This is a genomic window from Microbacterium sp. ARD31 (assembly GCF_031844425.1).
Genome location: NZ_JAUZVE010000012.1, coordinates 55,793 through 112,408, shown reverse-complemented (window position 1 = coordinate 112,408; position 56,616 = coordinate 55,793). Strand labels below are relative to the sequence as shown.

The 56,616-nt window shown below is 71.4% G+C and carries 56 protein-coding genes (1 of these 56 running past the window's edge); 35 read left to right on the top strand and 21 right to left on the bottom strand.

Annotation, left to right across the window (positions count from 1 at the left end):
* Positions 1–26: 26 nt before the first annotated feature.
* Together Q9S36_RS24960 and Q9S36_RS24955 are read left to right on the top strand one after the other, a co-directional pair.
* A complete protein-coding gene (locus Q9S36_RS24960; RefSeq protein WP_311287530.1) occupies positions 27–296 on the top strand; it encodes a DUF2277 domain-containing protein in 270 nt (89 codons plus the stop codon).
* Positions 293–1,141: a Sir2 family NAD-dependent protein deacetylase gene (locus tag Q9S36_RS24955; protein WP_311287529.1), complete on the top strand. Its 849-nt coding sequence runs from the start codon at positions 293–295 to the stop codon at positions 1,139–1,141. The genes Q9S36_RS24960 and Q9S36_RS24955 overlap by 4 nt, the downstream gene beginning before the upstream one ends.
* 48 nt (positions 1,142–1,189) lie before the next feature.
* On the opposite strand, the gene Q9S36_RS24950 is transcribed toward Q9S36_RS24955, so the two are convergent.
* Entirely contained in the window at positions 1,190–1,870 is a 681-nt protein-coding gene (locus tag Q9S36_RS24950) for a metal-dependent transcriptional regulator (protein ID WP_311287527.1), read from the bottom strand.
* Positions 1,871–1,931: 61 nt separating this feature from the next.
* On the opposite strand from Q9S36_RS24950, the gene Q9S36_RS24945 reads away from it, so the two are divergent.
* Complete coding sequence (locus tag Q9S36_RS24945) at positions 1,932–2,717, top strand: hypothetical protein (RefSeq protein ID WP_311287526.1); 786 nt, start codon at positions 1,932–1,934, stop codon at positions 2,715–2,717.
* Between the two features lie 33 nt (positions 2,718–2,750).
* Entirely contained in the window at positions 2,751–4,343 is a 1,593-nt protein-coding gene (locus tag Q9S36_RS24940; RefSeq protein ID WP_311287525.1) for an alpha-amylase family glycosyl hydrolase, read from the top strand.
* Positions 4,344–4,429: 86 nt separating this feature from the next.
* Here the strand turns inward: Q9S36_RS24940 and Q9S36_RS24935 are convergent, their stop codons facing one another.
* From Q9S36_RS24935 to Q9S36_RS24915, 5 genes are all read right to left on the bottom strand, one after another.
* Complete coding sequence (locus tag Q9S36_RS24935) at positions 4,430–4,918, bottom strand: MarR family winged helix-turn-helix transcriptional regulator (RefSeq protein ID WP_311287524.1); 489 nt, start codon at positions 4,916–4,918, stop codon at positions 4,430–4,432.
* Entirely contained in the window at positions 4,915–6,501 is a 1,587-nt protein-coding gene (locus Q9S36_RS24930) for an MDR family MFS transporter (protein ID WP_311287523.1), read from the bottom strand. Before Q9S36_RS24930 ends, Q9S36_RS24935 begins: the two co-directional genes overlap by 4 nt.
* A gap of 363 nt (positions 6,502–6,864) precedes the next feature.
* Positions 6,865–8,856, bottom strand: coding sequence for an ABC transporter ATP-binding protein (locus Q9S36_RS24925; protein ID WP_396653840.1), 1,992 nt, complete (start codon positions 8,854–8,856; stop codon positions 6,865–6,867).
* The gene (locus Q9S36_RS24920; protein ID WP_311287522.1) at positions 8,853–10,586 is read right to left on the bottom strand and encodes an ABC transporter ATP-binding protein; all 1,734 of its coding nucleotides are present in this window, start codon (positions 10,584–10,586) and stop codon (positions 8,853–8,855) included. The genes Q9S36_RS24925 and Q9S36_RS24920 overlap by 4 nt, the downstream gene beginning before the upstream one ends.
* Entirely contained in the window at positions 10,586–11,164 is a 579-nt protein-coding gene (locus Q9S36_RS24915; protein WP_311287521.1) for a TetR/AcrR family transcriptional regulator, read from the bottom strand. Before Q9S36_RS24915 ends, Q9S36_RS24920 begins: the two co-directional genes overlap by 1 nt.
* A gap of 98 nt (positions 11,165–11,262) precedes the next feature.
* Here Q9S36_RS24915 and Q9S36_RS24910 point away from each other — a divergent pair, with 98 nt between their 5' ends.
* Positions 11,263–11,691 carry an ANTAR domain-containing protein gene (locus Q9S36_RS24910; protein WP_311287520.1) on the top strand — a complete coding sequence of 143 codons (429 nt, stop codon included), beginning with the start codon at positions 11,263–11,265 and terminating at the stop codon, positions 11,689–11,691.
* On the opposite strand, the gene pdxH is transcribed toward Q9S36_RS24910, so the two are convergent.
* Positions 11,680–12,327 carry a pyridoxamine 5'-phosphate oxidase gene (pdxH, locus tag Q9S36_RS24905; RefSeq protein WP_311287519.1) on the bottom strand — a complete coding sequence of 216 codons (648 nt, stop codon included), beginning with the start codon at positions 12,325–12,327 and terminating at the stop codon, positions 11,680–11,682. The two genes, Q9S36_RS24910 and pdxH, sit on opposite strands and share 12 nt — an antisense overlap.
* An 86-nt stretch (positions 12,328–12,413) precedes the next feature.
* Between pdxH and Q9S36_RS24900 the strand changes: the two genes are divergently transcribed.
* Positions 12,414–13,520, top strand: coding sequence for a citrate synthase 2 (locus Q9S36_RS24900; protein WP_311287518.1), 1,107 nt, complete (start codon positions 12,414–12,416; stop codon positions 13,518–13,520).
* Positions 13,521–13,757: 237 nt separating this feature from the next.
* Here Q9S36_RS24900 and Q9S36_RS24895 read toward each other — a convergent pair whose 3' ends face one another.
* Complete coding sequence (locus Q9S36_RS24895) at positions 13,758–14,381, bottom strand: hypothetical protein (protein WP_311287517.1); 624 nt, start codon at positions 14,379–14,381, stop codon at positions 13,758–13,760.
* An 87-nt stretch (positions 14,382–14,468) separates the two neighbouring features.
* Positions 14,469–14,975: a GNAT family N-acetyltransferase gene (locus Q9S36_RS24890; RefSeq protein ID WP_311287516.1), complete on the bottom strand. Its 507-nt coding sequence runs from the start codon at positions 14,973–14,975 to the stop codon at positions 14,469–14,471.
* Positions 14,976–15,075: 100 nt separating this feature from the next.
* On the opposite strand from Q9S36_RS24890, the gene serC reads away from it, so the two are divergent.
* A complete protein-coding gene (serC, locus tag Q9S36_RS24885) occupies positions 15,076–16,197 on the top strand; it encodes a phosphoserine transaminase (protein ID WP_311287515.1) in 1,122 nt (373 codons plus the stop codon).
* Position 16,198: 1 nt separating this feature from the next.
* Here the strand turns inward: serC and Q9S36_RS24880 are convergent, their stop codons facing one another.
* Together Q9S36_RS24880 and Q9S36_RS24875 are read right to left on the bottom strand one after the other, a co-directional pair.
* Positions 16,199–17,194 (bottom strand): DNA topoisomerase IB, encoded by a 996-nt coding sequence (locus Q9S36_RS24880; RefSeq protein ID WP_311287514.1) that lies wholly within the window; start codon positions 17,192–17,194, stop codon positions 16,199–16,201.
* A gap of 64 nt (positions 17,195–17,258) precedes the next feature.
* Positions 17,259–18,578, bottom strand: a complete 1,320-nt coding sequence (locus Q9S36_RS24875; RefSeq protein WP_311287513.1) for a protealysin inhibitor emfourin — start codon at positions 18,576–18,578, stop codon at positions 17,259–17,261.
* Positions 18,579–18,750: 172 nt separating this feature from the next.
* Here Q9S36_RS24875 and typA point away from each other — a divergent pair, with 172 nt between their 5' ends.
* Together typA and Q9S36_RS24865 are read left to right on the top strand one after the other, a co-directional pair.
* Positions 18,751–20,640 carry a translational GTPase TypA gene (typA, locus tag Q9S36_RS24870; protein ID WP_311287512.1) on the top strand — a complete coding sequence of 630 codons (1,890 nt, stop codon included), beginning with the start codon at positions 18,751–18,753 and terminating at the stop codon, positions 20,638–20,640.
* Positions 20,641–20,648: 8 nt separating this feature from the next.
* A complete protein-coding gene (locus Q9S36_RS24865; RefSeq protein WP_311287511.1) occupies positions 20,649–21,278 on the top strand; it encodes a hypothetical protein in 630 nt (209 codons plus the stop codon).
* Positions 21,279–21,301: 23 nt separating this feature from the next.
* Here the strand turns inward: Q9S36_RS24865 and Q9S36_RS24860 are convergent, their stop codons facing one another.
* Positions 21,302–21,997: a hypothetical protein gene (locus Q9S36_RS24860; protein ID WP_311287510.1), complete on the bottom strand. Its 696-nt coding sequence runs from the start codon at positions 21,995–21,997 to the stop codon at positions 21,302–21,304.
* Between the two features lie 100 nt (positions 21,998–22,097).
* Positions 22,098–22,874, bottom strand: a complete 777-nt coding sequence (locus Q9S36_RS24855) for a hypothetical protein (protein WP_311287509.1) — start codon at positions 22,872–22,874, stop codon at positions 22,098–22,100.
* A gap of 177 nt (positions 22,875–23,051) precedes the next feature.
* Between Q9S36_RS24855 and Q9S36_RS24850 the strand changes: the two genes are divergently transcribed.
* From Q9S36_RS24850 to Q9S36_RS24780, 15 genes are all read left to right on the top strand, one after another.
* Positions 23,052–24,038, top strand: a complete 987-nt coding sequence (locus Q9S36_RS24850) for a MauE/DoxX family redox-associated membrane protein (RefSeq protein WP_311287508.1) — start codon at positions 23,052–23,054, stop codon at positions 24,036–24,038.
* Positions 24,039–24,136: 98 nt separating this feature from the next.
* The gene (locus Q9S36_RS24845; RefSeq protein WP_311287507.1) at positions 24,137–25,981 is read left to right on the top strand and encodes a glycosyltransferase; all 1,845 of its coding nucleotides are present in this window, start codon (positions 24,137–24,139) and stop codon (positions 25,979–25,981) included.
* Positions 25,982–26,056: 75 nt separating this feature from the next.
* Positions 26,057–27,010 carry a glycosyltransferase gene (locus Q9S36_RS24840; protein WP_311287506.1) on the top strand — a complete coding sequence of 318 codons (954 nt, stop codon included), beginning with the start codon at positions 26,057–26,059 and terminating at the stop codon, positions 27,008–27,010.
* Positions 27,011–27,144: 134 nt separating this feature from the next.
* Positions 27,145–27,762: a CatB-related O-acetyltransferase gene (locus Q9S36_RS24835; RefSeq protein WP_311287505.1), complete on the top strand. Its 618-nt coding sequence runs from the start codon at positions 27,145–27,147 to the stop codon at positions 27,760–27,762.
* Positions 27,759–29,231: a lipopolysaccharide biosynthesis protein gene (locus Q9S36_RS24830; protein WP_311287504.1), complete on the top strand. Its 1,473-nt coding sequence runs from the start codon at positions 27,759–27,761 to the stop codon at positions 29,229–29,231. Before Q9S36_RS24835 ends, Q9S36_RS24830 begins: the two co-directional genes overlap by 4 nt.
* Positions 29,232–29,333: 102 nt before the next feature.
* Positions 29,334–29,498: a hypothetical protein gene (locus Q9S36_RS24825; RefSeq protein ID WP_311287503.1), complete on the top strand. Its 165-nt coding sequence runs from the start codon at positions 29,334–29,336 to the stop codon at positions 29,496–29,498.
* A 1-nt stretch (position 29,499) separates the two neighbouring features.
* Positions 29,500–30,504, top strand: coding sequence for a glycosyltransferase (locus Q9S36_RS24820; RefSeq protein ID WP_311287502.1), 1,005 nt, complete (start codon positions 29,500–29,502; stop codon positions 30,502–30,504).
* Positions 30,505–30,569: 65 nt separating this feature from the next.
* The gene (locus Q9S36_RS24815) at positions 30,570–31,526 is read left to right on the top strand and encodes an RNA-binding protein (RefSeq protein ID WP_311287501.1); all 957 of its coding nucleotides are present in this window, start codon (positions 30,570–30,572) and stop codon (positions 31,524–31,526) included.
* A gap of 8 nt (positions 31,527–31,534) precedes the next feature.
* Positions 31,535–32,206, top strand: coding sequence for an acylneuraminate cytidylyltransferase family protein (locus tag Q9S36_RS24810; RefSeq protein WP_311287500.1), 672 nt, complete (start codon positions 31,535–31,537; stop codon positions 32,204–32,206).
* 42 nt (positions 32,207–32,248) lie between these two features.
* A complete protein-coding gene (locus Q9S36_RS24805; RefSeq protein ID WP_311287499.1) occupies positions 32,249–33,307 on the top strand; it encodes a glycosyltransferase family 1 protein in 1,059 nt (352 codons plus the stop codon).
* A 78-nt stretch (positions 33,308–33,385) separates the two neighbouring features.
* The gene (locus tag Q9S36_RS24800; RefSeq protein WP_311287498.1) at positions 33,386–35,659 is read left to right on the top strand and encodes an N-acetylneuraminate synthase family protein; all 2,274 of its coding nucleotides are present in this window, start codon (positions 33,386–33,388) and stop codon (positions 35,657–35,659) included.
* Positions 35,650–36,762 (top strand): glycosyltransferase family 4 protein, encoded by a 1,113-nt coding sequence (locus tag Q9S36_RS24795; RefSeq protein WP_311287497.1) that lies wholly within the window; start codon positions 35,650–35,652, stop codon positions 36,760–36,762. Before Q9S36_RS24800 ends, Q9S36_RS24795 begins: the two co-directional genes overlap by 10 nt.
* The gene (locus tag Q9S36_RS24790) at positions 36,759–37,928 is read left to right on the top strand and encodes a hypothetical protein (protein WP_311287496.1); all 1,170 of its coding nucleotides are present in this window, start codon (positions 36,759–36,761) and stop codon (positions 37,926–37,928) included. Before Q9S36_RS24795 ends, Q9S36_RS24790 begins: the two co-directional genes overlap by 4 nt.
* Positions 37,925–39,034 (top strand): glycosyltransferase, encoded by a 1,110-nt coding sequence (locus Q9S36_RS24785; RefSeq protein WP_311287495.1) that lies wholly within the window; start codon positions 37,925–37,927, stop codon positions 39,032–39,034. The genes Q9S36_RS24790 and Q9S36_RS24785 overlap by 4 nt, the downstream gene beginning before the upstream one ends.
* A gap of 1 nt (position 39,035) precedes the next feature.
* Positions 39,036–40,451 carry a sugar transferase gene (locus Q9S36_RS24780; protein ID WP_311287494.1) on the top strand — a complete coding sequence of 472 codons (1,416 nt, stop codon included), beginning with the start codon at positions 39,036–39,038 and terminating at the stop codon, positions 40,449–40,451.
* Positions 40,452–40,461: 10 nt separating this feature from the next.
* Here Q9S36_RS24780 and Q9S36_RS24775 read toward each other — a convergent pair whose 3' ends face one another.
* Positions 40,462–41,919 carry a polysaccharide biosynthesis tyrosine autokinase gene (locus Q9S36_RS24775; protein ID WP_311287493.1) on the bottom strand — a complete coding sequence of 486 codons (1,458 nt, stop codon included), beginning with the start codon at positions 41,917–41,919 and terminating at the stop codon, positions 40,462–40,464.
* Between the two features lie 81 nt (positions 41,920–42,000).
* On the opposite strand from Q9S36_RS24775, the gene Q9S36_RS24770 reads away from it, so the two are divergent.
* Positions 42,001–42,858, top strand: a complete 858-nt coding sequence (locus Q9S36_RS24770; RefSeq protein ID WP_311287492.1) for a nucleotidyltransferase family protein — start codon at positions 42,001–42,003, stop codon at positions 42,856–42,858.
* Positions 42,855–43,142, top strand: a complete 288-nt coding sequence (locus Q9S36_RS24765; RefSeq protein WP_311287491.1) for a PqqD family peptide modification chaperone — start codon at positions 42,855–42,857, stop codon at positions 43,140–43,142. The genes Q9S36_RS24770 and Q9S36_RS24765 overlap by 4 nt, the downstream gene beginning before the upstream one ends.
* Here the strand turns inward: Q9S36_RS24765 and Q9S36_RS24760 are convergent.
* Positions 43,117–43,551: a VanZ family protein gene (locus Q9S36_RS24760; RefSeq protein WP_311287490.1), complete on the bottom strand. Its 435-nt coding sequence runs from the start codon at positions 43,549–43,551 to the stop codon at positions 43,117–43,119. The two genes, Q9S36_RS24765 and Q9S36_RS24760, sit on opposite strands and share 26 nt — an antisense overlap.
* A 23-nt stretch (positions 43,552–43,574) precedes the next feature.
* Between Q9S36_RS24760 and Q9S36_RS24755 the strand changes: the two genes are divergently transcribed.
* Positions 43,575–44,660, top strand: a complete 1,086-nt coding sequence (locus Q9S36_RS24755; RefSeq protein WP_311287489.1) for a hypothetical protein — start codon at positions 43,575–43,577, stop codon at positions 44,658–44,660.
* 6 nt (positions 44,661–44,666) lie between these two features.
* On the opposite strand, the gene Q9S36_RS24750 is transcribed toward Q9S36_RS24755, so the two are convergent.
* On the bottom strand, positions 44,667–45,305 hold the full coding sequence (locus Q9S36_RS24750; RefSeq protein ID WP_311287488.1) for a hypothetical protein: 639 nt from the start codon (positions 45,303–45,305) through the stop codon (positions 44,667–44,669).
* Between the two features lie 111 nt (positions 45,306–45,416).
* Here Q9S36_RS24750 and Q9S36_RS24745 point away from each other — a divergent pair, with 111 nt between their 5' ends.
* Positions 45,417–46,577: an acyl-CoA dehydrogenase family protein gene (locus Q9S36_RS24745; RefSeq protein ID WP_311287487.1), complete on the top strand. Its 1,161-nt coding sequence runs from the start codon at positions 45,417–45,419 to the stop codon at positions 46,575–46,577.
* A gap of 20 nt (positions 46,578–46,597) precedes the next feature.
* Here Q9S36_RS24745 and npdG read toward each other — a convergent pair whose 3' ends face one another.
* The gene (gene npdG, locus Q9S36_RS24740) at positions 46,598–47,275 is read right to left on the bottom strand and encodes an NADPH-dependent F420 reductase (RefSeq protein WP_311287486.1); all 678 of its coding nucleotides are present in this window, start codon (positions 47,273–47,275) and stop codon (positions 46,598–46,600) included.
* A gap of 94 nt (positions 47,276–47,369) precedes the next feature.
* Between npdG and Q9S36_RS24735 the strand changes: the two genes are divergently transcribed.
* The 3 genes from Q9S36_RS24735 to Q9S36_RS24725 all read left to right on the top strand — a co-directional run bounded on the left by Q9S36_RS24735 (position 47,370) and on the right by Q9S36_RS24725 (position 49,998).
* On the top strand, positions 47,370–47,897 hold the full coding sequence (locus tag Q9S36_RS24735; protein WP_311287485.1) for a type 1 glutamine amidotransferase domain-containing protein: 528 nt from the start codon (positions 47,370–47,372) through the stop codon (positions 47,895–47,897).
* Between the two features lie 161 nt (positions 47,898–48,058).
* Positions 48,059–49,567: an adenylyl cyclase gene (locus Q9S36_RS24730; RefSeq protein WP_311287484.1), complete on the top strand. Its 1,509-nt coding sequence runs from the start codon at positions 48,059–48,061 to the stop codon at positions 49,565–49,567.
* Positions 49,564–49,998, top strand: a complete 435-nt coding sequence (locus Q9S36_RS24725; protein ID WP_311287483.1) for a hypothetical protein — start codon at positions 49,564–49,566, stop codon at positions 49,996–49,998. Before Q9S36_RS24730 ends, Q9S36_RS24725 begins: the two co-directional genes overlap by 4 nt.
* Here the strand turns inward: Q9S36_RS24725 and Q9S36_RS24720 are convergent.
* Positions 49,983–50,690 carry a dihydrofolate reductase family protein gene (locus tag Q9S36_RS24720; RefSeq protein WP_311287482.1) on the bottom strand — a complete coding sequence of 236 codons (708 nt, stop codon included), beginning with the start codon at positions 50,688–50,690 and terminating at the stop codon, positions 49,983–49,985. The genes Q9S36_RS24725 and Q9S36_RS24720 overlap by 16 nt on opposite strands.
* Positions 50,691–50,707: 17 nt before the next feature.
* On the opposite strand from Q9S36_RS24720, the gene Q9S36_RS24715 reads away from it, so the two are divergent.
* Entirely contained in the window at positions 50,708–51,610 is a 903-nt protein-coding gene (locus Q9S36_RS24715) for a dihydropteroate synthase (RefSeq protein ID WP_311287481.1), read from the top strand.
* Positions 51,611–51,725: 115 nt separating this feature from the next.
* Here Q9S36_RS24715 and Q9S36_RS24710 read toward each other — a convergent pair whose 3' ends face one another.
* A complete protein-coding gene (locus tag Q9S36_RS24710; protein ID WP_311287480.1) occupies positions 51,726–52,523 on the bottom strand; it encodes an N-acetylmuramoyl-L-alanine amidase in 798 nt (265 codons plus the stop codon).
* A complete protein-coding gene (gene galE, locus Q9S36_RS24705; RefSeq protein ID WP_311287479.1) occupies positions 52,523–53,536 on the bottom strand; it encodes a UDP-glucose 4-epimerase GalE in 1,014 nt (337 codons plus the stop codon). Before galE ends, Q9S36_RS24710 begins: the two co-directional genes overlap by 1 nt.
* A gap of 44 nt (positions 53,537–53,580) precedes the next feature.
* Here galE and gmd point away from each other — a divergent pair, with 44 nt between their 5' ends.
* Positions 53,581–54,561 (top strand): GDP-mannose 4,6-dehydratase, encoded by a 981-nt coding sequence (gmd, locus tag Q9S36_RS24700; protein WP_311287478.1) that lies wholly within the window; start codon positions 53,581–53,583, stop codon positions 54,559–54,561.
* Positions 54,558–55,493 carry a GDP-mannose 4,6-dehydratase gene (locus tag Q9S36_RS24695; protein ID WP_311287477.1) on the top strand — a complete coding sequence of 312 codons (936 nt, stop codon included), beginning with the start codon at positions 54,558–54,560 and terminating at the stop codon, positions 55,491–55,493. The genes gmd and Q9S36_RS24695 overlap by 4 nt, the downstream gene beginning before the upstream one ends.
* 3 nt (positions 55,494–55,496) lie before the next feature.
* Here the strand turns inward: Q9S36_RS24695 and rfbA are convergent, their stop codons facing one another.
* Positions 55,497–56,363, bottom strand: coding sequence for a glucose-1-phosphate thymidylyltransferase RfbA (gene rfbA / locus Q9S36_RS24690; protein ID WP_311287476.1), 867 nt, complete (start codon positions 56,361–56,363; stop codon positions 55,497–55,499).
* A gap of 63 nt (positions 56,364–56,426) precedes the next feature.
* Between rfbA and Q9S36_RS24685 the strand changes: the two genes are divergently transcribed.
* Positions 56,427–56,616, top strand: the 5' end (the start) of a protein-coding gene (locus Q9S36_RS24685) for a DUF4012 domain-containing protein (protein ID WP_311287475.1). 1,694 nt of this gene lie beyond the right edge of the window; the window shows 190 of its 1,884 coding nt (coding positions 1–190); its start codon is at positions 56,427–56,429; its stop codon lies off the right edge, out of view.

Sequence of the window (56,616 nt, the reverse complement as noted above, 5' to 3'; positions counted from 1 at the left end):
GGGGGGATCCGGCGTACGCTCGTCGCATGTGCCGCAACATCCGCCCGCTGAACAACTTCGAGCCGCCGGCGACGAGCGACGAGGTCACCGCCGCCGCCCTGCAGTACGTCCGCAAGGTGGCCGGGACGACCAAGCCGTCGCAGGCCAACGAGGAGGTGTTCTACGCGGCCGTGAAGGAGATCGCGCACATCACCGAGCACCTGCTGCAGGACCTGGTCACCACCGCTCCCCCGAAGAACCGCGAGGTCGAGGCGGCGAAGGCCAGGGCGCGGGCGCAGCTGCGGTACGGCACGTGACGCTCACGTCGAGCGTGCAGTCGGAGGTCCTCGACCTGCTGGCCTCCCGGCCACTGGTGGTGCTCACCGGTGCCGGCCTGTCGACCGACTCCGGCATCCCGGACTACCGCGGGCCGGGGGCGCCCACCCGGGCGCCGATGACCTACCAGGAGTTCGTCGGCAGCGCCGAGGCGCAGCAGCGCTACTGGGCGCGCTCGCACCTCGGGTGGCAGCGGATGGGGCAGGCACTCCCCAACGACGGCCACCGCGCGCTCGCCGCGCTCGACCCGCTCATGCTCATCACGCAGAACGTCGACGGCCTGCACGAGGCCGCCGGCTCGCGACGGATGGTCGCACTGCACGGCCGGGTCGCCGACGTCGTCTGCCTGACCTGCCGGTCCACGTCGTCGCGTGCCGAGCTCGAGCGCGTCCTCGACGAGCTCAACCCCCAGTGGCTCGAGCGGCACGGGTGGGTGGCGACCCGCCCCGACGGCGACGTCGACCTCGACGAGACCTCCGACTTCGTCGTGCCGACCTGCGAGTGCGGGGGCGTGCTCAAGCCCGACGTCGTGTTCTTCGGCGAGAACGTCCCCGCCGACCGGGTCACCCGCTGCTACGCCGCCGTCGAGGCGCTCGGCACGGGCGGAGCGCTGCTGGTCGCCGGGTCGTCGCTGACGGTGATGAGCGGGCTGCGGTTCGTGAAGCGGGCCGCCCAGCACGGGACGCCGGTCGTCATCGTGAACCGCGGAGCGACCCGCGGCGACCCGCTGGCGTCGTACAAGCTCGAGGTCGGCTGCAGCGAGTTCCTCGGCGAGCTTGCCGCGGCATCCCGTCACCTGCCGCCGGTTGCAACGCCCGGCAGGTGACGGTTTCCCCGCTCGAGCGGGGAAACCGACAAACGCCGAGCAGGCGGCTCAGCGACGCACGAAGATGTGCTCCGCCGCCTCGACGACGAGCTCGGCCGTCTCGCCGCCGGAGCCGATGAGGATGCCCTCGTCGGTGCGGGCGATGGTCACGGTCTTGCCGGGCAGCGCGCCGACACGGCGGAGCAGGCCCATGAGGTCCTCGTCCTTCTGCATCTCCTCGGAGATGCGCTTGACGTGGACGCGGGCGTCCTCGGCCTGCGCGGCGGCCGACAACGGCTCGACGTTGTCCATGAAGTCCTCCGAGCGCCGGTCGCCGAGCTCGTCGAGGCCGGGGATCGGGTTGCCGTACGGCGACTCGGTGGGGTGGTCGAGCAGCTCGAGCAGCCGCCGCTCGACCGTCTCCGACATGACGTGCTCCCACCGGCAGGCCTCGGCGTGGACGAGCTCCCAGTCCAGGCCGATCACGTCGGTCAGCAGCCGCTCGGCGAGCCGGTGCTTGCGCATCACGCGGGTGGCGAGGACCTGGCCCTCCTCGGTGAGCTCGAGGTGGCGATCGCCCTGCACGGTGAGCAGGCCGTCGCGCTCCATCCGCGCCACCGTCTGCGAGACGGTCGGCCCCGACTGGTGCAGGCGCTCGGCGATGCGCGCACGCAGCGGGACGATGCCCTCCTCCACGAGCTCGTAGATCGTGCGGAGGTACATCTCGGTGGTGTCGATCAGGTCGCTCACGGGCACATTGTGTCCCATCCGCCAACTGCGGCAGGCGAGCGCCCGTGGCACAGTGAGGCCGGTGAGCGAACTCATCGTCCCCCAGCGCTTCTGCGGCCCGCCGGACTCCGGCAACGGTGGCTGGACGGCCGGCGCCCTGGCCGCGCTGGACGACGTGGACTCCCCCGACAACCGGTGCGACAGCTGGCCGGCCATCGAGGTGTCGCTGCGCCAGCCTCCACCGCTCGACACGGCGCTCCAGGTCTCCGCCGAGGACGGCCTGCTGACCGCGAGCCGCGACGGCGCCGTGGTCGCCACCGCCCGCCGCGCCGACCACGACCTCCGCGAGGTCGAGCCGGTCGACCCCGCCACCGCGACGGCCGCCGCCGCGTCGTACCCGGGCCACGACTTCCACCCCTTCCCCACCTGCTTCGCGTGCGGCACCGGGCGCGAGGAGGGTGACGGGCTGCGGATCTTCCCGGGCCGGGTCGGCGGCGGGCACGACGGCGACCTCGTCGCCGCGGGCTGGACCCCGCACCCGAGCCTGCACGAGGACTGGCACACCTACGTCGACGAGCACACCCGCGCCTCGCTCGCCTCGACCTGGGCAGCCCTTGACTGCATCGGCGGCTGGGCCGGCGACCTCACCGAGCGGCTCATGGTGCTCGGCCGGATGACGGCCCGGGTCGACGCCCTGCCCGTGATCGGCGAGGAGCACGTCGTCGTGGGCGAGGGCCGCGGCCAGGACGGTCGCAAGACCTTCACCGCCGCCACGCTGTACGACGCCGACGGCCGGGTGGTCGCGACCGCGGAGCACGTGTGGATCGCCGTCGACCCCGCCCTGTTCGGTGGCCGGGTGCCGGGTTGACCCCGGGGGCGGGGGTGTTGAGAGGATGGGGTCATGGCTGATTTGAACGATCCAACGACGCAGTGGTGGCGCAACTCCGTCGTCTACCAGGTCTACGTCCGCAGCTTCGCCGACAGCGACGGTGACGGCATCGGCGACCTGCCCGGCATCACCTCGCGGCTGCCCCACCTCGCCGAGCTGGGCGTCGACGCGCTCTGGATCACGCCGTTCTACACCTCGCCGCAGCACGACCACGGCTACGACGTCGCCGACTACCGCGACGTCGACCCGCTGTTCGGCACGCTCTCCGACGCCGACGACCTCGTCGCCCGCGCCCACGAGCTCGGGCTGCGGGTCGTGGTCGACATCGTCCCCAACCACACCTCCAGCGAGCACGAGTGGTTCCAGGCCGCGCTCGCTGCCGGCAAGGGCAGCCCGGAGCGCGCCCGCTACCTCTTCCGCGACGCGCCCGACGGCGAGCTGCCCAACAACTGGGGCTCGGTCTTCGGCGGCCCGGCGTGGACGCAGGTCGACGACGGCCAGTGGTACCTCCACCTCTTCGACTCCACCCAGCCCGACCTCGACTGGCGCAACCCCGAGGTGCCGGCGATGTTCGAGGACGTGCTGCGCTTCTGGCTCGACCGCGGGGTCGACGGCTTCCGCATCGACGTGGCCCACGGCCTGTTCAAGGTCGAGTCGCTGCGCGACCAAGAGGTCGGCGAGGACGAGCGCCCCAGCTCCGGGCAGGTCAACACCGACCACTCGATGGTCTCCCTCGACCTCAAGGACGAGCCGATGTGGGACCAGCCGGAGGTCCACGACGTCTACCGCTCCTGGCACCGGCTCCTCGACGAGGCCGGCCCGGACAAGATGGCCGTCGCCGAGGCCTGGACCCAGACGCCGGAGTCGATGGCGGCCTTCGTCCGTCCCGACGAGCTCGACCAGGCCTTCAACTTCGCCTGGCTCCTCGCCGACTGGTCGGCCGAGGCGTTCGCCCGTGTCATCACCAGCACCCTCGCCGCGGTGGAGCCGGTCGGCGCCTCGCCGACGTGGGTGCTCAGCAACCACGACGTCGTACGCCACACCACGCGCTACGGCGGCGGCGCCGTCGGGCTGGCCCGCGCCCGCGCGGCGACGCTGACCATGCTCGCGCTGCCCGGCTCGAGCTACCTCTACCAGGGCGAGGAGCTCGGCCTGGAGCAGGTCGACGTCGCGCCCGAGCACCGGCAGGACCCGTCGTGGCTGCGCACCGGCGAGGTCGGTCGCGACGGCTGCCGGGTGCCGATCCCGTGGAGCGGCACCCAGGCGCCCTACGGCTTCGGGCCCGGCGAGGCGCAGCCGTGGATCCCGCAGCCCGATGACTGGGCCGCGCTGACCGTCGAGGCCCAGGCCGCCGACCCCGGCTCCACGCTCGCGTTCTACCGCGACGCGCTCCGCATCCGCCGGGAGTTCGCGTGGACCGCGGGCGACAAGGTCGACGTGCTCGACTCCGACGACGACGTCCTGGTGCTGCGGCGCGGCCCGCTGACCGTCGTGCTCAACTGCGGCACCACGCCGGTCGAGCTCCCCGAGGGCGAGCTGCTGCTCGCCAGCGGTCCCGTCGAGGGCACCCTGCCCGCGAACACCGCCGCCTGGCTGCGCGCCTGACCCCGGCTACCTAGGGACGTTCCGGTAGGCCATCCAGGCGTTCTCCCTACCGGAACGTCCCTAGATATGTCGCGGGGGGCAGGGCGTCAGTCGTCGGAGAGGGCGGCGTTGTACGACGCCAGCTGGCGCGAGAACGTCGCCAGCTCGGCGTCGCTCCAGTGCGCGAGCCGCTGGTCGAAGCGGTCGCTGCGGCTCCGGGCGACGGTCCGCAGCCGCTCGCGCCCCAGCTCGGTCGCGTCGAGCAGGATCGCCCGCCGGTCCTCGGCGTCGGGCTGGCGCTCGACCAGCCCGAGGTCCACGAGCGTCTGCACCTGGCGGCTCACGCCGCCCTTGTCCATGCCGAACGCGTCGGACAGGTCGGCACCGCGCAGCGGGCCGTGGACGGCGAGGTGGGTGAGGATGAAGTACGTGATCGGGTGCAGGTCCGGGTGGACCTCCCGGGCGCGCTCCCCCATCACCCGCTTGACGCGGCGGATCAGGGTGCCGACCTCGGTCTCGATGCGGCGCAGGTCGTCGTACCTGGACGTCGTGGTCTCCGGGCCGGGGTCCGTGCCGGTGTCGGTGCTGGTGCTCATGCCTGAGGGGCTGCTTCCGCCATGAGCTCATCCTCGCGCTTCACCGACGTCCGCAGCGGGACCTCCTTGATGAACAGCACCGCGATGAGCGCGCCGATCGCGAACGGCAGCGCGACGAGGAAGATGTGACCGGTGGCGTCACCGAAGGCGCTCTCGAAGATCACGCGGATCGGCGCCGGCATGCCGGACACGTCGGGGATGCCGCCGGTCTGGTGGCCCACTTCCGACGCCAGCTCCGGGTGGTCGGCCAGCAGCGCGGTGAGACCGGACGTCACGGCGTCAGCGACCTGGTGCGCCAGCACGGCGCCCAGGGCGGCGATGCCCACCGAGCCGCCGAGCGAGCGGAAGAAGGCCACGACCGAGGAGCCGGCGCCCATGTCGGCGAGCGCGATGGTGTTCTGGACGGCGAGGACGAGGTTCTGCATCGTCGCGCCGAGGCCCAGGCCGAGGACGGCCATGAACAGGCCGGTGCGCCACAGCGGGGTGTCGGCATCGATGGTGGCGAGCAGCGCGATGCCGGCGATCACCGCCACCATGCCGCCGACCAGCCATCGCTTCCAGACACCGGTGGTGGAGATGATCCGGCCGCTGACGATGCTCGAGACCAAGAGGCCGCCGACCATGCAGATCGACATCAGGCCGGCCTCGGTCGGGCTCATGTCCTTGGCACGCTGGAAGTAGAGGCTGAGGTAGACCGTCGAGCCGAACATCGCCACACCGATCAGCACCGAGGCGACGGTGGCGAGCGTCAGCGTGCGGTCCTTGAACAGGCGCAGGGGGATCACCGGGTCGGTCGCGACGTTGGCCTCGACGTGGACGGCCGCACCGATCACGGCGACGGCACCGACGACCAGCAGCGCGCTGGTCCACGAGACCCAGTCGAAGTTCTGGCCGCCGAGGGAGACCCAGATGAGGAGGATCGAGACGCCGCCGACCAGCAGGAAGGCGCCGAGGTAGTCGATGGAGACGTCCCGCTTGACGACGGGCAGGCGCAGGGTCTTCTGGAGCACCACGAAGGCCAGGGCCGCCACCGGGAGACCGGCGAAGAAGCACCAGCGCCAGCCGACGGTGTCCACCAGGACGCCGCCGACGAGCGGGCCGCTCACCGTGGCGAGGGCGAAGACGGCACCGATGTAGCCGCTGTAGCGGCCGCGCTCGCGCGGGGAGACCATCGTCGCGATCACGACCTGGACGAGGGCGGTCAGCCCGCCGACACCGAGGCCCTGCACGACGCGTGCGCCGATGAGGACCTCCATGGAGGGCGCGAAGCCGGCGATCAGCGAGCCGACGGAGAAGATCACCAGCGCGGACTGCACGAGGACCTTCTTGTCGAAGAGGTCGGCGAACTTGCCCCAGATGGGCGTGGTCGCCGTCATGGCCAGCATGGTGGCGACGACGACCCACGTGTAGCCGGTCTGGCTGCCCTCGAGGTCGTCGACGATGGTCGGCAGCGCGTTGCTGACGATCGTGCTGGAGAGCATCGCCACGAACATCGCGAGCAGCAGCCCGCTGAGGGCCTCGAGCACCTCGCGGTGGGTCATCTGCCCGCTCTGCTCGGCGGAGACGGGGGGAGCCTGGGTCACGGAGTTCCTCGGATCTTGGTTGCGCATCGCAATAGTTGTACTGAGCAACCATATGCCGTCGAGCGTCCGCGACCAACCCCGGGCCGACGAGACGTGGGCCACACCGCCCGGAAAGGTCCGGACATGCAGCGACCCGCAGGCCTGCTGCCCCTCGGAGAGGGGCCCCGGAGGATGACGCCGGGAGCCTGCGGGTCGGGTGGCTGCAGTGGATTCGCCGGCAGCTGTCGGCGGAACCGGGCTGCCTAGCGGGCAGCCACCTCACTCATCCGAAAAGACTTCATTCTTCGGATCACCTCCTTTCCGTGTGCGACCAACGTACGTCGCCACGCAACCGCGCTCAACGCAATATCGGCACGCACTCGATCAGCCGGCGACCACGTCCTCCGCCGGCGCCTCGAACTGGGACCGGTAGAGGCGGGCGTAGGCGCCGCCGTTCGCGAGCAGCTGCTCGTGCGAGCCCTGCTCGACGATCGAGCCGTCCTCCATCACCAGGATCAGGTCGGCGTCGCGGATCGTGGAGAGGCGGTGCGCGATCACGAACGACGTACGGTCCGTGCGCAGCGCCGCCATCGCCTGCTGGAGCAGGAGCTCCGTGCGGGTGTCGACCGACGAGGTGGCCTCGTCCAGGATCAGCAGCGCCGGGTCCTTGAGGAACGCGCGCGCGATCGTCACCAGCTGTCGCTCACCGGCCGAGAGGTTGGACCCGTCCTCGTCGATGATCGTGTCGTAGCCGTCGGGCAGCGAGTGCACGAAGCGGTCCACGAACGTCGCCCGCGCGGCCTCGAGGACCTGCTCCTCCGTGGCGTCGGGGCGGCCGTAGGCGATGTTGTCGCGGATCGTGCCGGCGAAGAGCCAGGTGTCCTGCAGGACCATGCCGATCCTGCTGCGCAGCGCCCCCCGCGGGATCGTCGCCACGTCGACGCCGTCGAGCAGGATCCGGCCCTCCTGCGGGTCGTAGAACCGCATCACGAGGTTGACCATCGTGGTCTTGCCGGCGCCGGTCGGCCCGACGATCGCGACCGTGCTGCCCGGCCGGGCGACGAGGTCGAGGTGCTGGATCAGCGGACGCTCCGGGTCGTAGGAGAACGACACGTCCTCGAACCGCACCTCACCGCGGGCGTCCTCGGCGGTCGCCGGGCGGCCCTGCTCCTCGGCCGTCTCCTCAGGGGCGTCGAGCAGCTCGAAGACCCGCTCCGCGGAGGCGACGCCCGACTGCAGCAGGTTGAGCATCGAGGCGACCTGCGTCAGCGGCTGGGTGAACTGGCGGGTGTACTGGATGAACGCCTGCACGTCGCCGAGCGACATCGTGCCGCTGGCGACCCGGAGGCCCCCGAGCACGGCGATCACGACGTAGTTCAGGTTTCCGACGAACATCATGATCGGCATGATCAGCCCGCTGACGAACTGGGCACCGTACGACGCCCGGTAGAGCTCGTCGTTCTGCTCGGCGAACACCCGCTCGGCCTCGGCCTGCCGACCGAAGACCTTGACGATCGCGTGGCCGGAGAAGGTCTCCTCGATGTGCGCGTTGAGGGTGCCGGTGCGACGCCACTGCTGGACGAACAGCCCCTGAGACCGCTTCATCACCGCACCCGTGACGACCATCGAGATCGGCACCGAGACGAGGGCGACCAGCGCCAGCAGCGGGGAGATGTAGAACATCATCACGAGCACCGCCACGACGGTGAGCAGCGAGTTGAGCAGCTGGCTCATCGTCTGCTGCAGGGTCTGGCTGACGTTGTCGATGTCGTTGGTGACGCGGCTGAGCAGCTCTCCGCGCGGCTGCTTGTCGAAGTAGCCCAGCGGCAGCCGGTGCACCTTGTCCTCGACCTCGGCGCGCATCCGCAGCACGGTGCCCTGGACGACGTCGTTGAGGAGGTAGCCGGCGAGCCAGGCCAGCAGCGAGCCGGCGACGTAGACCGCGAGCACGAGCAGCAGCACGTCGGCCACGGCGGAGAAGTCGACCCCGTCGGTCAGCCTCATCGAGGCGAGCATGTCGGCCTGGTTGTCCTCGCCGCGGGCGCGCAGCGCCTCGATGGCCTGCTCCTGCGTGGCCCCGCTGCGGAACACGTCGCGGCCGAGCAGGCCGGCGAAGATGAGGTCGGTGGCGCGGCCGAGGATCTTCGGCCCGATCGCCATCGCCACGACGCTGAGCGCGGTCAGCACCACGACGGCGTACGCCTTGGTGCGCTCGGGGCGCAGGCGGGCCAGCAGCCGCTTCAGCGAGGGCCAGAACGTGTCGGCCTTCTGGCCGATGATCCCGCCGCCCATCGGGCCGCGACCCGGGCCGGGGCCCGACTGGATCCGCTCGGTCTCCTTCAGCTGACCGTCCTTGGCAGGTGCTTCGGTGCTCATGCCACCTCCTCGGCGGTCAGCTGGGACTGGACGATCTCGCGGTAGGTGGCGCAGGTCTCGAGCAGCTCGTCGTGGGTGCCCGTCCCGACGACGGCCCCGTCCTCCATCACCACGATGCGGTCGGCGTGCCGGATGGTCGCCACGCGCTGGGCGACGATCACGACCGTCGCCTCGCGGGTCACCGGCCGGAGCGCGGCCCGCAGGCGGGCGTCGGTGGTCAGGTCGAGCGCGGAGAACGAGTCGTCGAAGAGGTAGATGTCGGGCCGCCTGACGACCGCCCGCGCGATCGCCATGCGTTGTCGCTGGCCGCCGCTGAGACTCGAACCGCCCTGCGCGATCTCGGCCTGCAGCCCGTCGGGCATGGCCTCGACGAAGTCGCGCGCCTGTGCGATCTCCAACGCCTGCCACATCTCGTCCTCGGTGGCGTCGGCCTTGCCGTAGCGCAGGTTGTCGGCGACGGTCCCGCGGAACAGGAAGGCCTTCTGCGGCACCAGCCCGATGCGGGACCACAAAGTCTCCGGCTCCAGGTCACGCACGTCGACACCGCCGACCCGCACCGCTCCCCCGGTCGCGTCGAAGAGGCGGGGCACGAGGTTGACGAGGGTGGACTTCCCGGCGCCGGTGGAGCCGACGATCGCCACGGTCTCGCCCGGCGCGGCCGACAGGGCGACCTCGCGGAGCACGGGCGCGTCGGCGCCGGGGTAGGCGAAGGTGACGTCGTCGAGCTCCAGCGTGAGCCGCTCGGGCAGCACGGTGACCGGGCCGGCGGGCGGAACCACGGACGACTCGGTGTCGAGGACCTCGGTGATGCGGTCGGCGCACACCGAGGCGCGCGGCACCATCATCAGCATGAACATCGCCATCATCACCGACATCACGATCTGCATCAGGTAGGAGATGTAGGCGGTCAGCGCACCGACCTCCATGTGGCCGTCCTCGACGCGGTGGCCGCCGAACCACAGCACGCCGACGGTCGCGACGTTGGCCACCACCATCACCGTCGGGAACATCGCGGACTGCCAGCGCCCGGCGCGGATCGCGACGTCGGTCAGCTGCTGGTTGGCGTCGGCGAACCGCGCGGTCTCGTGCTCCTCGCGGACGAACGCCCGGACGACGCGGACGCCGGTGATCTGCTCGCGGAGGAGGCGGTTGACCTCGTCGATGCGCTCCTGCATCAGGCGGAAGCTCGGCACCATCTGGCGCACAATCAGCCCGATCGCGGCACCGAGGACCGGCACGACCGCGAGGACCAGCCAGGACAGGCCGACGTCCTCGCGGGCGGCCATGATGATGCCGCCGACCATCATGATCGGCGCGGCCACCATCAGCGTGCCGCCCATCAGGACCAGCATCTGCACCTGCTGGACGTCGTTGGTCTCGCGGGTGATGAGCGACGGCGCGCCGAAGTGCTGGACCTCGCGGGCCGAGAAGGAGCCGACGCGGTGGAAGATCGCGGCCCTCAGGTCGCGGCCGAAGCCCATCGCGTTGCGGGCCGAGAACCACACCGCGGCCACGGAGCACACGATCTGCACGAGCGAGACGACGAGCATGAGGCCGCCGTGGCGCACGATGTAGCCGGTGTCGCCGGTCACCACGCCCTTGTCGATGATGTCGGCGTTGAGGCTGGGCAGGTAGAGGGCGGCCATCGTGCCGACGAACTGCAGCGCCACCACGGCGGCGAGCGGGGCGGCGTACGGCGCGAGGTAGGTGCGGACGAGTCGCAGCAGCATCAGGAGTCCTCTCGCTTCAGCACCCCGTGGAGGACGGTGTCGACGATCTCCGCAGCGGTCAGCGGGTTGCCGTCGGAGATGTGGGGGTGGGTGCCGGAGAACGTCAGCAGCCGGACCATGTGCATCAGCTGGCCCGGCGGCACCCGCAGGGAGGCGCGGTGCCGCTCGGCGAGCCCCACCAGGATCGCGGCGACCCGCTCGCGCTCCGCCTCCATGTGGCGGTGCGCCTTGGGCGGCCCGACCATGCCCATCCGGGTCATCAGCTGGAACACGCGGGCGAAGCGCTCCTGGAAGAGCTCGACGACCTCCAGCAGCATCGGCGCGAGCTCTTGGTCGGGATCGACCTCTTGGAGCCGGGCGATGAACGGGTCGAGGTCGAGCGCGTGCTCGAGCGCCGCCGTGACCAGGTCGTCCTTGGAGTCGAAGACCCGGAAGATCGTCCCCTCGGCGATGCCGGCGGCGTCGGCGATCTGCCGGGTCGTCACGGACCGCCCGTGCTCGAGGAGCAGCGGGACGGTCGCGTCCACGAGGGCGGCGCGGCGGTCGTCGGGCGAGAGGGGCTTGGCGCGTGGTGGCACCCATCCACAGTAAGTGAGTGAGCGCTCACTCACAAGTTGGCTTCCGATCAGCAGGCTCCGATCTGGCGGCGCAGCCGCGTCCTTCCCATAATTGGGACATGCAGACCCGGGGAGGGACGGACCTTCAGCAGCAGATCGACGAGCTCGTCGCCCTCGTCGCCAAGAGCCAGGGCGACATCGACGCGCTCGTCGACCGCGCCGACCAGACCACCGCGCGGATCACGGTGAACCGCGCCGACATCGACCAGCTCCAGGAGCACGTGGCCCTCGACCGCCAGCTCATCGCCGAGCTGCAGGCCGACGGCTTCGTGAGCCGCGAGCACGTGGCCCAGCTCGAGAAGGCACTCGCCACCTCCCGCACCATCGGGGCTGCCGTGGGCGTGCTCATGGCGAGCCGCGGCGTCGGCCAGGACGAGGCGCTCCGCCTCCTGAGGGAGGCCAGCTCCCGGGCGAACACCCCCATGCGCGAGCTGGCGGAGGTCATCGTGGCCGGCCAGAAGAAGGGCGAGGTGGAGCTAGGGGGCTAGCCGCTCCACGGGCCAACCGTCGCGATCGCGGCGGTAGACCAGCCGGTCGTGCATCCGGCCCGGCCTCCCCTGCCAGAACTCGACCGCATCGGGAACGACCCGGTAGCCGCCCCACTCGGGCGGGACCGGCACCTCGCGGCCGGACTCCTCGTCCCCGAACCGCTCTTGCACCTCGGCGTACGCCGCCGCGAGCTCCGCGCGCGAGGCCACCGGTCGCGACTGGTGCGACGCCCAGGCGCCGAGCCGGGCCCGGCGCGGGCGGGACGAGAAGTACGCCTCCACGCGCGCCTCGTCGAGCACCTCGGCCACGCCGTCGATGCGCACCTGCCGCTCGAGCGGGTGCCACGGGAACAGCAGCGCGCACCGCGGGTTGGCCGCGAGCTCCTCGCCCTTGCGCGAGGCCTGGTTGGTGAAGAAGACGAAGCCGTCGGCGTCGAACCCCTTCAGCAGGACCATCCGGCTCGACGGGCGCCCGTCGGGGGTGGCCGTCGCGACCACCATCGCGTTGGGCTCGTGCAGCCCAGCAGCGATGGCCTCCCCGAGCCACTGCTCGAACATGGTGAACGGGTCGGCGGCGAGGTCCGGCACGTCGAGGCCGCCACGGGCGTACTCCGCGCGGAGCGTCGAGAGGTCCATCCGCCGAGGGTAGCCGTGGAGCGTGGGTGCACAATGAGCCGTCCCGTGCAGTCCTCCGGGGCGTCCCGTCCACGAAGGAGTGGCCCATGACCGAGATCCACCACGGCCTCGAAGGCGTCGTCGCGTTCGAGACGCAGATCGCCGAGCCGGACAAGGAGGGGTCGGCGCTGCGCTACCGCGGCGTGGACATCGAGGACCTCGTCGGCCGCGTGCCCTTCGAGAACGTCTGGGGCCTCCTGGTCGACGGCTCGTACACCCCCGGCCTGCCGCCGGCCGAGCCCTACAACATCTCCATCCACACCGGCGATGTGCGCGCCGACGTCCAGGCCGCGGTGGCGATGCTCGCTCCGATGCTCGGCATGGGCCAGACCTACGACATCTCCGACGAGCAGGCGCGCCTCGACCTCTCGCGCGTCGCCGTCATGGTGCTGTCGTACGCCGCGCAGTCCGCGCGCGGTCTCGGCAAGCCGGTCGTCACCCAGGCCGAGGTCGACAAGGGCCGCACCCTCGCCGAGCGCTTCCTCATCCGCTGGCGCGGCGAGGCCGACCCCAAGCACGCGCACGCGATCGACGCCTACTGGTCCTCGGCCGCCGAGCACGGCATGAACGCCTCCACCTTCACCGCACGCGTCATCACCTCCACCGGAGCCGATGTCGCGGCCGCCTTCTCCGGCGCGATCGGCGCCATGTCCGGTCCGCTGCACGGCGGCGCCCCCTCGCGGGTGCTGGGCATGATCGAGGAGGTCGAGAAGCGCGACGGCGACGCGACGTCCTACGTCAAGGAGCTGCTCGACAACGGCGAGCGGCTGATGGGCTTCGGCCACCGGGTCTACCGGGCCGAGGACCCCCGCGCCCGGGTGCTGCGTCGCACCGCCAAGGAGCTCGACGCACCGCGCTACGAGGTGGCCGAGGCGCTGGAGAAGGCCGCCCTCGAGGAGCTGCGCTCGCGGCGACCCGACCGCGTGCTGGAGACCAACGTCGAGTTCTGGGCGGCGATCGTCCTGGACTTCGCCGAGGTGCCCGCGCACATGTTCACCTCGATGTTCACCTGCGCCCGCACGGGCGGCTGGTCGGCGCACATCCTCGAGCAGAAGACCACCGGTCGCCTGATCCGGCCGTCGGCGGTCTACGCCGGTCCGAGCTCGCGCCCGGCCGACGAGGTCGAGGGCTGGGATGCCGCCTGGGGCTCCTGACCCCACCGCTGGTTGAGGTGCGAGACCTGGGATAGACCCCTACCGCTGGTTGAGGTGCGAGGAGCGCCAGCGACGAGCCTCGAAACCTGCGATCCGAGTCATGGTTTCGAGGCTCGCTGCGCTCGCACCTCAACCACCAAGGAAGTGCGCTCGCACCTCAACCACCAAGGAAGTGCGCTCGCACCTCAACCACCAAGGCGATGCGCTCGCACCTCAACCACCGCACGCGCGGACTGGTCAGACCGGCGGTTCCTGGGCGGCGTACCAGGACGTCAGGCCCTTGGCGCCCTGGCGCGTCAGGGACAGGTGCATGTGGTCGCGGTGCCGGAGCGTGGGTGAGCAGGTACGCCGGCTGCGGCATCCCGAGCTGAGGTACCGCTCGGCCTGGAAGCCGTCGTAGGACGCGTACATCGTGTCGTCCCAGATGACGTACATGATCCCCATCCGGCGCGCGAGCGCGTGCGGCTGGCCGGTGTCGTCGGGCGCGAAGAGCTCGTCGAGCAGGGCGGTGGCGAGTGCCTGGTCGGTCGGGTCGTCGGCGTCGAGCAGCCAGTCGAAGGCGCGCGACTCCTTGTGCTCGCTCGTGCTCGAGCCGCGGCACGAGCGACTGATCGGTCCGTAGCCACCGCCGCGGGCGACCAGCCAGTCGGCGAGCACGAGCACCCCCGGCTTGGGCCGCCGCTTGCAGGTCGTCTGCGGCTCGTAGCCGGCGTAGGGCTCCAGGGGCATGAGGTACGGCGCGGACGCCGTCACGGTGCCGCGCCGCTCCTCCGCAGACGCGGTCGGGCCCGCAGCGAGAAGGCCGAGAAGCACGCCGACGGTTCCCGCGACCAGCGCGGCAGCGCGCACGAACGCACCCATCGAGACGTCCCACCCTTCCCTGTGATCACTCCTGGCGCAGCGACCGTAGGTGCCCCTCGGCGGCGCCGTCAGGGGAACGGGTGAACATCAATGCTGTAGTTCGAGCACCCTCCCGAAGCAGCGGCTCAGCTCGGAGCCGCAGTAGTAGCCGAAGCCGGGGATGGGGACGTAGCCGGATGACTCGTAGAGGGCGATCGCCTCGGGCTGGGCGAGGCCGGTCTCGAGCACGAGCGCCTCGATGCCGGCGTCCGCGGCCGTCGCCTCGAGGTGGGCCAGCATCTGCCGGGCGAGGCCACGGCGCTGGGCGGCCGGGACGACGTACATCCGCTTGACCTCCGCGGTCACCTCGACCCCGAGGGCGCGGACGGCGCTGCGGCGCCAGGCGCCGGTCGCGACGGGCACCCCGTCGAGGTAGCCGACGAAGAACCGGCCGAGCGGGTCCTCGAAGTCGCGCGGGTCGATGGGCGACTCGTCGCGGCCGCCGTAGCGCGCGACGTACTCCTCCTGGACCGCCTCCACCAGCAGCTGGGCGTCCGGGTGGGTGATCGGGCGACGCTCGACGTGCAGCACTGCTGGCTGCTGGTCGGTGCTCATGCTGTGTCCCCGTCGTGAGATGCGTGTCGGCGGATGCCACAATAGGACCTCTGACAGCGTCGTCAGGACCGCCGTTCCGCATCCCACGTGAGGCACCTACATGACCGACGCCCTGCAGATCCCCGCCGAGCTCCTGCCCGCCGATGGCCGCTTCGGCGCGGGCCCCTCCAAGATCCAGACCAGCCACCTCGACGCGCTCGCTGCGACGGGCTCCTCGCTGATGGGCACCTCGCACCGGCAGGCGCCCGTGAAGAAGACGGTCGGGCGCGTGCGCGAGGGCCTCGCCGCCCTCTTCGACCTGCCCGACGGCTACGAGGTCGTGCTGGGCAACGGTGGCGCGACCGCCTTCTGGGACATCGCCTGCTTCGGGCTCATCCGCGAGAAGAGCCAGCACCTGTCCTTCGGCGAGTTCTCCTCCAAGTTCGCCACGTCGGCGAAGAAGGCGCCCTGGCTGGCCGACCCGTCGGTGATCACCAGCGAGCCGGGGTCGCGACCCGACGCGGTGGCCGAGGACGGGGTGGACGCCTACGCATGGGCGCACAACGAGACCTCGACCGCCGTGATGGCACCGGTGCACCGCCCGGCCGGGGTGGCCGACGACGCGCTGGTCCTGGTCGACGCCACGTCGGGCGCCGGCGGCCTGCCGGTCGACCTCACCGAGGTCGACGCCTACTACTTCGCCCCGCAGAAGTGCTTCGCCTCCGACGGCGGCCTCTGGATCGCCCTCATGTCGCCGCGCGCCCTGGCGCGGGCCGAGGAGATCGCCGGGTCCGGCCGCTACGTGCCGCCGTTCTTCGACCTGCCGACGGCGATCGACAACTCCTCGAAGAACCAGACCTACAACACCCCGTCCGTGGCGACGCTGTTCCTGATGGCGGAGCAGCTGGACTGGATGAACGCGCAGGGCGGCCTGAAGGGCATGGTCGAGCGGACCACTGCGTCCTCCGACGCCCTCTACGGCTGGGCCGAGCGGACCGCGTACACGACGCCCTACGTCGCCGACCCGACGGACCGCTCGCTCGTCATCGGCACGATCGACTTCGACGACTCGATCGACGCGGCCGAGATCGCGGCCACCCTGCGTGCGAACGGCGTCGTCGACACCGAGCCCTACCGCAAGCTCGGCCGCAACCAGCTGCGCATCGCGATGTACCCCGCGATCGACCCGACCGACGTGGAGAAGCTGACCTCGGCGATCGACTACGTCGTCGAGAACCGCTGACTCAGCCGTTCAGCAGCTTGAGCACCGCCCGCTCGAGCGCGGCCTGCCGGGCATCGTCCGTGTCGTACTTCCCACGGACCTTGACCGTCCGGCCGCGCTCGTAGGCCTCCACCACGCGCGGGTCGACGTACGACGTCCGGGCGAGGGTCGGGGTGTTGCCGAGGAACTCCGACACCTCCTTCATCGCCGCCGAGACCGCACGCTTGCGCGAGGCCTTGGTCTGACCGGGCTCGTCGGTCTGCGCGAGCGCGTTGGCGGCGATGACGGTGGCGTGCCAGGTGCGGAAGTCCTTGGCCGTCGCCTCGATGCCGAAGCAGGTGCGGATGTAGTCGTTGACGTCCGAGGAGCTGAGGTCCTTCCAGTGCCGGCCGTCCTTCCAGGCGAGCAGGCGCTCGCCGCCGCCCCGGCGGCGGCGCATCACGTCGAGCGCCTGGATCGCCGACGGGTCGTCGATGGAGATGTCGTGCTCGATGCCGGACTTCCCCACGAAGGTGAAGCGCAGCCCCGACCTCGTCCGCGACACGTGCTCCTTGAGCATCGTGGTGAGGCCGAAGGAGCCGTTGGTGTCGGTGTAGACGTCGTTGCCGATGCGGAAGTAGCCGAGGTCGAGGAGGCGTACGGCGACCGCGCACGCCCGCTCCAGCGACATGCCCTCGGAGCCGATGTCGGCGAGCACCCGCTCGCGCGCCTTGGACAGCGCCTTGCCGAACAGCAGGATCCGGTCGAACTTGGCGGCGTCGCGACTCGCGCGCCACTGCGGGTGGTAGAGGTACTGCTTGCGGCCCGCGTCGTCGGTGCCGACGGCCTGCAGGTGGCCGTTGGGGTGCGGCGTGATCCACACGTCGGTCCAGGCCGGCGGGATGACGAGGTCCTTGCAGCGCTGGACCTGCTCGTCGTCGAGCCGGTTGCCGTGCTCGTCGAGGTAGGTGAAGCCCTTGCCGGACCTGCGCCGGGTCCAGCCCGGCTGGTCGGGGAACGTGCGCCTCAGTCGCGGCATGCGGCGAACCTACTGCCGGGCACCGAACGACGCCGACACCCCGAAGGAGGGTGACCGTCCGACGTCAGACCTGGTTGCGGCGCAGCACCCGGCGGGCGAGCTCGGCCTGGCTCGCGGTCAGCCGGTGCTCGGGCACCCGGACGGTGCGCTCGCCGAGGGTGAAGGAGTAGAGGAACATGTCGGGCTTGGTGACCGGGTCGGCGTCGGCGAGACCCTCGGTGGCGATCCCGGCGTCGGCGACGAGGTCGCGGAGCCCGGGCTCGTCGGCGTCGTCGAGGTCGACCTCGGCGGTCTCGGTGCGCCCGGCGAACCCACCGGAGCGCTCGACCCGCAACGTGCCGCCCGCGCCGCGCTGGGGCGCCGGGGTGGCGGGGATCCCGACCGCGCCGGCTGGCTCGACCCCCACCTGTGCCCAGGCGTCACGCACGAGGTCGGCGTGCGGCCCGGCCGCCGCGACCGTCGCTGCCGCGAAGGTGGCGAAGTCGGAGTCCTCGGGCACGTCGCCGCCGACGAGGGCGTCGTACCAGATCCGGCCGGCGCCCCCGATCGCCGTGCCGCCGATGGCGACGGCGGCGAGCTGGAAGGCTCGGTTGGGGATCCCGGAGTTGAGGTGGACGCCCCCGTTGTCGTCCGTGGTGACCACGAAGTCGTCCAGGTGGCCGACCTGGGGGTCCTTGCCGAGGTCGGGGTCGTCGTAGGCCGTGCCGGGAGCGGCCATGTCGCGCAGGGCGCGGGCCTGCACGGAAGGCGTGAAGATGCCCTCGCCGATCAGCCAGTCGCCGTCGGCGGCCTGCTGGCCGAGCACGCGCTGCTTCAGGCAGGCGGCGAAGGCGTCGGCGACCGACTCGTTGAGGGCACCGGACTGGTCTCGGTAGCGGAGGCGGCAGGTGTGCTCGACGACGCCGTGGCCGAACTCGTGGGCGAGCACGTCGATGGGCTTGGTGAACCGCTCGAAGACCTCGCCGTCGCCGTCGCCGAAGACCAGCTGGGTGCCGTCCCAGAAGGCGTTGTTGTAGGCGGAGCCGTAGTGGACGGTCAGGCTGACGGGCGCGCCGGCCCCGTCGTAGGAGCGGCGGTCGAGCTCGTCGAGCCACATGGCGAGGGTCGCCTCGATTCCGTTGGCGGCCTCGTCGACGGCGGTGTCACCGGTGGCCGGCTCGCCCGCCGAGCGCGCGGGCTCGCCCGGCAGGTCGGTCCGCGACCCCGCGTCGTGCACCGTCCAGGCGGCACCCTCGGCCAGGATGGGCGGCGCGGCCGCCGGGCCACCGGCGAGGTCGCGCCCGGCGCGCAGCGCCTCGTCGAGCAGCACCTGGCCGGGACCGCCGACGCGCTCCGCGAGCCAGGGAGGGATGAACGTGCAGCGGGTCGCCCGAGTGTTCGCCATGGGACAGGTCTACCGCGCTCCTCCGACAGCCGGTAGCCCACGAGGACCAGGGCGCCGTCGCGAATCTCGATCTCGCCCCGGGCCGCACTAGACTTGTGGGGCTGCGGCCGTGACGGTCGCGCCCGGCCCACTGGCCGCTCGTTCAGCTCGTCTCCGCCCGGAAGGCCCCTGCATGCCCACCCAGTCCCGTTCCGACCTGCGCAACGTCGCGATCGTCGCCCACGTCGACCACGGCAAGACCACGCTGGTCGACGCGATGCTCCGCCAGGCCGGCGCCTTCACCGCCCACCAGGCCGAGAGCGTCGCCGAGCGGGTCATGGACTCCGGCGACCTCGAGCGCGAGAAGGGCATCACCATCCTCGCGAAGAACACCGCGGTCCACTACACCGGCCCGTCGGCGCCCGACGGCATGACGATCAACATCATCGACACCCCCGGCCACGCCGACTTCGGCGGCGAGGTCGAGCGCGGCCTGTCCATGGTCGACGGCATCGTGCTGCTGGTCGACGCCTCCGAGGGCCCGCTCCCCCAGACCCGCTTCGTGCTGCGCAAGGCGCTCAACGCCGACATGCCGGTGATCCTCGTCGTGAACAAGACCGACCGCGGCGACGCGCGCATCACCGAGGTCGTCGACGAGTCCTACGAGCTGTTCATGGACCTCCTCGACGAGTCGCACAGCCAGGACGCCCTCGACTTCCCCGTCGTCTACGCCTCCGGCAAGGCCGGCATCGCCTCCCTCGAGCAGCCCGAGAACGGCTCGATGCCGGAGGGCTCCGACCTCGAGCCGTTGTTCAAGACGATCCTCGAGACCATCCCCGCCCCGCAGTACGACGACGAGGCGCCGCTGCAGGCCCACGTCACCAACCTCGACTCGTCGCCGTTCCTCGGCCGCCTCGCGCTCCTGCGCATCCACCAGGGCACGCTGAAGAAGGGCCAGACGGTCGCCTGGATGCGGCGCAACGGCGACGTCAAGAACGTCCGCATCACCGAGCTCCTCGTCACCGAGGGCCTCGAGCGCAAGCCCGGCGAGTCCGCCGGCCCCGGCGACATCGTCGCCATCGCGGGCATCCCCGACATCACCATCGGCGAGACGCTGGCCGACGCCGAGAACCCGGTCGCCCTGCCCCTGATCCACGTCGACGAGCCCGCCATCTCGATGACGATCGGCACCAACACCTCGCCGCTGGTCGGCAAGGTGAAGGGCTCCAAGGTCACCGCCCGCCTGGTGAAGGACCGCCTCGACTCCGAGCTCATCGGCAACGTGTCGCTGCGCATCCTGCCCACCGAGCGCCCCGACGCGTGGGAGGTCCAGGGCCGCGGCGAGCTGGCGCTGGCGATCCTCGTCGAGCAGATGCGCCGCGAGGGCTTCGAGCTCACCGTCGGCAAGCCGCAGGTGGTCACCCGCGAGATCGACGGCAAGCTGCACGAGCCCTTCGAGCGGCTGACCATCGACGCCCCCGAGGAGTACCTCGGCACGATCACCGAGCTCCTCGCCGTCCGCAAGGGCCGCATGGAGGGCATGACCAACCACGGCACCGGCTGGGTCCGGATGGAGTTCGTCGTCCCGGCCCGTGGCCTGATCGGCTTCCGCACCGACTTCCTCACCGAGACCCGCGGCACGGGCATCGCCCACCACATCTCCGAGGGCTACTTCCCGTGGGCCGGCGAGATCCGCTCGCGCAACAACGGCTCGCTGGTGGCTGACCGCGCCGGCGCGGCGACGGCGTACGCGATGACGTCGCTGCAGGAGCGCGGCGTGCTCTTCGTCGAGCCGACCACCGAGGTCTACGAGGGCATGATCGTCGGGGAGAACTCCCGCGCCGACGACATGGACGTCAACATCACCAAGGAGAAGCAGCAGACCAACATCCGGTCCGCCACCTCCGACAACTTCGAGAAGCTGATCCCGCCGAAGCGGCTCTCGCTCGAGCAGTGCCTGGAGTTCTGCCGCGAGGACGAGTGCGTCGAGGTCACCCCGGAGATGGTGCGCATCCGCAAGGTCGTGCTCGACGCCAACGCGCGGGCCAAGACCGCTTCGCGGGCCCGGAAGGCCAACAAGTAGTCGACGCCGTGGCCGGACCTGACGACCTCGGCGCGCGGCTGGCCGACTGGCTCGAGCATCTCGGGCTCGCCGACCAGCTGTCCGGCGCCGGCCTGCCGACGTACGACCGCGCCGACGGTGTGGTGCGCTGGCGCGAGCCGGGCACGGTCGAGCCGCTCAGCGACGAGCGGCTGGCCGACCTCGACCGGCAGCTGAGGGCGCAGGGCGACGACCCGGCCCACGGCGTCCCGGTCGCGCTGGTGCGGCTGCGCCGCGAGGCCGGCGTGCGGGCGGCGCTGCTCGCGGACGGCTGGCTCGACTACGCCGGGGTGGCGCAGCTGCGCGGCACGTCGGTGGACGCGACCCGCTTCGCGCTGCACAAGGCGTCCTCCCGACGGGCCGTGCTGCTCGTCCAGCAGGACGGTGCGACGCTCGTGCCGACGTTCCAGCTCGACGACGCCGGCCAGGTGCGCACCGAGCTGCTCGCCGTGCTCGAGACGCTGCTGTCCGCGGGCGTCGACCCGTGGCGGGCGTGGATCTGGCTGACCACCCCGGCCGGGCTGCTCGGCGGCGAGGTGCCGCACGAGCTCGCCCGCGACCCCGAGGAGCTGCCGGTCGTGCAGCGCGCCGCGGTCGCGCTGGCGGAGCGCGCTCGCTGAGCGACCCCCTCGACCGCGGTGGGTCAGACCGAGCAGTTGGTCTTGTAGGTCATGTTGCCGATCCACACCGCGTGGGTGCCGTACTGGTTGGTGTCCCGGCTGGACCAGAAGCGCAGCGTGATGCTCCTCGTCGTGCCCGTGAACGAGACGCGCATCTGCCGCGACCCGTCGTTGTTCGACGCGGGCGTGCTGCTGGTGAAGCTCGCCTGCCTCAGCGGGTCGGTGAGGGTGCCGGCACCGGTGACGACGGTGTTGCCGGCCATTACCGGCGCTGCTGTGAAGGCGGACGCCGAGCTGACGACGGCCAGCCGGTCCCAGTAGGACTGCTGCGTCGTGCTGACCGAGTCCAGGTCGCTGACGGTGAACTGGAGCAGCGAGACCGAGCGGCCGAAGGTGAGCGTGACGTCCTGGTAGCGCGTCGGGTTGGTCTGGCTGGTGGCCCTGGGCACGTTCTCGAGCTCGAGCCACCCGCTGAGCGGGAACGCCGGGTCGGAGGTGCTCAGGTTGTACGGGCCGACCGCCACGCCGTTGACCACCGACTTGACGCCGAGGGAGGTGCCGTCGCTGCCCACCTTGGACGCCAGGTTCATCGTGTACGACGGCTGCCCGGCGCAGGTGGAGGCGGCGTACGCCGGCGCGGTGGCGGCGACCGCCACCACCGGCACGCTCCAGGCAGCCCCACGCACCAGGGTGCGTCGGCTCGGGGCCAGCTCGGCCATGGGTCACCTGTACCTGTCGGAAGCGGTCGAAGTCGCTTTACCTTAGGTACGCCGCGCCCCGGGGCGCAGGGTTTTGCCGGGAACGGCGGTGTGACGTCCGTCAGCAGGTCTCGGAGGAGAAGGTCATCGTGCTGATGAACACGCCCTGGAGCCCGTTGCCGGACAGGTTGCCGCTCTGGTTGTTCCAGTAGGTCAACGTGTAGACCGAGGCAGCCGGCTTGTTGGTGTAGTCCACAGCCACGTTGCCCCCACCGCCCGTGACGGGATCCTGCGTGATGTTGGTGCCGGTCGGAGCCCACGGCGACCCCGAGGTGCCACTGCCGCCGACCTGACTGGCCAGGGTGAAGGCGGGGGCCCCGCTGACGTAGACGCGGTCCTGGTACTGGCCGAGCTGCGAGTCGATGTCCGTGAGCGTGAACTTCAGGTTCCACACGGGACGGTTGAAAGTGAGGGTGACGACCTGGTTCTGGTTGGCACGCGGTGTCGCGAGGGCGGTCTGGGTCGAGCGCTGCATGATCGTCAGACCTCGGACGCCGAGCCCACCTACGTTCCCGGGCGACGTGGCGAGGTTGGAGTAGCTGCCGGTCGACCCGGCCGCCATGGTGCCGTTGAACTTGCTCGTGACCGTGAGCGTGAGCGGGGCACTGCCCGTGGCGCCAGAACCCGAGGTGCTGATCCGGTTGGCCGTGGCCACCCGGCTCGTCGCGTTGTAGTCGCTCGCCCAGCGGATCTGGTAGTTCCCGTCCTGGCAGAGGGAGGTTGCGAACGCAGGAGCCGTCGCCGCGACGGAGACGACCGGCACGCTCCAGGCGGCGCCACGCACCACGGATCGGCGAGAAGGTCGTACGGTCTCGAGCACGTTCGTGTCGATCGGCATGCGGCGAAGCCCCCACTGGTCTCGACGGACCCCCAAGCCCGTCTCGTTGACCTCAACGGTAGGTCGGCGGTATTCACGATTCGGTAACAACTGGACTCAGCACGGTGCGACTTTCGACGCCGGACGTGATCTGGCCCACTCCGACCAGTCGGGTCCCGCTGCTCCTACGATGCGGGCATGTCCAGCGCGCCGACGGCCTCGTTGCTCGTGCTGCTCACCCTGGCGGTCGTGCTGGTCGTCAGCGCCGCCGCCAAGCTGCGCGAGCCGCTCGCGTTCGAGGACGCGTTCGTCGCGTTGCGAGTGCCGTCCTCCGTTCCGAGGCGCGCCACGAGCCGCGTGGTGCCGTGGGTCGAGGTGGTCCTGGGCGCTCTCCTGCTGGTCGCTCCCAGCCCGTTGCTCGTCGGAGTGGGCGTGGTCGTCGCGGGCCTCATGGCGGTCTACACAGCACTCGTGGCCCGCGCCCTCACCTTCGACGAGCCGGTCGACTGCGCCTGCTTCGGTTCCCTCGGCAGTCACCAGGTCGGTCGGCTGACACTGGTGCGCAACCTCCTCCTGCTCGGGCTCGCCACCACCGCGGTGGGGATCGGCCTGTCCGATGGATCGGCACCCGGCGCAGCCGCCGACTTCGAGAGCGCCGACTGGTGGGCGCTCGTGGCGGCTCTGGCTGCCGTGGTCGTCACCGTCACCATCGTCGGCGGGCAGAGCGCGAGGGCGGCCACGTCCAGCGTCGAGCCAGAGCTCGACTACGAGCGTCGCCCCATCCCGTACGGCGTGCTGGCGATGCCCGACGGGACGACGACGACGCTCGCCGAGCTCGCGGCCACCCAGGCGCGGTTGCTGGTCGTGCTCAACCCGCACTGCGGTCCCTGCGTGCGGACCGCCGAGAAGCTCGACGCCTGGGCGGACAGGCTGGGGCCCGCGGTCGGCGTCGTCGCCGTGCACCCCGAAGCGGGGCTCGTCATGCCGCACCGCGAGGTCCTGACAGCCGTCGAGCCGGCGCACAACGTCCGTCGGGTCTTCTCCGTCGGCACGCCCGGAGCGGTGCTGCTCGGCGCGGACGGACTGTTGGCCGGTGGCCCCGTCGCGGGGGCCGGCAGCGTCGAGCGGTTCGTCGACGAGATCCTCGACGAGCTCGAAGGCGCCACGCCTGCCCCGTCGTCCTGAGCATGCCCGAGCGCCGCAAGGAGCGGACTCACCTCGCCCCGGCGACGAGTCGCGCCGAAGGCAGTCTGAGGACCGCCTTCGCTGCCTAGGATCGTGCGGTGCCCTCCGTCGCGATGTCTGTCGTCATCCCCACCCGCGGCGGTGCAGGCAGGCTGCCGGTCCTCCTCGAGGCGCTGGCAGCGCAGACGGTGCCCGAGCCGTGGGAGGTCGTGGTCGTGCTCGACGGGGACCTCGACGGCACCCGCGAGCTGCTCGACGCCTACATCGACCGGCTCCCCCTGCGCACGGTGGAGCTCGCGGGAGGAAGCGGCGTCGCCGCTGCGCTCGCGGCCGGGTACAGCGCCGCACGCGGTGAGATCGTGATGCGTTGCGACGACGACCTCACGCCTGGCACGGGTCTGGTCGCTGGACACCTCGCCCACCACCGGGCGCGGCCGGCAGGGGCGCGGCCGCTGGGCGTCGTGTCACTCACGCGCGACGTCTTCGCGGACACCGCGTACGCCGCGGCGTACGGCCGTCCCGCCAACGAGCGGTTGCTCGCACAGGCGTACGCGCGACCCCCCGAGGAACGCTGGATGCACTGGGCCGCCTGCAACTCCGTTCCCAGGTCCGTCTACGAGCTCGTCGGCGGTTTCGATCCCGGCATGAGCTACCGGGAGGACTCCGAGCTCGGACTCAGGCTGGCGCATGCGGGAGTGGAGATCGTGATCGACCCCCGCCTCGAGGTCGAGCACCGCGGACCGGCCCCCGACGTGTCGTCACGAGCCGCTCGCGCTTTCACGTCCGGGGCGTCCACCGTGGCGTTCGAGCAGCGGCACCCCGATGTCGCTCGACGCGGGGAGACGCGCCGGAGCCCGTGGGACGTGGCCGTCGACCTGGCCGCCCGAGGCCTGGGCTCCCGCGACGATGCGCGCGCCCTGGGACGACGCATCGACGCACTCCTGCCACGACTGCCCGCACGTGCGCAGGCCAAGGCCGTGGCATGGGCGGTCGAGGCAGCCGCCGTGGCCGGGCGACGTGCGGGTGACGCGACGTGGGACCGTGACGTCCAGCAACCGCCGCTGACGACGGTCAGTGTCGTGATCCCCCACTACGGCGACCCCGGACCCACGCAGGCCCTGGTGGGCCAGCTCCAGGAACAGACACATCCGGTGGAGATCATCATCGCGGACGACGCCTCACCCACGCCCTTCCCGGAGACGCCCGGTGCCCACGTCGTGCGTCGGTCCGGCAACGGGGGGTTCGGGGCCAACGTCAACTCCGGCGCCGCAGTCGCTTCCGGTCAGGCCCTGCTCGTCCTGAACAGCGACCTCGAGGTCGGCCGGGAGTTCGTGGTCGACATGGTGGCCGCTGCCGCACTCCACCCGCGCTCCGTGCTCGCACCGAGGGTGGTCGACCAGTCCGGCGCTGAGGCCTGGGTCGGTCGGAAGTTCCCGCGCATCCGTCACGACGTCGCGGCATGGCTGACTCCACTGGCTCGCTTCCGCCACACGACGGCGTGGCACCGTGCCGTCGGGCACGACGTCCGTGCCCATGGCGGTGAGGCAGAGGTCGACTGGGTCGTCGGCGCTGCCCTGTGGATCCCGACCGAGGAGTTCCGTGCCGTCGGCGGGTTCGACGAGAGGTTCTTCATGAACTCCGAGGAGGTCGACCTCCAGCGGCGGCTGCGCCAGCGCGGCGTCACCGCAATCGCCCTCGAGCACCCGGTCGTGGTGCACGCGGGCGGCGGCTCCTCCCCAACCGAGGCTCGCCGTCGGTGGCTCGTGGCGGGGCGGCTCTCCTACGCTGACAAGTGGGGTTCGCGCCGACAGCTCCAGCTGGCGCTGGTGGGCGCCACCTGCGCGAACCTCGTGGTCAACACGGCACGACGGCTCGCCGGACGTGACGCGCGCCCCCTCGACATCGCTCGGAACGAGCTGTCCCTCATCCGAGGACGACAGTGAGATGAGAACTGGCGCCAGTCGACACGTCCTGCTGTTGAAGACCTCGTCCGCAACCGATCGTCCCGGAGAAGCCCCTTGAGCAACGACTCGCGCAGACCGGCGGTGACACTGATCGTCGTCTCCTACAACCACGAGCGGTTCCTCCCCGACCTGCTGGCATCGATCGATGCGCAGGTGCGGGCGCCTGACCGGGTGCTGCTGTACGACGACCGTTCGTCGGACGACTCCGCCGCGCTGCTCACGCGTTGGGCGAGCGAGACCTCCCTCCCTGTGGAGGTGAGGATCAACCCCGACAACATCGGTCTGACTCCTACGCTCAACCGAGCACTGTCTGCCGTGGACACACCCTTCTACGCCTACATCAGCGGCGACGACCTGATGGAACCGACGCGCATCGACGCGCAGCTCTCAGCCCTGGCGGCGAGCGAGCACGCGTTCTCGTACAGCGACGCGGTGGTCGTCAACGAGGACGGAACCGTTGTCGGGCACAGCTTCTTCGAGATGTTCCTCGGCGTCGGCGTCGAGCCGTCGGACACCTTCGAGGCTCTCCTCCGGGAGGGAAACTGGATTCCTGCGTGCTCCGTGATGCTCCGGACGTCCTCGGTTCGAGAGGTCGGAGGATACGACGAGGATCTCTTCTTCGAGGACTACGACCTGTGGCTCCGCCTGGCCCGGGTCGGAACGTTCACCCATGTCACGTCCCCCCAGGTTCGCTTCCGCCGCGTGGGGTCGTCCCTGGGATCCACGAAGTTCAACGACGCCGACGACGACTGGCAGTGGGCAAAGATCCGGATTCGCGCCAAGCACCTCGGTCACGACAAGGACGCCGACGCAGTGATCGTCGACAAGATCCGGCCCTGGCTCGTCACCCTGGCCGCCCGCGGTCATCCCCGGACCGAGATTGCTCCGCTCCTGCGCTCATCGTTCGCACGTTCCCCAGGTGCCGTCACCCTCGCGTGGGCCGCTCTCGCCTCTGTTCCGGCACCGGGACTGCTGCGTCGCGCTGCCATGTGGTGGCGTGGGCGTTGACTGAGTCCATCCGACGAACGCCGAGGTCTGACTCCGATTCTCGGCTAGCGTGAACTCATGGATCATGCACGACGAGGTGAGTGTGTTGTGCGACAGGACGGGGCGGCCTCCAGTTGAACCGATTCTGGCGACAAGTGGCACGACTGCGTCGCTTCGTCGAGGCCAACACGACCGCCCCCCGTCCCACGCTCCAGCAGCAGTATCCCGAGCATCGGATCGGACGCGGGTGCTACGGCCCGCTGCAGATCAAGTCCTTCGGGGCCGAAGGCGAAAGAGTCACGATCGGGAACTTCTGCTCCTTCGCCGAGGAGACGGCCATCCTCGTCGGGGCAGACCACCGGCACGACTGGGTCACGACGTATCCGTTCACTGTCTTCAACCCCCGGGCCGCGCACATTCCAGGGCATCCGGCTCCCAGCCGAGGCGTCACCATCGGCAATGACGTCTGGATGGGCTTTCGCTCCATGGTCCTCGACGGCGTCACGGTGGGCGATGGCGCGGTCATCGCGGCCGGTGCCGTCGTGACACGCGACGTGCGACCATTCGCGATCGTCGCGGGATGCCCTGCTCGCGAAGTGGCTCGGCGATTCACCGACGAGTCTGTCGAGCGTCTGCTCGAGATCGCGTGGTGGAACTGGAGCGACGACCGGATCGAGAAGAGCCTGGAGATGCTGCTGTCCGACGACATCGTGGCATTCACCACCGGCTCCTCGCCGATCGCGGGCGACCCGCCTGACGTCACGACAGGATGAGCACGACGCTGGGGCAGAAGGCTGTCCGCGGAGTGCTCACCACCGGCTCGGGTCAGGTCGCACGACTGCTCCTGCAGATCGTGTCGGTCGTGGTGCTGGCGCGTCTGATCAGTCCCGATGACTACGGGCTGGTCGCCATGGTCACTGCCGTTGTCGGAATCGGCGAGATCCTGCGGGAGATGGGTCTCAGCTCAGCCACCATCCAGGCCAAGGAGCTCTCGCGCGCGCAGCGCGACAATCTCTTCTGGATCAGCGGTGGGGCGGGATTGGCCGTGAGCCTTCTCGTCTCACTTGCCGCGCCGGTGCTAGTCGTCCTCTACCAGCGCTCCGAAGTACTGGGCATCTGCTTGGCCCTCGCCCCGACCTTCCTGCTTTCCGGGCTCACGGCGCAGTACCGGGCCGGACTCACCCGCGAGATGCGCTTCAAGGCCCTGGCCCTCAGCGACGTGGCATGCTCCGCTGCTGCACTCACGATCGGCGTGTTGGCGGCTGCTGCCGGGCTCGGCTACTGGGCCCTCGTCCTCCAGCAGGTCAGCAGTGGGGTGTTCACGCTCGTGACGCTCGTAGTCGTGTCCGGATGGCTCCCTGGCAGGTACGACCGCAGCGCTCCCATGGCCAAGCTCGTCAGGTTCGGGGCGTCGGTCCTTGGATCCCAGGTTCTCACCTACGTCAGCGTGAATGCGGATTCGGTGCTCATCGGATCCGCCTACGGAGCACGAGACCTGGGCTACTACAACAGGGGTCTGCAGCTGGTCCGTACTCCTCTCAACCAGCTTCGCGCACCGATCGGGACGGTCGCGCTGCCCGTGCTGTCGCGGCTGCAGGACGACCCACGGCGGTTCATGGAGTTCGTGTCCAGCGCCCAGCTCGCGGTGGCGTACCCGCTGCTGGCCGGCATCGGATGGTTCATTGCCTGCGGAGAGGCTGCGGTGCGAGTTGCGCTGGGACCCACATGGGTGGATGCCACGCCCGTCATCCAGCTGATCGCAGCGGGTGAGGGCCTCTCCACGCTCATGTTCCTGGCCTCGTGGATGTACCTGAGCCTGGGCATGGGAGCGGCACTGATCCGGTTCAGCGCCTTCACCCTGGTTCTGCGTCTCGTGCTGCTGCTGGTCGCCCTCCCCTTCGGCCTGGTCGCGGTGGCCGCAGTCGGCGTCGTCGGCCCCGTCATCGTCCTGCCGCTCGCACTGTGGCAGGTCGGACGCTCGACGGGGCTTCCGACCCATGTGCTGCTGCGCCAAGCGGCGGCGGTCCTGTCCGTCGCCTCGGCGGTCTCGATGATCACGGCCCTCACAGTGCGCGCGATGGAGTCTCTCCCCGATCCGATCGTCATCCTGACCGCCGCGTGCGTGCAGGCCGTCGGCCTCACGCTGGCCCAGGTCGTGCCTTCTGTTCGACGTCAGACGAAGCAGGTGCGGCGAGCGCTGACGCTGTTGCGATCACCCGCCACCGACGCGCCTCGGAAGTGATCGGGCAGGGCTCGCGCAACCGAGGAGCACCGTTCGCCCTCGTCGACCGCAGCTTCGCATTCCCGGTGGCCGGTCGCCTCCGCGGCGCTAGAGTCCCGAAACATGACATGGGCCTCGATCATCGCCTCGTCCCGTGGCGGAGCGGCCCGCCGACCCATCCTCCCCAAGTCGTCGGAGATGGAGGCCGAGCAGGGCGTGGAGATGGCTGCGGTGCTGGACGACAGCGGCTACTCGACGCGCGCTCGTCGCCGGCGCTCAGGACGCTGACGTGCGTGTCCTGCTAGTCAGTCCCGGGTTCCACGGCTACCACCTCGCGATCTCGGCTGCCCTCGCCGCACGCGACCATGACGTCGCGACGCACGTTTACGACCACCACGGGAGCCTCTCGGCCAAGGGTTGGCACCACCTGCGACACCAGCTCCCGCACAAGATCGGGGCGGGATCGCTCCGCGGACTGGCGCGCCAGGAGACCGCGCGCGCCGTCGCCGCGGTCGAGGACGTGGGGCCCGAGGCGGTCGTGGTCGTCAAGGGCGACTCCCTCGGTCCTTCCTTCTGGGAGTCGATCAGCGGCATCCCGCGCGTGACCTGGCTCTACGACGAGCTGCGCCGGACCCGGTGGGACGTCGAGCGTCTCGCCGCGATCGGCCCGGTGGCGACGTACTCCCCTGACGACTGTGCCACCTTCATCGAGTCCGGTCTGGCCGCGACCTACCTGCCTCTCGCGTACGACCACCGCCTCGTCGGCTCCCCGGCCGCCGACCGGGCGACGCAGATCAGCTTCGTCGGTGCGCGCTATCCCGCCCGGGAAGCCGTGCTTACCACCCTCCACGACCACGACCTGCCGGTCCGCGCCTACGGCCGGGACTGGTCGGGGCACCCGTACGACCGGCTTCGCACGTGGCGTCTCACCACCCCCGGTTTGCCTGCCGAGCGTGACGTCACGCGAGCAGAGGCATACGACGTCATGGCGTCCTCGGCAGGCACGCTGAACCTCCACGGGGACCAGGACGGCTTCACCATGCGGACGTTCGAGGCGTCAGGGGTCGGTGGCGTCCAGCTCATCGACCGGGCCGACGTGAGCGGTCTCTACGAGCCGGGAACCGAGGTGCTGACGTGGACCCACCCCGAGGAGCTGGTGGATCTCTGCCGACGAGCCCTGTCCGACCCAGCCTGGACCGATGCCATCCGGGAGGCCGCGCGAGCGCGAACCCTGGCCGAGCACACCTTCGACCATCGGGCGGCTGCCCTGGAGGACTCGTGGGACACGGCCTGAGACACCCCGCCGACCTCGTCGCGTGGCGACGGTGGCACGAGTCACGGCACGCCGTCCGTCACGCCGTGCGCACCACCCGCGCGCATCTCCGTCCGACGCCGCCGGCGCGCGCCGACCTCCTGCTCCCGACCGGCGACGCCGACCTCCTCGTGGCCGTGGAGGCGACCCACGCCAGCTTCGCTGCGGCAGTCGTCGCTCCACTGGTCCACCTGCCAGCGGCGCGCACCGCGCTGCTCGTGCCCAGGGGTTGGCAGCCGCCCTCGGCGTACATCGACCACCATCGCAGCACCGTCCACCTCGGGGCACGGGTCGACATCGAGCCGTCCGTCGTCCTCGCTGCGGGCCACTACACCGAGATCGGCGAGGCGGCCCACGCCCTGGCCGAGGAACGCGGCGTGCCGTTCTTCGTCTCCCAGCACGGCGCACTCACCCCGTACGCCCCACCGCTTCCCCGCGCCGCTCACCTGCTGGCGTGGAGCGAGGCGGATGCGGAGTTCTGGACGACCGGGAGGCAGGACGTCGACGTGTCGGTGACCGGCAGCCAGCTGCTGTGGGGAGTCTCGCGCCTGGCACGTACCGGCGCCGGTTCGGGCGGACCCCTCACCTACCTCGGGCAGGGGCACGCTGCGGAGATCCCACGAGCGCGGCTCGCCCATGCGGCGCTGACCACGTGCCGGGAGCACGACGCCGTCTATCGACCTCACCCCAGCGAGCGCGACGTCACCTCGCGTGCAGTGCTGGCGGCGTACGAACGGGCGGGAATCACGGTCGACCGGAGCGATCGGCCACTGGTCGACCTCGACACCCCCATAGTGAGCGTCTTCTCGACCGGTGTCCTGGAGGCGGCCGCACAGGGTCGTGACGCCTGGGTCGACTTCCCGCGACCTCCCGCGTGGCTGGGCGAGTTCTGGGAGCGTTACGCCATGCACCGTCTCGGCTCCGATCCCACGCCCGCGCCGGCACGGCCTGCCGTGGAGCCGGCGCAGCGAGTCGCAGACATCGTGCGGGCGGCGGCCTCATGACGTTGTGCGTGATCCCCGCGCGCGGTGGCTCCAAGGGGGTGCCGCGCAAGAACCTGCTCGACGTCGGCGGCAAGCCACTCATCGTCTGGACGATCGAGCACGCGCTGGCGGTCCCGGAGCTCGACGTCCTGGTCTCGACCGACGACGAGGAGATCGCCGAGGTCGCCCGCGCGGCCGGCGCCCGGGTGCCGTGGCTGCGGCCCGCCGAGCTGGCACAGGACACCACACCCACCGAGCCCGTCGTCCGCCACGCGATCGACCAGGTGACGGTGGAGCGGGGCCGACCCGACGCCGTCATGCTGCTCCAGGCCACGTCGCCGGTGCGCCACGACGACACCCTGGCCCGTGCGCTCGCCGAGTTCACTGCCACCGCAGTCGACTCGATGGTCGGCGTCGTCGAGCAGCCACCGTTCATCTGGCAGGCCGGAAACCCGCCCACCGCGGCGTACGACGTCAGCGCGCGACCGCGGAGGCAGGACCTCACCGACGACACTCGCCGATACCGCGAGACCGGGTCCCTCTACGTCACCCGCACCGAGGTCTACGAGCAGCACGACAACCGCCTCGGCGGCCGGATCGGCCTCTTCGTGATGCACGAGGACGAGGGCATCGACATCGACACCGAGCTCGACGTCGCCCTTGCGGCGCGCCTGCTGGCCTCGCGCAGGATGGAAGACTGACGCCATGCCGACCGTCTCGCGCGCGTTCTCCCGGGACGCCCGATGGCCCTGATCACCATCGACGGCCGGTTCCTCGGCACCGGCACCGGGCTGGCCAACTACACCCGCCACCTCGTGACGGCGCTCGTGGACGAGGGATCCCACGACTACGTCGTGCTCACCCGCAGCGGGACCGACGACGTCGACTTCCCGGTCCGGACCGCGGTCGCCGACATCGCGCACTACTCCCTCGCCGAGCAGGTGCGGCTCCCCGGGATCGTGAGGGAGACCGGGTGCGACCTGGCCTTCTACCCCCACTTCAACGCACCGGTCGTGTCGCGGACGCCCTACGTCGTCACCGTCCACGACCTGATCCTCCATCGCCACCCGGGCGACGCCTCGTGGGCCAAGCAGCGTGTCTACCGTGCCCTGCTCCGCCGCAACCTCCACGCCGCGCGCGCGGTGATCGCGGTCAGCGAGTGGACCCGGCAGGACATCGTCAGGCACTACGGCGACGCCATCGGCGCGAAGACGGCGGTGTCGGGCGAGGGAGCGGGGGACGCCTTCACCCCGCGCAGCGACACCGAGGTCCAGGCGGCTCGGGCCCGGCACGGCCTGCAGGGCGACTACTTCCTCTACGCCGGCAACGCCAAGCCCCACAAGAACCTCGACATGCTGGTCGCTGCTCACCTCGCCAGCGGCGTCGACGCCGACCTGGTGCTCGTCACGGGCGACCCCGACGCCGCTCGGCTGCAGGGCGAGAAGGTCGTCGTGGCCCGCGGCGTCGACGACGACGAGCTCGCGGCGCTCTACTCCGGGGCGCGCGCCTTCACGACGCCGTCGCTCGACGAGGGCTACTGCCTGCCCGTGGCGGAGGCGCTCGCGTGCGGTTGTCCGGTGATCGCCTCAGAGTGCGGATCGATCCCGGAGACGGCGCAGGGCCACGCACGGCTGGTGGCCCCGACCCTCGACGACTGGACCGACGCCCTGCGGGAGCCTGTCCGCCCCCAGGAACCGGTCCTCGTGGGGGACTGGGCGGAGGCTGCCCGCCGCACCGTGGCCGTGTTCGATCGCGCGCTGCGACGGGCCGGGGCGCCTGACTCGCGCTGGTCGGCCAGCTGACATTGGCCAACGCGCCCTCGCGGACGCCGATCGCTGGCTACTGTTTTGCCGTACGTACACCCACGGAAGGCGTCCGCCTTGATCATCGAGCGTGACCTCACGCCGTACGTCGTCTACTCGGGCGACCCGGTCCTGCGAGCCCTGGAGAAGATCACCGCCAACAAGGCGCGGGTGATCTTCCTCGTCGACGCGCACGGCCACCTCGACGGCGTGCTGTCCGACGGCGACTTCCGCCGGTGGGTCAGCAGCACGTCGAGCCTCAGCACCGACGTGGCGGCCATCGAGGCCGCCAACACCTCGCCCCGCAGCCTGCCGATCGGCAGCAGCCCCGCGGAGATCTCGCACGCCTTCGGCTCGGGCATCGACCACGTCGCGCTCGTCGACGAGCGCGGCCACCTCGTGGCGATCGCGATCAACCGGGCAGACGAGCTGCGCATCGGCCGCCACGTCGTCGCCGCCGACGCCCCGACACTGCTCATCTCCGAGATCGGCATCAACCACCAGGGCGACGTCTCGCTCGCCAAGCAGCTCGTGGACCTGTCGGTCGAGTCCGGCGCCGACATCGTGAAGTTCCAGCTGCGGGACATGGAGTCCCTCTACCGCCAGGGCTCGTCGGGGTCGGGTGGTGAGGACCTCGGCCCGCAGTACACCCTCGACCTGCTCGCCAAGTACAACCTCGAGGCCGACCAGCTCTTCGAGGTCTTCGACCACTGCCGCGACATCGGCATCGACGTGATGTGCACCGCCTGGGACCCGGTCTCGGTCGACCGGCTCGTCGACTACGGCGTGCCGTCGCTCAAGGTCGCCTCGGCCGACATGACCAACCACGCGCTGCTGCGCCACATGGCTGCCAGCGGCACCCCGATGGTCATCTCCACCGGCATGTCGACGGAGGGCGAGATCCGCGAGACGGTCGAGCTGGTCCGCAGCACCGGCGTCGCGCACGCGTTCCTCCACTGCCAGTCGACCTACCCGGCGCCCTTCAAGGACGTGAACCTCGCCTACCTGACCCGGCTCGCCGAGCTCACGCAGGCTCCGGTCGGCTACTCCGGGCACGAGCGCGGCTTCCACGTCGCCGTCGCGGCCGTGGCCCTCGGTGCACGGATCATCGAGAAGCACTTCACCGTCGACCGCGACCTCGAGGGCAACGACCACAAGGTCAGCCTGCTGCCCGGCGAGTTCAAGGAGATGGTGCAGCGCGTCCGCGAGGTCGAGGAGGCCCTCGGCACCGCAGCCCCCCGCGCGGTCTCCACCGGCGAGATGATGAACCGCGTCAACCTCGCCAAGTCGCTCGTCGCCGCCCGCCGCATCGAGGCCGGCGAGGTGCTCACCGACGCCGACATCGACATCAAGAGCCCCGGCCGCGGCCTCCAGCCCAACGCGTACGACAAGCTCGTCGGCCGCACCACCACCCGGGCCCTGGACGCCGGCGACTTCTTCTACGCCACCGACCTGGGCGACGCGGCGCCGAAGGGTCGCGCCTACGACTTCCGCCGTCCGTGGGGCCTGGCCGTGCGCTACCACGACATCGACGCGATGACGAAGGACACGACCCCGGACTTCCTCGAGTTCCACTTCTCCTACAAGGACCTCGACCTGCCGGTCGCCGACGTGTTCTCCGCCTACGACGGCGGGCTGCCGATGGGCTTCACCACCCACTCCCCCGACCTGTTCGCCGGCGACTTCCTGCTCAACCTCGCGTCCGAGGACGACGCCCACTGGGAGCGGTCGATCCGCGAGCTGCAGCGAGTCGTCGACACCACGCGCGAGATGCAGCAGCACTTCACCCGGCACGCCGACGCCAAGAGCGCGGCCGAGGGACCGGTCATCGTGGCCAGCCTCGGCGGCTTCACCACCGACGCGTTCGTCGCCCCGGCCGAGCGGGAGCAGATGTACGCCCGCGTCGCCGAGGGGCTCGCCCGGGTGGACGACTCCGGCGTGCGGCTCTGCGCGCAGACCCTGCCGCCGTACCCCTGGTACATGGGCGGCCAGCTCTACTGCAACCTCTTCGTCGACCCGCGCGACACCGCGGACTTCGCCGCCCGATACGACCGCCGACTGTGCTTCGACGTGTCCCACTCCAAGCTCTCGGCCAACTACCTCGGCATGTCCTTCTCGGAGGCCACCGACCTCCTTGCGCCGCACACCGAGCACCTGCACCTCGTCGACGCAACGGGCGTCGACGGCGAGGGCGTGCAGGTCGGTGACGGCGAGATCGACTGGGCCGTGCTGGCCCAGCAGCTCGACGCGATGGCCCCCGGGGTGAGCTTCATCCCGGAGATCTGGCAGGGGCACGTCAACGACGGGGAGGGCTTCTGGATCGCCCTCGAGCGGCTGGAGCAATGGTTCTGACCCCACCCACCGCCCTGTGGGTGGTGCCGGTCAGCGACCTGGCCGGGGTGGCTCGCCACGTCCTCGACGTGGCGCGCGCGGGCGTGCCGGGCTGGCGGCTGGTCTTCCTCACCCCGCCCGGAGACCTCCCAGAGGCGCTGCGCGACGCCGGCGCCGCGGTGCTCACCGAGCCGTTCGGACCCGCCCACGGGACCCGGGCGTCGGTGAGCTCGCTGCGCCACGCCGTACGCACCCTCCGGCCGGCCGTGGTCCACAGCCACCTCTCCCACGCCGACATCGTCGCCGCGATGGCGGTCGGGCGTGGCACCCGGCTGGTGACCACCGAGCACGGCATCGCCCGCGACGACCTCGTCTACCACCGCTCCGCAGCCAAGGCCCGGGTCATGGCCGCCGTGCACGCGGCCCGGCTGCGGCGCTTCGACGCCGTGATCGCCGTCAGCCGGGCCACCGCTGACGCCATGGCCGACAAGTGGCGTCCGCGGCAGCGAGTGGTGGTGATCCCGAACGGCGTGGATCCTGTGGTTTCGAGGCTCGCTCCGCTCGCACCTCAACCACCAAGCGGGGAGTCGCTCGCACCTCAACCACCAAGGGCGGGTGGGCTACGGGTCCTCTCACTGGCCCGGCTCGCCCCGGAGAAGCGGCTGCCGGCTCTGCTCGACGGCTTCGCCGCGCTGCACCGCGAGCACCCCGACGCACGCCTCACGATCGCCGGCACCGGCGAGGACAAGGCGACCGTGCGTGCGTACGTCGACCGGCTGGGGCTCAGCGCCGTCGTCCGGATGCCCGGCTTCGTCGACCCCGACGCGGCCATGGCCGAGCACGACGTCCTCTCCATGCTGTCGGTGTGGGAGAACTGCTCCTACGCGCTGCTCGACGCCGCCGCCCGCGGGCTCGGGGTGGTGGCGAGCGACGTCGGCGGCAATCCCGAGATGCTCCCGGACCGGTGCCTGGTGGACGCCGACGACCCGACCGCCGTCGCAGCGGCGCTGGCAGCCCAGGGGCTGGACCCGTCAGCCCGTCCCGGTCTCGAGGGGTGGCCGAGCGTCACCGAGATGTGCGCGCGGATCGCCGAGGTCTACGAGAGCACCGGGGTCGGGCGATGAGCCGGATCGACTCGCCGTGGAACCTTCCCGACCGGACCGTCGAGCGGGCCGACACCGCCGACCGCGAGATCCGGATCACCGACTTCGCGCTCATGGCGGTGCTGCCGTTCCGCTCGCTCGAGGTCGCGGGATTCCCGCTCAACGAGTTCGCGATGGCCGCGCTCGTCGGGCTGTGCCTGCTGCGACCTGCGCGCGGTGGCGCGAAGCTGCCGGAGGTGGTCATCCTGCTCCTGGCCGCACTGATGGCGCTGCTCGTCTACTCCGGTGAGGCCAATCACGTCGAGTGGACCCGGCGGGTGGGTCACGTCGCGATCATGTGCGGGATCGTCTGGGCGGGAGCCACGGGCCGGCTCTCGCTCCGGTCGGTCGGTGCGGGGCTGGCCGCGGGACTCACTGCGGTCGTCGCGCTGGCGCTGGCCGGCCTCGGCGGTGCCGGGTATGCCGGCCGGCTGACCGGCTACCTCGCAGACCCCAACGCAGGCGCGTACTTCCTCGCCGTGCTGGGCGTGCTCGCGATCTTCTTCGCCGATGACCGCTGGAAGGTCCGCCTCGCGATCGCCGTGCCGATCCTCGGCGGACTGGTGCTGACGTTCTCGCGCACGGGACTGCTCGCAGCGACCTTCGCCGTGGCGTGGATCCTGCTCGGCAGGCGCCTCGGGGCTGTCGGCGGCGCCGCCCTCGCCGTCGCGCTGGTGTGGGTCGTCGACAACATCCCGGAAGACCTCGTGCTCTACGGCCCGTTCTCGAACCGGTCGGGCAGTGACGCGCTCCGCGACCGGATCGTCGCGCAGGAGCGGGTGCAGCTCGCCGACGCGCCCTGGTTCGGCAACGGCCCCGGGACTGCGCGGGTGCGGATCGGCGACCTGGAGTTCTTCTTCCACAACAGCTACCTCGCGACGCGCCAGGAGGGTGGTTGGCTCGCCCTCCTCCTCGTCCTCGCGCTCCTCGTCTACGCGTTCCTCCGGCTCACCCGACGTGCCCGGCGGGGCGACCTCGCCGCCGCAGGCGCCCAGGCCGCGCTGATCGGCACCGCCGTGATGGCGGTCACCCTCGGCGAGGTCCTGCTGGACACGCCCATGGCGGTCGCGGTGGCGATGGCGCTCGGGGTGGCGACGCGGCAGCCGAGCCCCGACACCTACTCACCGGATGAGGAGCTCGCCCCATGAGCCGGCCGACGGTGGCCATCGCCCACGACTACCTGACGCAGCGGGGAGGTGCCGAGCGTGTCGTGCTGACGCTGATGAAGGCCTTCCCGGAGGCGAAGGTCTACACCACGCTCTACGATCCGGACGGGACCTACCCGGAGTTCGCGGACGCGGACATCGTCACCTCGCCCCTCAACCGGTTCCTCCTCCTGCGGCGCGACCACCGCCGCGCCCTGCCGCTGCTGGCGCCGGCCGCGTCCCGGATCAAGGTCGACGCCGACGTGACGATCGTGTCGAGCAGCGGCTGGGCGCACGGCTTCGACATCGCCGGGCGGTCGGTCGTCTACTGCTACTCCCCGGCACGATGGCTGTACGACAGCGAGCGCTACCTCGGCGGCCCCACGCACAAGTCGCTCCTCGGCCTCGGCCTGATGGCCATGCAGACGCCGCTGATCCGCTGGGACAAGCGCGCAGCACGCGCGGCCGACCGCTACCTCGCGATCTCGCGCGTGGTCCGCGAGCGGATCCGGTCGACGTACGGCATCGAGCCCGAGATCGTGCCCGCTCCGCACAGCATGGACGCGAGCGCCGCGCAGGAGCCGATCCCGGACCTGGAGGACTGGCAGGGCGGCTACGCGCTGGTCGTCTCGCGGCTGCTGCCCTACAAGAACGTCGACGCCGCCATCGAGTCGGCGCGGCAGTCGGGCCACCGCCTCGTCATCATCGGCCGCGGGCCGGAGGAGCAGCGGCTGCGGGCGCTGATCCCCGCCAACGTCCGGATGTACAGCGGGCTGACCGATGCCCAGATGCGGTGGGCCTACGCGCACGCCCGGGTGCTCGTCGCGCCGAGCCACGAGGACTTCGGGCTCACTCCGCTCGAGGCGGCCGCCTTCGGAGTGCCGACGATCGCGCTGCGCGGCGGCGGCTACCTCGACACCATCGTCGAGCACGAGACCGGCCTGTTCTTCGACCATCCCGAGCCCGAGGCGATCACCGCCGTTCTCGACCGTGCCGACCTGCACCCGTGGAATCCTGACGTCCTGCGGGCCCGCGCGGAGGAGTTCAGCGAGGCCCGCTTCATCGAGCGGATCCGCGCGATCGTCGACGCGGAGGGAAGGGTGGACTGAGGTGCGACCCCAGGGCATCCGGCTGCTCCCGTGGCTGGTCGGCGCGGTCGACTTCGTCATGATCGGCCTCGCCGCGGTGCTGGCGATCCGCTTCCGGCTGACCCTGTCGGTGTTCGACACCGCGAGCGACGTCCTGCAGAACACCGCGGTCGCCAGCGTCTTCTTCGTCGCGACCTGGGTGGTCATGCTGGCGATCTACGGCGCCTACGAGCGCCACGTCTTCGGCGCCGGCACCGAGGAGTTCAAGCTCGTCGTCAACGGCTCCTTCTTCACCGGCGCCCTCATCGCCACGATGGCGTTCCTGCTGCAGTACCCGCTCTCCCGTGGGTTCTTCGTCCTCTTCTTCTCGATCGGCGTGCTGCTGCTGGTCGTGGGCCGGTTGCTGAGCCGCCGGGTGATCCAGCGGCTCCGCGCCGCCGGGCACTTCAACGAGAACGTGCTGCTCGTCGGCAGCCCGATCTACATCGCCGAGATCAACAAGGTGCTGGCCCGCGAGTCCTGGCTCGGCTACCGGGTGATGGGCTGTCTCGTGCCGCCCGTGCACGCCGGGCCGCAGGCCATGTCCTCCGGAGTGCCCGTCCTGGGCCTCATCGACGACATCCGCACCATCGTCGACGAGGTCTCGCCCGACATCGTCTTCTTCACCGCCGGCGCGGTGAAGTCGTCCACGCAACTGCGCCGCCTGGCCTGGGACCTCGAGGACAACCAGGACGTCCAGATCATCGTCGCCCCCAACGTCACCGACGTCTCCAGCGAGCGCGTCAGGATCCGACCGGTCGCCGGCCTCCCGCTCATGCACCTCGGGCGCTCCCGCTCGCAGCTGGCGACCAACGACGCCAAGCGCGCCTTCGACTTCGTCGGCGCGCTGCTGGTCCTGCTGCTCGTCTCGCCGGTGCTGCTCGGGCTGATGCTGTGGATCCGGCTGTACGACGGCGGGCCCGCGCTCTTCCGCCAGGTCCGGGTCGGGCGTGACGGCCAGGAGTTCACCTGCCTCAAGCTGCGCTCGATGCACGTCGACGCGGAGGCACGACTGGCCGAGCTGGAGGCTCGGGAGGACCACGTCCTCTTCAAGAGCACCGACGACCCGCGGGTGACCCGGCCGGGGCGACTGATCCGCCGGTTCTCACTCGACGAGCTGCCCCAGCTGTGGAACGTCGTCCGCGGCGAGATGAGCCTCGTCGGCCCGCGCCCCCCGCTGCCCAGCGAGGTCGAGCAGTACGAGGACGACATGCTGCGCCGGCTCAACGTGCTGCCGGGCATGACCGGCCTGTGGCAGGTCTCGGGGCGATCCGACCTGTCGTGGGAGGACACCGTCCGGCTCGACCTCTACTACGTCGACAACTGGTCGATGGTGCAGGACCTGCTGATCCTCGCCCGCACGGTCAGCGCCGTGCTGGCCAGCCGCGGCGCCTACTGAGCCCCGGCCGTCACTCCTTGCCCGACGACGTCTTCACCAGCTTGCGGCGCCGGCCCTTGCCCGCGCTGGAGTACGCCTCGCGCGTGGCCTCCTCGGCCCGGTAGCCGGCGTACCCGCCGTAGCCGGAGTAGCCGCCGCCGTAGGCGATCGCGCTGGCGCCCTTGACCGGCGCCTTGTTGAGCACGACCCCCAGCAGCCTGCTGCCGACCTGGTCGAGGATGCGGCGGCACTGCTCGCTCTGCTCGATCTGCGTCTTGCCCGCGGCCTGCACCAGGAGCGCACCGTCGCAGAAGGCCGACAGCAGGCCTGCGTCGGTGACCGGCAGCAGCGGCGGCGCGTCGAGGATCACGAGGTAGTCCTGGGCGAGCTCGTCGATGAACTGCTTCATCCGCAGCGAGCCGAGCAGCTCGCTGGGGTTGGGTGGGATCCGCCCCGCCGGGAGCACACTGAGGTTGGTCATGCCGGAGTCGACGATGACGTCACGCATCTCCACGTCGCCCGCGAGCGCCTGGGTGAGCCCGACCGTGCCGTCGATCTCGAACGTGGTGGCGATCTGGGGACGGCGCAGGTCGGCGTCGACCAGGAGGACCGGGGTGCCCGCCTGCGCGACCAGCCGGGCGATGTTCGAGGAGACGGTGGACTTGCCCTCGCCCGCGAGCGCGGAGGTCACCACGATCTTGCGCGGCTCGTTGTCCACGTCGACGAAGCGCAGGTTGGTGCGCAGCTGCCGGAAGGACTCGGCGGCACGACCCAGGTCGCCGCGGACCCCTCGGTGGGTCCGGCCGAGCGCGTCCTCCTTGGGGATGATGCCGAGCACGGAGGCGCCGGTGGCGTCCTCGACGTGCTTGACCGAGCGGACCCGGCGGTCGATGAGGCGGCGCGCGATGAGGACGGCGTACGCCAGCGCGAGGCCACCGGCCGCACCCTTCATCGCCGCCTTGCGGTAGTCGGGCGTGAACGGTGCCGTGGGAAGCTCTGCGGGCTCGACCGGCACGATGCGCGTGAGCGGCTCCTGTTTGGGGTTGCTCTGCCCGGTGTCGATCTCCTGGGCGTACTCGACGACCGAGTCGACCACCGAGTTGGCCAGGTCGCGGGCCTCCTCCGGCGTGCTGCCGATGGCGGTGATGGTGAGCGCGTTGACGTCGGCGTTGACGGTCGCGGAGAAGCGGCCCGCGATCTCGCTCGGCGGCACGTCGAGACCCAGCTCGTCCACGACCTTCTCGGCGACGGGCATCGAGGAGACGAGGAAGGCGTAGAGCCCGGCCTTCTCCTCGGCGAGGGCGGCGTTGCCCTGCTCCTCCCCCGCGCTCGTGGCGTTGCCGACCTTGACCAGGCCCGAGGACGTGGCGGAGTAGAGCACGGGGTCGCGCGTGGTCTTCGCCATCATCAGCAGCGCACCGAGGACCGTGCAGCCGACCAGCACCCACACGTAGGCGCGAGACAGCCTGACGAAGTCCCCGAAGGTCATGCTCGCGAGTCTAGGGCGTGAGCCGCCCCCGTCTGGGCGGAACGACGACATGCCGACGGGCCCGGCTGGCACCATGGCCGCATGACCGAGGAGCCGGACGGCCGGACGGCCCCGATCGCCGCGCGGGTCCACCTCGCGCACGCGGTCGTGCAGAAGCTGGCCGACGACCGAGGCATCGACCTGCTCCACCTGAAGGGTCCCGCGGTGCTGCCCGGGCTCCGGGCCGAGGGCCGGCACTCCAGCGACGTCGACGTGCTCGTCCGTCCGAGCCACCTCGCCCGTCTCGCCGAGGCGCTGGAGTGGGTGGGCTGGGAGAAGCGCACCGACTTCTCCACCGGCTCGGCCTTCGCGCACGCCGCCAACTGGTGGCACGACGACTGGGGGTGGGTCGACGTCCACGTCCACTGGCCTGGGGTGATGGTCGACGCCGAGCAGGCCTTCGACGTCCTCGCCCGCACCAGCCTGATGGTGCCGATCGCGCACCGCGACTGCCGGGTCCCGGACCGCACGGCGCAGCGGCTCGTCCTGGTCCTGCACTCGGCGCGCTCGGGCGGCACGAGCGACGTCGACCTCGCCTGGTACGCCGCCGACCCGGGCGAGCAGGACGCGGTCCGCGCGCTCGCCGCGGAGCTCGACGCCGAGGTCGCCCTCGCCGCCGGGATCGGCGAGCTCGAGCTGCACCGCGACCACCCGACGTACCGGCTGTGGCGGCACTTCAGCCAGGGCGGCAGCCGCACCGACGAGTGGCGGGCCCGGCTCGCCGCGGCCTCCGGCGCGCGCGCCAAGGCCCACCTCGTGACCGCGGTGCTGCGGGTCAACCGCGACCACCTCAGCATGGAGCTCGGGCGGCCGCCGACGCGCGCCGAGGTCCGCGACCGGCAGCGGCTCCGGGTGCGCCGGGCCCTCGACGAAGTGGTCAGGCGGGTGGGGCGGCGGTGACGCACACCTACCGCATCGCCGACGACGTGGCCTGGGTCAGCCAGGAGGACCTCGACGCCGACGGCGAGCCGACGGCGTACCTCACCCGGGTGCCGCGCGGGATGCCGATCATGCTCGAGGGCTCCGGCTGCCTGGTCTGGCTCGCGCTGGCCGACGGCGGGACCCTGGAGGAGGTCACCGCCGCCGCCGCCGCCATGTCGGACGCCGCCGTGGACGACATCCGCGACGACGTCGCGGAGCTGGTCGACCAGCTCGTGGTCATCGGCGTGGTGCGCGAGGACTGAGGACCCGCTCGGCCCACGCGCTCGCGAGCACTGCTCCGACCAGCGCCCCGAGCCCGTTGGCGACCACGTCGCCCCAGTCGCCGTCGCGGGGCAGCCAGAGCCACTGCACGACCTCGACCGCCGCCGAGGCCAGGACCCCGGCTCCGGTGACCCACCACCACGGCCGCCGGGTGGCGACCACGAGGAGGGCGCCGAGCGGGACGAACAGCACGACGTTGAGCAGGTAGCCGTAGTGCTCCGGCAGGGCCCAGTCCGGCGCGAGGGGCCAGTCGTCGCGGAACAGCGTGTAGAGCCGCACGGTCAGCCGGTTCAGCGCCCAGCCCCACGGCCCGGTCACCAGCAGCACCAGGAGGAGGACGTACGCCGCCCCCAGCGCGGCGACGATCCGACGATCCCGCGACCAGCCCACGCATCCACCCTAGAGTTGGCGCCGTGAGCAGCGAGCCGACGGCACCCGGACCGGTCGTCGGGGTGGTGGTCGAGGCCCTCGGCGTGCCGGTCGGGATCCCGGTCACCGGCGAGGCGGCGACGCGGCTGCGGCACCAGTGGAGCCGGGCCCTCACCGACCGTCCGGCCGCTCGGAGCATCGACGTCTCGCCCGACGAGGTGCACGACGAGGCGGCCTTCGACTACTCCGTGACCACCCGCGTCACGCTCGCGGCCCTCGAGGCCACGGCCGGGCAGCGGCTCAACCTGCACGCCGGCGCCGTCGCCGCAGAAGACGGCCGCGCGCTCGCGCTGGTCGGGCCGTCGGGGTCCGGCAAGACCACCGCGATCGCACTGCTCGCCACGCGGCTGGGCTACCTCTCCGACGAGACGGTGTCGCTCGACGAGGGTCTCGGCGTGCACCCCCACCCCAAGCCGCTCTCGGTGGTCGTCGATGGCGCGGTCCCGATGGCAAAGGGCTCGGTCTCACCGGACGACCTCGGGCTCGGCCGCGCGCCGGAGTCGGCGTACCTCCACCGGCTCGTGCTCCTGCACCGCGGTGACGACGACGCCGGACTCGTCCCGCTCCCGCCGGCGCGGGCGATCGTGGAGGTCGTCGAGCAGAGCTCGTCGCTGGTCCACCTCGACCAGCCCGTCCGCACGCTGGCCGACGCCATCGACGCCTGCGGCGGGGCATGGGCACTGCACTACCGCGAGTTCGCGGACCACCTCGACGAGGTCCTCGGGCTCCTCGACGGCGCAGCGCAGCCGCCGGCCGCACGCCTCCACCACCCGTCCGACGGAGGCGACGCCGGCCGGGTCGACGGCCCGGTCGCCGGCGCGTGGAGCCGCACACCGTGGACCGACGCGATGGAGTACGACGACGAGCTGGTCGTCATGGTCGGCGACCGCGTGCAGGTGCTCGGCGGCCTCGGCGTGGTCCTCTGGCTGGAGCTGGCGCAGCCGCGCACCGAGGCCGAGCTGGTGAGCGCGGTCACCGCCGCGTGGGGCGAGCACCCGCAGTCCGCGGCGCTGGTGGCGGAGGCGCTCGGCGTGCTCAGCGGGCAGGGCCTGGTCCGGCCGCCGGCCTGACCCGGCTCAGAGCCGCGCCAGCGGGCGCGACCCGGCCCACGACTCGGTCGCGCGCACGGCGATGCCCATCAGGCCCACGCCCAGCACGATGGCCTGCACGCTCTGCAGGTTCGCGGGCAGCAGGTGGTTGACCGGCGCCAGCGCGACGTGGAGGAGCAGCATCGCCGGCACCCACACGGGGGCGGCACGACCGCGGAGGAGGACCAGCGCCACGACCAGCTCGCCGAGGTGGAAGGCGACGACCACCGCGCCCAGGCCGAGGCGCAGCAGCGGGTCCCGGCTCAGCGCCTCGACCTGCTCGGGGGTGAGGTCGACGGTGCGCGCGACCGCTCGGAAGAGCACCAGCAGCGACGCCACACCGGCGGTGCCGATCGTGCCGACCGCCCAGATCCAGAGGCCGACCAGGCCCACGACCTGGTGCCGACGCGGAAACAGCCAGAGGATCGCGGGGAGGCCCATCGTGAGGCCGACCGAGGCGAGGAAGAACGACGCCGTGGCCATCAACCACGCGGCGTCCTGGTGGGCGACGGCGTCGATCACCTGGCCCACCTCGGTGGTCGGTGGCATGGAGAGGGCGCCGAGCACGAGCAGGACCGCCCCGCTCGCCAACGACGCCGCCGACCACGGCAACCACCCTGCACCCACGAGGCGCCACGCTAGGCGCCGGCCGGCCCTTCCCCACCTCGATGGCCCGGCCGTGACCCGAAGGGGCTACCCCGCCGCTCCCGCGCGGGCTACGCCGGTAGCGTGCGCACCATGACCGCTCGCCGCCAGCTGCCCACCGACGAGGCCCGCGACCTGCTCGCCCTCACCCGGGAGATCGCCACCAAGGAGCTCGCACCGCGCTCGGCCGAGGCGGAGGCGACCGAGACTTTCCCCCGCGACGTCTTCGCGATGCTCGGTCAGGCCGGGCTGCTGTCGCTGCCCTACCCCGAGGAGCACGGCGGCGGCGACCAGCCCTACGAGGTCTACCTCCAGGTCCTCGAGGAGATCGGCGCCGTGTGGTCGTCGGTCGGTGTGGGCGTCTCGGTGCACGCCCTGTCGTGCTTCGGCCTGGCCCACTTCGGCACCGAGGAGCAGAAGGCCGAGTGGCTGCCCGACATGCTCGGTGGCGACCTGCTCGGCGCCTACTGCCTCTCCGAGCCGCACGCCGGTTCCGACCCCGCCGCCATGCGCACCACCGCCCGCCTCGACGGCGACGAGTACGTCCTCAACGGGGCCAAGGCGTGGACGACGCACGGCGGCCACGCCGACTTCTACAAGGTGATGGCCCGCACGTCCGACGACCGCAACGGCATCTCCTGCTTCCTCGTCCCGGCGTCCGCGGAGGGCCTCTCGGCCGACCCGCCCGAACGCAAGATGGGCCTCACCGGCTCCGCGACCGCGACGATGCGCTTCGACAACGTGCGCGTCCCCGTCGAGCGTCGCCTCGGCGCCGAGGGCGACGGGCTGCGCATCGCCCTCGCCGGCCTCGACTCCGGCCGCCTCGGCATCGCCGCCGTCGCGACCGGCCTGGCCCAGGGGGCGCTGGACTCGGCGGTGGCGTACGCCCGTGAGCGCGAGACCTTCGGCAAGAAGATCATCGACCACCAGGGCCTCGCCTTCGTGCTCGCCGACATGGAGGCCGCCGTCGTCACCGCCCGCGCGACCATGCTCCACGCCGCCCGCCTGCGCGACGCCGGGCTGCCGTTCTCCCGCGAGGCCTCGATCGCCAAGCTGGTGGCCACCGACAACGCCATGAAGGTCACCACCGACGCCGTCCAGGTGCTCGGTGGCTACGGCTACACCCGCGACTTCCCGGTCGAGCGCTACATGCGCGAGGCCAAGGTGATGCAGATCTTCGAGGGCACCAACCAGATCCAGCGGATGGTGATCTCCCGCTCGCTCGCCAAGGACGGCAACGGCGCGATCGGCTGACGGTCTGCAGCAAGCACGCCTCAGACGTCGGTGACCCGCACCCCGGCGTGGGCCTTGTAGCGCCGGTTGATGGCGATCAGGTTGGCGGTCAGCGCCTCGACCTGGTGGGCGTTGCGGAGGCGTCCGCCGTACATCCCGCGCATCCCGGGCACGACGTCCGCCAGCGACTGCACGAGGTCGGTGGCCGCGCGGTCGTCGCCGAGCACGAGCACGTCGGTCTCGATCCGCTCGACCGTCGGGTCCTCGAGCAGGACGGCGCTGACGTTGTGGAAGGCACCCACCACCCGTGACTCCGGGAGGAGCGCCGCGGCCTGCTCCGTCGCCGAGCCCTCCTTGACGCGCAAGGCGTACGGCCCCTGCTTGTCGAAGCCGAGCGGGTTCACGCAGTCGACGACGACCTTGCCCGCGAGCTCGTCCCTGAGCGACTCGAGCAGCTCGGCGTGGCCGTCCCACGGCACGACGACCAGCACGATGTCGCCGGCGGTCGCTGCGTCTGCGTTGGAGGCGCCGCGGACGCGGCCGGCGTCCGCGAGCCCGGCCGCGGCGTCCTGCGCGCGCTGCGCGTCCCGCGAGCCGAGCACGACGTCGAGGCCGGCTGCCGCGAACCTGCGGGCCAGCCCCCGGCCCTGGGGTCCGGTGCCGCCGAGGACGGCGATGGTCAGCGACGAGAGGTCGGGCTCGGGGGCGGGGTCAGTCATGGCGCCGACGCTAGCGAAGCGGTCGCGGGCGGCTCGAACCAGACCACCCGTTGGTGGGTTGTCCCGCACCCGACCGCGAGCAAGCCTCGAAGGCATGACCAAGCGCATCGCATTCCTGACCGCCACCGAGGGCATCGAGGAGGTGGAGCTGACCAAGCCGTGGCAGGCCGCCGCCGACGCGGGTCACACCGTGGAGCTGCTGTCCGTCGAGGAGGGCGAGGTGCAGCTGTTCCAGCACCTCGACAAGTCCACCACCCAGAAGGTCGACCGCCTCGTCTCCGACGCCTCCCCTGACGACTACGACGCCCTCGTCCTGCCCGGCGGCGTCGCCAACCCCGACGCGCTGCGCATGGACGACACGGCCGTCGCCTTCGTCCGCGACTTCGTCGACTCCGGCAAGCCGGTCGCCGCCATCTGCCACGCCCCGTGGACCCTCGTCGAGGCCGACCGGGTGCGCGGCAAGCGGGTCACCAGCTGGCCGAGCCTGCAGACCGACGTGCGCAACGGCGGTGGTGAGTGGGTGGACGAGGAGGTCGTCGTCGACGGCAACCTGATCACAAGCCGCAACCCCGACGACATCCCTGCCTTCTCGCAGGCGTTGCTGGAGGCCGTCGGCGACTGACCGGCCGCCGCCCCGCGCCGCACGACACCACTGGCCCTCGCGTCGTCCCCCGACGCGAGGGCCAGTGGCGCGCATCGACATCCCCCAGAAGTAGGTGTGGCGCACGTCACACCGATGCGGCACACTCCGTGTGGAAGCGCTCCCACTCGGAAAGGCCGCCCATGTCCCGTCCCCCGCGCCGTCGTACGCCGTTGCGCACGGTCGTCTCCGTCCTGGCCCTCGCCGTTGTCGGCCTCGCGCCGCTCCAGCTCGGGGGTGCGGCACTCGCCGAGGCCCCCGCCGCGCAGGCCGCGCAGCACCCGAAGCACCCGCCCACCACCGCGCCCGACCTCGGCGATCGCGTCGTCGTGTTCGACCCGTCGATGCCCGTCGCCGACATCGAGGCGCGGGCCGAGTCGATCTGGACGCAGCAGGTCGACGCCGAGATGTCCTCCGAGCGCTGGAGCCTGCTGTTCAAGCCCGGCACCTACGGCACCGACGCCGACCCGCTGCAGATCAAGGTCGGCTACTACACCGAGGTCGCCGGTCTCGGCGCCTCGCCGTCCGACGTCGTCATCAACGGCAAGGTCGAGGTCTACAACCGCTGCCTGACCGACGGACCCACACAGCCCTACTGCGTGGCCCTGAACAACTTCTGGCGCTCGATGTCCAACCTGACCATCAACGTCAACGGCCTCGGACAGGACGGCTGCCGCGGCTCGGCGAACTTCTGGGCCGCCTCCCAGGCCTCGGCCCTGCGCCGCGTCGACATCCGCAACGGCAACCTCTCGCTGATGGACTACTGCACCGCCGGTCCGCAGTACGCCAGCGGCGGCTTCCTCGCCAACTCCCGCGCCGGCACCATCATCAACGGCTCGCAGCAGCAGTGGCTGACCCGCAACAGCGAGGTCGCCTCGTGGTCCAACGGCGTGTGGAACCAGGTCTTCGCCGGCACCATCGGCGCCCCGTCCGAGGCCAACTTCCCGACCGAGACCTACACGACGCTCGACACGACCGAGGTCAGCCGGGAGAAGCCGTACCTCTTCCTCGACGACTCCGGCGCGTGGCGGGTCCACGTGCCGGCGGCCCGCACCGGCTCGCGCGGCCCGGACTGGACGGTCGGCGCCGACACCGGGCGCGACCTGCCGCTGTCCGCCTTCCACGTCGCACGCCCCGACCAGCCGGCGCGCGTCCTGGCCACCGCGCTCGCCCGCGGCAAGCACCTGCTCCTCACCCCCGGCGTGTACGACGTCGACCGCAGCCTGGTGATCAGGCGCAGCGACACCGTGGTGCTCGGCATGGGCCAGGCCACCCTCACCGCGGTCGGCGGCTCGACGCCGATCGTCGTCGACGGCAAGGCCGGCGGCGTCGTCATCGCGGGCGTCACCATCGACGCCGGCACCGGCCTGTCCAGGTCGCTGATGCACCTCGAGGCGCGCCGCGGTCACGGGCACGGGCACCACTGGCGCGGGCACGGGACCCCCACCCCGACCACCACGCTGAACGACGTCTACTTCCGCGTGGGCGGTCCCCACGTCGGACGCACGCAGACCGCGCTCGTCATCGACGCCGACGACGTGCTCATCGACCACATCTGGGTCTGGCGCGCCGACCACGGCATCGAGGGCTTCACCGCCGGCGCGAGCGGCGACACCGACCGCTGGCGCACCAAACCGGCCGCGTCGGCGTGATCGTCAACGGCGACCGGGTGCGGGCGACCGGCCTGTTCGTCGAGCACTTCCAGACCTACAACACCGTCTGGAACGGCGAGGACGGGCACGTCGTGCTCTACCAGAACGAGCTGCCCTACGACCCGCCCAGCCAGGCGGACTGGACCCAGCCCGACGGCACGCTCGGCTGGCCGGGCTACAAGGTCGGCGACCGGGTGCGCCGCCACCAGCTCTACGGCGGCGGCGTCTACGTCTTCAACCGCAACGACCCCTCGATCACCACCGAGAGCGGCTTCGAGGTCCCGGACCGGGCCGGCGTCCGGCTCCACCACGTCATGACGGTCAACCTCGACGCCGGCAGCATCGAGCACGTCGTCAACGACAGCGGGGCCCGCGTCGACAGCTCGGCTCCCGGGGTGCCGAGCTTCGTGGTCGACTACCCGGCTCCCTGAGCCTCGACCAGCCAGCGGCCCAGCAGCGTCCCGTCCTGCTCCAGGAGCAGGGCGGGACGCAGCGCCACGTCGACCTCGGCGCCGGTGGCGATGCGTACGGCGTCGCCACCGGCGAGCATCGGCACCACGGTCCAGCACAGCTCGTCGACGACGCCGGCGGCGAGCAGGTCGGCGAACAGCGAGGGTCCGCCCTCGCACAGCTGCTCGGTCCAACCGCGCCGGGCGAGCTCGTCCTTGAGCGCGACCAGGTCGATCTCGTCGTCGCCGAGCACGAGCACGTTCTCCTCGCCCAGCGCCTCTTGCGCGGCCGCGAGGCCGTCGGACGACCCGACGGTCGCCATCAGGATGCGCCCGCGCGGGGCGTCGCGCAGCGTCGGCGGCAGGTCGGCGGACCGGCTCACCACGACGAGCGGCACGCGCGGGACGTCGTACTCCTCCTCGCGCAGCGTGCCGGCGCCGACGACGAGGCAGTGCGCACGCCTGCGCAGCGCGTCGAAGACCCGCTTGTCGGCGTCGTTGTTGATCGTCCCGCTCAGCCCGTCGGAGCCGGTCGCGGCACCGTCGACGGTGCTCACGAAGTTCACCCGCAGCCAGGGCTCACGCTCAGGCGTGTAGGCCGCGGCCAGGTCGTCGTCGCTGAGGTCGGCGAGGTGCTGCAGCTCGAGGCGCTGCGCCTGGGGGTCTGGGATCACGCCCCTACTGTTGCACCGTGATCACGCTCGCCGACCTGGCCGCCCTCCAGAACGACCACGGTGACGCGTGGGACAGCGAGGTCACGCCCGTGGTGCTGGACGGCCCGCGGGGCCAGGTGCGGATCGGCGACGGCCCCGTCACGTTGATGGGCTGCGTCAACCTCTCCCGCGACTCGACCTACCGCGAGAGCGTCGCCATCAGCCCCGAGGACGCCGTGCGGATGGGGCGCATCCAGGTCGCGCAGGGCGCGGCGGTCGTCGACCTCGGCGCGGAGTCCAGCAACGCCCGGGCGGCGCGTGTCTCGCCCGAGGAGCAGGTGCTCACCCTCGTCCCCGCGGTCCGTGGCCTCGCCGAGGAGGCGATCGTCTCGGTCGAGACCTACGAGCCCACCGTCGTGCGCGCCTGCCTCGAGGCCGGTGCCCGGATCCTCAACATGACCGGGCGCGAGCACGAGGACGAGATGCTCGCCCTCGCCGCCGAGTACGACGCCGCGGTGGTGATGTGCTTCGGCGAGACAGCCAACGTCCGCGAGATCGCCGACGTACCGCCCGACGCCGACCCCGTCCCGGTGCTGCTCGACCACTTCGCGCCGCGCATCGCCCACGCGCGCTCGCTCGGCGTGCGCCAGGTGGTGGTCGACCCCGGCATGGGCTTCTACTACGGCAACCTCGTCGACCCGCCGACGCGCGCCCGCCACCAGGCGCGCGTGCTGGCGCAGGGCTTCCGCCTGCGCCCCCTCGGCGTACCGGTCTGCAACGCGGTGCCGCACTCCTACGACCTCTTCGGCGACGAGTTCCGCAAGGCCGAGGGCTTCTACGCCGTCTTCGCCGCCCTCGGCGGCACCCACCTGGTCCGGACCCACGAGGTGGCCCACCTGCGCGCGGTCCTGCGCGGCCTCACCGAGCTCGAGGTCCGCTGACGCCGCCGCTGGTTGAGCACGCCGCTGGTTGAGCAGGGCGCCCCGCGCCCGTGTCGAGACCAAGGGCGGCGATCGCCTCGGTTTCGACACGCTCGCTGCTCAACCAGCGGAGGGATCAGCGGAGGAAGGCGCGCACTCCGGCCACCAGGCCGCGGGCGTAGCGCGCCCGGCCGCGGGGCGAGGTCATCGCCCGCGCCTCGGCGGCGTTGCGCATGTTGCCCAGCTCGACCATCACGGTGGGCACGTCGGAGAGGTTGAGGGTGGCGAGGTCGGAGCGGAAGTCGAGCCCGTCGCCGCCCGCGACGTAGGTCGCCACCCCGAAGCCGCGTCCGATCAGGCCGGACCGCACGGTCGCAGCCAGCCGCCGCGACGGCCGGACGATGTCGTCGGTCCACGGCGCCCGGTCGGGCGGGGCGATGACGTGGAAGCCGCGGGCGCCGGCAGCGTACGAGCCATCGGCGTGGACCGAGAGCTTCAGGTCGGCGCCGATCGCGTTGCCGGCCCGGCCGCGGGCGTCGACGCACGGCCCCCAGCGGTCCTGGCGGTTGCTGTGCCGGGTGAGCCGGACGGTGGCACCGAGCTCGCGCAGCCGACGGGCCACCAGCCGGGAGACCTGCCACGCGAAGGTGGCCTCCGGGTAGCCGCCGTTGGTCGCCGTGCCGGTGGTGTTGCACGGCTTGGTGAAGCCGCCGGCCGGCACGGGGCGGTTGATCTGCGCCGGGAAGTTGTGGTTGCCGAGCTGGTGGCCGGGGTCGACCACGATCGTGCGGCCGGCCAGGGGTTTGGAGGCTCGCTGCGCTCGCAGCTCAACCGGCGGGCCGGAGGTCGCCACTGGCGGAGCGGCGAGCGCTGCGAGCGTGCCGAGACCCAGCCCCAGCACGAGCCCCAGCGCGACCCCCGCAGCCCGGAGCATCAGCCCGTGAACCCCTGCGGGTTCTGCGACTGCCACCGCATCGCGTCGGCAGCCATCTCGTCGACGGACTTCTTGGTGCTCCAGCCGAGCTCGGCGTTGGCCTTGGACGGGTCGGCGTAGGACGTGGCGACGTCACCCGGGCGGCGCGGGACGACCTCGTAGGGCAGCTCCCGGCCGACGGCGCGCTCGAAGGCGTGCAGCATCTCGAGCACGCTCGTGCCGTGACCGGAGCCGAGGTTCCACACGTTGACCGGCTCGTCGGTCCGGCTCAGCGCCTCGAGCGCGGCCACGTGGCCGGCGGCGAGGTCCTCGACGTGGATGTAGTCGCGCACGCCGGTGCCGTCGGGGGTGTCGTAGTCGTCGCCGAAGACCTGGAGCTTGTCGCGCTTGCCGACCGCGACCTGCGCGATGTACGGCGTCAGGTTGTTCGGGATGCCCGACGGGTCCTCGCCGATCGTGCCGGACTCGTGGGCGCCGACGGGGTTGAAGTAGCGCAGCAGCGCGAAGCGCATGTCGGGCGAGGCGGCGGCGACGTCACGCAGGATCTGCTCCTGCATGACCTTGGTCCAGCCGTAGGGGTTGGTCGCGAAGGTCCGCTGGTCCTCGGTCGCGCCGGCCTGGTCGGTGCCGTAGACGGTGGCGCTGGAGGAGAAGACGAGCTTGTCGACGTCGTACTTCTGCATGGCCCGCACCAGCGAGAACGTGGAGACGAGGTTGTTCTCGTAGTAGTCGAGCGGCTTGGCCACGCTCTCCCCGACGGCCTTGTAGCCGGCGAAGTGGATGACCGCGTCGAAGTCCTCGGCGGCGAAGAGGTGCTCGGTCTTGTCGTAGTCGCAGAGGTCGAACGAGTGCAGCGGGAGGGACGTCCCCGTCAGGGCCTCCATCCGGCCGAGCACGACCGGGTTGGAGTTGCTGAAGTTGTCGACGATGACCACGTCGTGGCCTGCCGCGACGAGCTGGATGACGGTGTGCGAGCCGATGTAGCCGGCTCCGCCGCTGACGAGGATCTTCATGCGTCTGAGCCTAAGGGGTGCGGTTCCCGTGCCAGACTGCGCGCATGCCTGCCGCTCTCATCACGGGAATCACCGGCCAGGACGGCCTCTACCTCGCCGAGCTGCTGCTCGAGAAGGGGTACGACGTCCACGGCCTGATCCGTGGCCAGAACAACCCCCGCCGCGAGCTCGTCCAGAAGGTCGTGCCTGACGTCACCCTCCACAACGGCGACCTCACCGACCTCTCGAGCCTGATGCGGGCGATGCGCGACTCGCAGCCCGACGAGGTCTACAACCTCGGCGCCATCTCCTTCGTGGCCTACTCCTGGGAGAACGCCTTCGTCACCAGCGACGTGACCGGCATGGGCGTGCTCAACATGCTCGAGGCCGTGCGCCTGCACGCCGGGGACGACCCGTCGGCCATCCGCTTCTACCAGGCGTCGAGCTCGGAGATGTTCGGCAAGGTGCAGGAGGTGCCCCAGTCGGAGAGCACCCTGCTCTGGCCGCGCTCCCCCTACGGCGTGAGCAAGGTCTACGGCCACTACATGACCATCAACTACCGCGAGTCCTACGGCATGCACGCCTCCTCGGGGATCCTGTTCAACCACGAGTCCCCGCGCCGCGGGCCGGAGTTCGTGACCCGCAAGATCAGCCAGGCCGTGGCCCGGATCCACCTCGGCCAGCAGGACTCGATGGCGCTCGGCAACCTCGACGCCCGCCGCGACTGGGGCTACGCCGGCGACTACGTCGACGCGATGTGGCGGATGCTGCAGCAGGACGAGGGCGACGACTACGTCATCGCCACTGGCGAGACCCACTCGATCCGCGAGTTCCTCGACGCCGCCTTCGCCCACGTCGGCATCGACGACTGGTCCAAGCACGTCACCCAGGACCCCCGGTTCATGCGCCCCGCCGAGGTCGAGCTGCTCATCGGCGACGCCTCCAAGGCGAAGGAGAAGCTCGGCTGGACACCCACGGTCTCGTTCCCGGAGCTCGTGGCGATGATGGTCGACAGCGACATCGCGGCGGTCAAGGCCGGCTGGTGACCGCTCGGGCGTTCATCACGGGCATCGGCGGCCAGGACGGCACCTACCTCGCGGAACGCCTCGTCGGCGAGGGCCTGGAGGTCCACGCCCTCGTGCTCGAGGCGGACGGCCACCCGGCCCACTGCCCCGACGAGGTGGTGCTGCACCCCGGCGACGTCGGCGACGTCGAGGCGACGCGGCAGCTGCTCCACGACGTCGCGCCGCAGGAGGTCTACAACCTCGCCGCGATCAGCTCGGTGGCGCAGTCGTGGGACGAGCCCGACCGCACCGCGCACGTCAACGGCCAGGCGGCCGTCGCCCTGATGGAGTCGGCGCGCGGGCTCGGCGACGTACGCGTCGTGCAGGCGTCGAGCGCGGAGATCTTCGGCGAGCCGACGGCTTCGCCGCAGACCGAGGACACCCCGGTGCGGCCCGTGAACCCGTACGGCGCCGCGAAGGCGTTCGCGCACCTGTCCGCCCACGTGCTGCGCCAGCGCGACCTGCACGTGTCGAGCGTGATCCTCTACAACCATGAGTCGCCGCGCCGCGCCGAGCGGTTCGTGACGCGCAAGATCACCTCCACCGTCGCCGCGATCGCCCGCGGCGACGCCGACGAGCTGGTCCTCGGCAACCTCGACGCGCGCCGGGACTGGGGCTGGGCGCCCGACTACGTCGACGCGATGGTCCGCGCGGCACGCGCCGCGGAACCCTCCGACTACGTTGTCGCGACCGGGCGGGCGCACTCCGTGCGGGAGTTCGTCGCCGCCGCGTTCGCCGCGGCCGGGATCGCCGACTGGGAGCCGCTGGTCCGCACCGACCCGGCGTTCTTCCGCCCGGCCGACCCCACCGAGCTGGTCGGCGACGCCACCCGCGCGCGCGAGGTGCTGGGCTGGGAGCCCTCGGTGGCGTTCGAGGAGATCGTGGCCCGGATGGTGTCCGCCGACCTCGCGTAGGCCTCAGCCGTGCGTCAGCAGGCTGAGGAGGTACTCGCCGTAGCCGCTCTTGCGCAACGGCTCGGCGCGGGCGACCAGCTCGTCGTCGGACAGGAAGCCCATCCGCCAGGCGACCTCCTCCGGCGCGCCGACCTTGAAGCCCTGCCGGCCCTCGATCGTGCGCACGAAGTTGGAGGCGTCGTTGAGCGAGTCGAACGTGCCGGTGTCGAGCCAGGCGGTGCCGCGCGGGAGGACCTCGACGTGGAGCCGGCCCTCCTCGAGGTAGCGCCGGTTGAGGTCGGTGATCTCCAGCTCGCCACGGGCTGAGGGCTTCAGCTCGGCGGCGTACTGCACGACGTCGTTGTCGTAGAAGTAGAGGCCCGGCACCGCGAAGTCGCTCTTCGGGTTCTCCGGCTTCTCCTCCAGGGAGAGGGCGCGACCCTGGTCGTCGAACTCCACGACGCCGTACGCGCGGGGGTCGGCGACGTGGTAGCCGAAGACGGCGGCGCCGTCGAGGTCCTTGAACCGGAGCAGCTGCTGGCCGAGGCCGGAGCCGTAGAAGATGTTGTCGCCGAGCACGAGGGCGGACCGCTCGCCCCCGATGTGGTCGGCGCCGATGATGAAGGCCTGCGCGAGCCCGTCGGGGCTCGGCTGCACCGCGAACGTGAGGTCGATGCCGAACCGCGACCCGTCGCCGAGGAGGCGGTGGAAGCCCTCGGCCTCGTGGGGCGTGGTGATGATCAGGACGTCCCGGATGCCCGCGAGCATGAGCGTCGACAGCGGGTAGTAGATCATCGGCTTGTCGTAGACCGGGACCAGCTGCTTGCTGATGCCTTGCGTGATCGGGTGCAGGCGGGAGCCGGTGCCACCGGCCAGGATGATTCCTCGCATGGGCGCCAGCCTAGGGGTCCGGCGATTTATCGGTGCTCCACAGGGTTTGAGACCATCGAGCCCATGCGTTCTCGCCGTCGCTCCTCGTCCGATCGCGCCCTGCGACCCTGGATGGTCGTCGGCGGCCTGTTCCTCCTGCTCGTGCTGCTGGGGCTGCTGGCCCTCCCGTTCCGCAAGGCGCCGGCCGCCGCGGAGAGCGCGAAGGCCGACCTCGAGGCCGCCAAGGCGGCCCTGACCGCCAAGAAGTTCGGGC

Coding starts and splice junctions, on each gene's coding strand:
- Q9S36_RS24745 (WP_311287487.1), top strand. CDS start 45,417: ATGACCGCTCGCCGCCAGCTGCCCACCGACGAGGCCCGCGACCTGCTC.
- Q9S36_RS24770 (WP_311287492.1), top strand. CDS start 42,001: ATGACCGAGGAGCCGGACGGCCGGACGGCCCCGATCGCCGCGCGGGTC.
- pdxH (WP_311287519.1), bottom strand. CDS start 12,327: ATGGACCTCTCGACGCTCCGCGCGGAGTACGCCCGTGGCGGCCTCGAC.
- Q9S36_RS24910 (WP_311287520.1), top strand. CDS start 11,263: ATGCAGACCCGGGGAGGGACGGACCTTCAGCAGCAGATCGACGAGCTC.
- Q9S36_RS24880 (WP_311287514.1), bottom strand. CDS start 17,194: ATGCCGCGACTGAGGCGCACGTTCCCCGACCAGCCGGGCTGGACCCGG.
- Q9S36_RS24860 (WP_311287510.1), bottom strand. CDS start 21,997: ATGGCCGAGCTGGCCCCGAGCCGACGCACCCTGGTGCGTGGGGCTGCC.
- Q9S36_RS24830 (WP_311287504.1), top strand. CDS start 27,759: ATGAGCACGACGCTGGGGCAGAAGGCTGTCCGCGGAGTGCTCACCACC.
- Q9S36_RS24895 (WP_311287517.1), bottom strand. CDS start 14,381: ATGGGTGCGTTCGTGCGCGCTGCCGCGCTGGTCGCGGGAACCGTCGGC.
- Q9S36_RS24920 (WP_311287522.1), bottom strand. CDS start 10,586: ATGCTGCTGCGACTCGTCCGCACCTACCTCGCGCCGTACGCCGCCCCG.
- rfbA (WP_311287476.1), bottom strand. CDS start 56,363: ATGCGAGGAATCATCCTGGCCGGTGGCACCGGCTCCCGCCTGCACCCG.
- serC (WP_311287515.1), top strand. CDS start 15,076: ATGACCGACGCCCTGCAGATCCCCGCCGAGCTCCTGCCCGCCGATGGC.
- gmd (WP_311287478.1), top strand. CDS start 53,581: ATGCCTGCCGCTCTCATCACGGGAATCACCGGCCAGGACGGCCTCTAC.
- Q9S36_RS24805 (WP_311287499.1), top strand. CDS start 32,249: ATGGCCCTGATCACCATCGACGGCCGGTTCCTCGGCACCGGCACCGGG.
- Q9S36_RS24730 (WP_311287484.1), top strand. CDS start 48,059: ATGTCCCGTCCCCCGCGCCGTCGTACGCCGTTGCGCACGGTCGTCTCC.
- Q9S36_RS24925 (WP_396653840.1), bottom strand. CDS start 8,856: ATGAGCACCGAAGCACCTGCCAAGGACGGTCAGCTGAAGGAGACCGAG.
- Q9S36_RS24785 (WP_311287495.1), top strand. CDS start 37,925: ATGAGCCGGCCGACGGTGGCCATCGCCCACGACTACCTGACGCAGCGG.
- Q9S36_RS24960 (WP_311287530.1), top strand. CDS start 27: ATGTGCCGCAACATCCGCCCGCTGAACAACTTCGAGCCGCCGGCGACG.
- Q9S36_RS24940 (WP_311287525.1), top strand. CDS start 2,751: ATGGCTGATTTGAACGATCCAACGACGCAGTGGTGGCGCAACTCCGTC.
- Q9S36_RS24795 (WP_311287497.1), top strand. CDS start 35,650: ATGGTTCTGACCCCACCCACCGCCCTGTGGGTGGTGCCGGTCAGCGAC.
- Q9S36_RS24855 (WP_311287509.1), bottom strand. CDS start 22,874: ATGCCGATCGACACGAACGTGCTCGAGACCGTACGACCTTCTCGCCGA.
- Q9S36_RS24850 (WP_311287508.1), top strand. CDS start 23,052: ATGTCCAGCGCGCCGACGGCCTCGTTGCTCGTGCTGCTCACCCTGGCG.
- Q9S36_RS24790 (WP_311287496.1), top strand. CDS start 36,759: ATGAGCCGGATCGACTCGCCGTGGAACCTTCCCGACCGGACCGTCGAG.
- Q9S36_RS24825 (WP_311287503.1), top strand. CDS start 29,334: ATGACATGGGCCTCGATCATCGCCTCGTCCCGTGGCGGAGCGGCCCGC.
- Q9S36_RS24900 (WP_311287518.1), top strand. CDS start 12,414: ATGACCGAGATCCACCACGGCCTCGAAGGCGTCGTCGCGTTCGAGACG.
- Q9S36_RS24875 (WP_311287513.1), bottom strand. CDS start 18,578: ATGGCGAACACTCGGGCGACCCGCTGCACGTTCATCCCTCCCTGGCTC.
- Q9S36_RS24735 (WP_311287485.1), top strand. CDS start 47,370: ATGACCAAGCGCATCGCATTCCTGACCGCCACCGAGGGCATCGAGGAG.
- galE (WP_311287479.1), bottom strand. CDS start 53,536: ATGAAGATCCTCGTCAGCGGCGGAGCCGGCTACATCGGCTCGCACACC.
- npdG (WP_311287486.1), bottom strand. CDS start 47,275: ATGACTGACCCCGCCCCCGAGCCCGACCTCTCGTCGCTGACCATCGCC.
- Q9S36_RS24890 (WP_311287516.1), bottom strand. CDS start 14,975: ATGAGCACCGACCAGCAGCCAGCAGTGCTGCACGTCGAGCGTCGCCCG.
- typA (WP_311287512.1), top strand. CDS start 18,751: ATGCCCACCCAGTCCCGTTCCGACCTGCGCAACGTCGCGATCGTCGCC.
- Q9S36_RS24710 (WP_311287480.1), bottom strand. CDS start 52,523: ATGCTCCGGGCTGCGGGGGTCGCGCTGGGGCTCGTGCTGGGGCTGGGT.
- Q9S36_RS24935 (WP_311287524.1), bottom strand. CDS start 4,918: ATGAGCACCAGCACCGACACCGGCACGGACCCCGGCCCGGAGACCACG.
- Q9S36_RS24775 (WP_311287493.1), bottom strand. CDS start 41,919: ATGACCTTCGGGGACTTCGTCAGGCTGTCTCGCGCCTACGTGTGGGTG.